The sequence below is a fragment of the Laspinema olomoucense D3b genome (assembly GCF_025370785.1).
GTDB lineage: Bacteria > Cyanobacteriota > Cyanobacteriia > Cyanobacteriales > Laspinemataceae > Laspinema > Laspinema olomoucense.
In genome coordinates, this window is record NZ_JAMXFA010000035.1 from 1 (window position 1) to 57,671 (window position 57,671).

General features: G+C 48.1%; 51 protein-coding genes and 1 tRNA gene (1 of these 52 running past the window's edge). 31 read left to right on the forward strand and 21 right to left on the reverse strand.

What is annotated here, in order from left to right; genetic code table 11:
* Positions 1–15: 15 nt before the first annotated feature.
* The 3 genes from NG792_RS21545 to NG792_RS21555 all read right to left on the reverse strand — a co-directional run bounded on the left by NG792_RS21545 (position 16) and on the right by NG792_RS21555 (position 4,252).
* Entirely contained in the window at positions 16–717 is a 702-nt protein-coding gene (locus NG792_RS21545; RefSeq protein ID WP_261236745.1) for a hypothetical protein, read from the reverse strand.
* A gap of 42 nt (positions 718–759) precedes the next feature.
* Positions 760–1,824, reverse strand: a complete 1,065-nt coding sequence (locus NG792_RS21550; RefSeq protein WP_261236746.1) for an McrB family protein — start codon at positions 1,822–1,824, stop codon at positions 760–762.
* A gap of 676 nt (positions 1,825–2,500) precedes the next feature.
* Positions 2,501–4,252, reverse strand: a complete 1,752-nt coding sequence (locus NG792_RS21555) for an Rqc2 family fibronectin-binding protein (protein WP_261198443.1) — start codon at positions 4,250–4,252, stop codon at positions 2,501–2,503.
* Between the two features lie 517 nt (positions 4,253–4,769).
* On the opposite strand from NG792_RS21555, the gene remA reads away from it, so the two are divergent.
* Both remA and gmk read left to right on the forward strand, forming a co-directional pair.
* On the forward strand, positions 4,770–5,021 hold the full coding sequence (gene remA / locus NG792_RS21560; RefSeq protein WP_261198444.1) for an extracellular matrix/biofilm regulator RemA: 252 nt from the start codon (positions 4,770–4,772) through the stop codon (positions 5,019–5,021).
* Positions 5,022–5,144: 123 nt separating this feature from the next.
* Positions 5,145–5,705, forward strand: a complete 561-nt coding sequence (gene gmk / locus NG792_RS21565; protein ID WP_261236779.1) for a guanylate kinase — start codon at positions 5,145–5,147, stop codon at positions 5,703–5,705.
* 46 nt (positions 5,706–5,751) lie between these two features.
* Here the strand turns inward: gmk and NG792_RS21570 are convergent, their stop codons facing one another.
* From NG792_RS21570 to NG792_RS21580, 3 genes are all read right to left on the reverse strand, one after another.
* Positions 5,752–5,889 (reverse strand): hypothetical protein, encoded by a 138-nt coding sequence (locus NG792_RS21570; protein ID WP_261236747.1) that lies wholly within the window; start codon positions 5,887–5,889, stop codon positions 5,752–5,754.
* 31 nt (positions 5,890–5,920) lie between these two features.
* Positions 5,921–6,046, reverse strand: a complete 126-nt coding sequence (locus tag NG792_RS21575; RefSeq protein WP_261198446.1) for a Photosystem I reaction center subunit IX — start codon at positions 6,044–6,046, stop codon at positions 5,921–5,923.
* A gap of 90 nt (positions 6,047–6,136) precedes the next feature.
* On the reverse strand, positions 6,137–6,625 hold the full coding sequence (locus NG792_RS21580) for a Photosystem I reaction center subunit III (protein WP_261198447.1): 489 nt from the start codon (positions 6,623–6,625) through the stop codon (positions 6,137–6,139).
* Between the two features lie 286 nt (positions 6,626–6,911).
* On the opposite strand from NG792_RS21580, the gene tsaD reads away from it, so the two are divergent.
* Entirely contained in the window at positions 6,912–7,952 is a 1,041-nt protein-coding gene (gene tsaD, locus NG792_RS21585) for a tRNA (adenosine(37)-N6)-threonylcarbamoyltransferase complex transferase subunit TsaD (protein WP_261198448.1), read from the forward strand.
* 534 nt (positions 7,953–8,486) lie between these two features.
* Here the strand turns inward: tsaD and NG792_RS21590 are convergent.
* The 3 genes from NG792_RS21590 to NG792_RS21600 form a co-directional block, all read right to left on the reverse strand.
* Positions 8,487–9,344, reverse strand: a complete 858-nt coding sequence (locus tag NG792_RS21590) for an alpha/beta fold hydrolase (protein ID WP_261236748.1) — start codon at positions 9,342–9,344, stop codon at positions 8,487–8,489.
* 209 nt (positions 9,345–9,553) lie between these two features.
* Positions 9,554–10,279, reverse strand: coding sequence for an ACT domain-containing protein (locus NG792_RS21595; RefSeq protein WP_261198450.1), 726 nt, complete (start codon positions 10,277–10,279; stop codon positions 9,554–9,556).
* A gap of 515 nt (positions 10,280–10,794) precedes the next feature.
* The gene (locus NG792_RS21600; protein WP_261198451.1) at positions 10,795–10,941 is read right to left on the reverse strand and encodes a hypothetical protein; all 147 of its coding nucleotides are present in this window, start codon (positions 10,939–10,941) and stop codon (positions 10,795–10,797) included.
* Positions 10,942–11,004: 63 nt separating this feature from the next.
* Between NG792_RS21600 and NG792_RS21605 the strand changes: the two genes are divergently transcribed.
* Positions 11,005–11,535, forward strand: a complete 531-nt coding sequence (locus NG792_RS21605; protein WP_254565972.1) for a GNAT family N-acetyltransferase — start codon at positions 11,005–11,007, stop codon at positions 11,533–11,535.
* A 269-nt stretch (positions 11,536–11,804) separates the two neighbouring features.
* Positions 11,805–12,863 carry an N-acetyl-gamma-glutamyl-phosphate reductase gene (argC, locus tag NG792_RS21610; RefSeq protein WP_261198452.1) on the forward strand — a complete coding sequence of 353 codons (1,059 nt, stop codon included), beginning with the start codon at positions 11,805–11,807 and terminating at the stop codon, positions 12,861–12,863.
* Positions 12,864–12,866: 3 nt separating this feature from the next.
* Here the strand turns inward: argC and NG792_RS21615 are convergent, their stop codons facing one another.
* Positions 12,867–13,589 carry a hypothetical protein gene (locus tag NG792_RS21615; RefSeq protein ID WP_261236749.1) on the reverse strand — a complete coding sequence of 241 codons (723 nt, stop codon included), beginning with the start codon at positions 13,587–13,589 and terminating at the stop codon, positions 12,867–12,869.
* A 155-nt stretch (positions 13,590–13,744) separates the two neighbouring features.
* Here NG792_RS21615 and NG792_RS21620 point away from each other — a divergent pair, with 155 nt between their 5' ends.
* A complete protein-coding gene (locus tag NG792_RS21620) occupies positions 13,745–13,975 on the forward strand; it encodes a hypothetical protein (protein WP_254568870.1) in 231 nt (76 codons plus the stop codon).
* A 131-nt stretch (positions 13,976–14,106) separates the two neighbouring features.
* On the opposite strand, the gene eno is transcribed toward NG792_RS21620, so the two are convergent.
* Positions 14,107–15,405, reverse strand: a complete 1,299-nt coding sequence (gene eno / locus NG792_RS21625; protein WP_261236750.1) for a phosphopyruvate hydratase — start codon at positions 15,403–15,405, stop codon at positions 14,107–14,109.
* 292 nt (positions 15,406–15,697) lie between these two features.
* On the opposite strand from eno, the gene gloA reads away from it, so the two are divergent.
* The 7 genes from gloA (at position 15,698) to NG792_RS21660 (ending at position 24,611) form a co-directional block, all read left to right on the forward strand.
* On the forward strand, positions 15,698–16,087 hold the full coding sequence (gene gloA / locus NG792_RS21630) for a lactoylglutathione lyase (RefSeq protein ID WP_261236751.1): 390 nt from the start codon (positions 15,698–15,700) through the stop codon (positions 16,085–16,087).
* Between the two features lie 210 nt (positions 16,088–16,297).
* Positions 16,298–19,084 carry an ATP-dependent chaperone ClpB gene (clpB, locus tag NG792_RS21635; RefSeq protein WP_261236752.1) on the forward strand — a complete coding sequence of 929 codons (2,787 nt, stop codon included), beginning with the start codon at positions 16,298–16,300 and terminating at the stop codon, positions 19,082–19,084.
* A 50-nt stretch (positions 19,085–19,134) separates the two neighbouring features.
* Positions 19,135–20,106 (forward strand): hormogonium polysaccharide biosynthesis glycosyltransferase HpsE, encoded by a 972-nt coding sequence (gene hpsE / locus NG792_RS21640; protein ID WP_261198458.1) that lies wholly within the window; start codon positions 19,135–19,137, stop codon positions 20,104–20,106.
* 95 nt (positions 20,107–20,201) lie between these two features.
* On the forward strand, positions 20,202–21,194 hold the full coding sequence (gene hpsE / locus NG792_RS21645) for a hormogonium polysaccharide biosynthesis glycosyltransferase HpsE (protein WP_261198459.1): 993 nt from the start codon (positions 20,202–20,204) through the stop codon (positions 21,192–21,194).
* A 1-nt stretch (position 21,195) separates the two neighbouring features.
* Positions 21,196–22,158: a glycosyltransferase gene (locus tag NG792_RS21650; RefSeq protein WP_261198460.1), complete on the forward strand. Its 963-nt coding sequence runs from the start codon at positions 21,196–21,198 to the stop codon at positions 22,156–22,158.
* Positions 22,159–22,933: 775 nt separating this feature from the next.
* Positions 22,934–23,554, forward strand: a complete 621-nt coding sequence (locus tag NG792_RS21655; RefSeq protein ID WP_261236753.1) for a class I SAM-dependent methyltransferase — start codon at positions 22,934–22,936, stop codon at positions 23,552–23,554.
* A gap of 40 nt (positions 23,555–23,594) precedes the next feature.
* Positions 23,595–24,611, forward strand: coding sequence for a sialate O-acetylesterase (locus tag NG792_RS21660; protein ID WP_261236754.1), 1,017 nt, complete (start codon positions 23,595–23,597; stop codon positions 24,609–24,611).
* Positions 24,612–24,687: 76 nt separating this feature from the next.
* On the opposite strand, the gene NG792_RS21665 is transcribed toward NG792_RS21660, so the two are convergent.
* Both NG792_RS21665 and NG792_RS21670 read right to left on the reverse strand, forming a co-directional pair.
* Positions 24,688–25,842, reverse strand: a complete 1,155-nt coding sequence (locus NG792_RS21665) for a hypothetical protein (protein WP_261236755.1) — start codon at positions 25,840–25,842, stop codon at positions 24,688–24,690.
* A 4-nt stretch (positions 25,843–25,846) separates the two neighbouring features.
* Positions 25,847–27,322: an MBOAT family O-acyltransferase gene (locus tag NG792_RS21670; protein WP_261236756.1), complete on the reverse strand. Its 1,476-nt coding sequence runs from the start codon at positions 27,320–27,322 to the stop codon at positions 25,847–25,849.
* 161 nt (positions 27,323–27,483) lie between these two features.
* Between NG792_RS21670 and htpG the strand changes: the two genes are divergently transcribed.
* The 7 genes from htpG (at position 27,484) to NG792_RS21705 (ending at position 38,209) form a co-directional block, all read left to right on the forward strand.
* Entirely contained in the window at positions 27,484–29,460 is a 1,977-nt protein-coding gene (gene htpG, locus NG792_RS21675) for a molecular chaperone HtpG (protein ID WP_261236757.1), read from the forward strand.
* A gap of 493 nt (positions 29,461–29,953) precedes the next feature.
* Positions 29,954–30,190, forward strand: a complete 237-nt coding sequence (gene rpmB / locus NG792_RS21680; RefSeq protein WP_261198468.1) for a 50S ribosomal protein L28 — start codon at positions 29,954–29,956, stop codon at positions 30,188–30,190.
* A 285-nt stretch (positions 30,191–30,475) separates the two neighbouring features.
* A complete protein-coding gene (hpsA, locus tag NG792_RS21685) occupies positions 30,476–35,179 on the forward strand; it encodes a hormogonium polysaccharide biosynthesis protein HpsA (RefSeq protein WP_261236758.1) in 4,704 nt (1,567 codons plus the stop codon).
* A 108-nt stretch (positions 35,180–35,287) separates the two neighbouring features.
* Complete coding sequence (locus NG792_RS21690; RefSeq protein WP_261236760.1) at positions 35,288–35,959, forward strand: type IV pilus modification PilV family protein; 672 nt, start codon at positions 35,288–35,290, stop codon at positions 35,957–35,959.
* A 53-nt stretch (positions 35,960–36,012) separates the two neighbouring features.
* Complete coding sequence (locus NG792_RS21695; RefSeq protein WP_261236761.1) at positions 36,013–36,966, forward strand: type II secretion system GspH family protein; 954 nt, start codon at positions 36,013–36,015, stop codon at positions 36,964–36,966.
* A gap of 16 nt (positions 36,967–36,982) precedes the next feature.
* Positions 36,983–37,522, forward strand: coding sequence for a pilus assembly FimT family protein (locus tag NG792_RS21700; protein WP_261236762.1), 540 nt, complete (start codon positions 36,983–36,985; stop codon positions 37,520–37,522).
* A gap of 156 nt (positions 37,523–37,678) precedes the next feature.
* Positions 37,679–38,209, forward strand: coding sequence for a pilus assembly FimT family protein (locus NG792_RS21705; RefSeq protein ID WP_261236763.1), 531 nt, complete (start codon positions 37,679–37,681; stop codon positions 38,207–38,209).
* A 226-nt stretch (positions 38,210–38,435) separates the two neighbouring features.
* On the opposite strand, the gene glgB is transcribed toward NG792_RS21705, so the two are convergent.
* From glgB to NG792_RS21725, 4 genes are all read right to left on the reverse strand, one after another.
* Positions 38,436–40,745: a 1,4-alpha-glucan branching enzyme gene (gene glgB / locus NG792_RS21710; RefSeq protein ID WP_261236764.1), complete on the reverse strand. Its 2,310-nt coding sequence runs from the start codon at positions 40,743–40,745 to the stop codon at positions 38,436–38,438.
* Positions 40,746–40,798: 53 nt separating this feature from the next.
* Positions 40,799–41,197, reverse strand: coding sequence for a hypothetical protein (locus tag NG792_RS21715; protein WP_261236765.1), 399 nt, complete (start codon positions 41,195–41,197; stop codon positions 40,799–40,801).
* A gap of 92 nt (positions 41,198–41,289) precedes the next feature.
* Positions 41,290–41,652 carry a hypothetical protein gene (locus NG792_RS21720; protein ID WP_261236766.1) on the reverse strand — a complete coding sequence of 121 codons (363 nt, stop codon included), beginning with the start codon at positions 41,650–41,652 and terminating at the stop codon, positions 41,290–41,292.
* A gap of 718 nt (positions 41,653–42,370) precedes the next feature.
* A complete protein-coding gene (locus tag NG792_RS21725) occupies positions 42,371–42,709 on the reverse strand; it encodes a hypothetical protein (RefSeq protein WP_261198477.1) in 339 nt (112 codons plus the stop codon).
* 678 nt (positions 42,710–43,387) lie between these two features.
* Between NG792_RS21725 and NG792_RS21730 the strand changes: the two genes are divergently transcribed.
* Positions 43,388–44,020, forward strand: coding sequence for a hypothetical protein (locus tag NG792_RS21730; RefSeq protein ID WP_261198479.1), 633 nt, complete (start codon positions 43,388–43,390; stop codon positions 44,018–44,020).
* A gap of 302 nt (positions 44,021–44,322) precedes the next feature.
* Entirely contained in the window at positions 44,323–46,092 is a 1,770-nt protein-coding gene (locus tag NG792_RS21735) for a peptidoglycan D,D-transpeptidase FtsI family protein (RefSeq protein ID WP_261198480.1), read from the forward strand.
* 190 nt (positions 46,093–46,282) lie between these two features.
* Here NG792_RS21735 and NG792_RS21740 read toward each other — a convergent pair whose 3' ends face one another.
* Positions 46,283–48,343 (reverse strand): thioredoxin domain-containing protein, encoded by a 2,061-nt coding sequence (locus NG792_RS21740; protein ID WP_261198481.1) that lies wholly within the window; start codon positions 48,341–48,343, stop codon positions 46,283–46,285.
* Between the two features lie 526 nt (positions 48,344–48,869).
* On the opposite strand from NG792_RS21740, the gene rnc reads away from it, so the two are divergent.
* Positions 48,870–50,030 carry a ribonuclease III gene (rnc, locus tag NG792_RS29005; protein WP_317618806.1) on the forward strand — a complete coding sequence of 387 codons (1,161 nt, stop codon included), beginning with the start codon at positions 48,870–48,872 and terminating at the stop codon, positions 50,028–50,030.
* Positions 50,031–50,149: 119 nt separating this feature from the next.
* Here rnc and NG792_RS21755 read toward each other — a convergent pair whose 3' ends face one another.
* Both NG792_RS21755 and NG792_RS21760 read right to left on the reverse strand, forming a co-directional pair.
* Entirely contained in the window at positions 50,150–51,085 is a 936-nt protein-coding gene (locus tag NG792_RS21755; RefSeq protein ID WP_435387601.1) for an RluA family pseudouridine synthase, read from the reverse strand.
* Between the two features lie 121 nt (positions 51,086–51,206).
* Positions 51,207–51,279 (reverse strand) — tRNA-His (locus NG792_RS21760).
* 152 nt (positions 51,280–51,431) lie between these two features.
* Between NG792_RS21760 and NG792_RS21765 the strand changes: the two genes are divergently transcribed.
* The 5 genes from NG792_RS21765 (at position 51,432) to NG792_RS21785 (ending at position 55,480) form a co-directional block, all read left to right on the forward strand.
* Positions 51,432–51,800, forward strand: coding sequence for a DUF4359 domain-containing protein (locus NG792_RS21765; protein WP_261198482.1), 369 nt, complete (start codon positions 51,432–51,434; stop codon positions 51,798–51,800).
* A gap of 92 nt (positions 51,801–51,892) precedes the next feature.
* The gene (locus NG792_RS21770) at positions 51,893–53,446 is read left to right on the forward strand and encodes a serine/threonine-protein kinase (RefSeq protein ID WP_261198483.1); all 1,554 of its coding nucleotides are present in this window, start codon (positions 51,893–51,895) and stop codon (positions 53,444–53,446) included.
* A gap of 179 nt (positions 53,447–53,625) precedes the next feature.
* Entirely contained in the window at positions 53,626–53,985 is a 360-nt protein-coding gene (locus NG792_RS21775; protein ID WP_261198484.1) for a rhodanese-like domain-containing protein, read from the forward strand.
* Between the two features lie 219 nt (positions 53,986–54,204).
* Positions 54,205–54,948, forward strand: a complete 744-nt coding sequence (locus NG792_RS21780) for a sirohydrochlorin chelatase (RefSeq protein WP_261236767.1) — start codon at positions 54,205–54,207, stop codon at positions 54,946–54,948.
* Positions 54,949–54,994: 46 nt separating this feature from the next.
* Positions 54,995–55,480 (forward strand): DUF2721 domain-containing protein, encoded by a 486-nt coding sequence (locus NG792_RS21785; RefSeq protein ID WP_261198486.1) that lies wholly within the window; start codon positions 54,995–54,997, stop codon positions 55,478–55,480.
* Positions 55,481–55,554: 74 nt separating this feature from the next.
* Here the strand turns inward: NG792_RS21785 and NG792_RS21790 are convergent, their stop codons facing one another.
* Positions 55,555–55,926: a response regulator transcription factor gene (locus NG792_RS21790; RefSeq protein ID WP_261198487.1), complete on the reverse strand. Its 372-nt coding sequence runs from the start codon at positions 55,924–55,926 to the stop codon at positions 55,555–55,557.
* Positions 55,927–56,399: 473 nt separating this feature from the next.
* Between NG792_RS21790 and NG792_RS21795 the strand changes: the two genes are divergently transcribed.
* The 3 genes from NG792_RS21795 to NG792_RS21805 form a co-directional block, all read left to right on the forward strand.
* Complete coding sequence (locus NG792_RS21795; protein ID WP_261198488.1) at positions 56,400–56,612, forward strand: hypothetical protein; 213 nt, start codon at positions 56,400–56,402, stop codon at positions 56,610–56,612.
* Positions 56,613–56,713: 101 nt separating this feature from the next.
* A complete protein-coding gene (locus tag NG792_RS21800; protein ID WP_261198489.1) occupies positions 56,714–57,367 on the forward strand; it encodes a response regulator in 654 nt (217 codons plus the stop codon).
* A gap of 75 nt (positions 57,368–57,442) precedes the next feature.
* A protein-coding gene (locus tag NG792_RS21805; RefSeq protein WP_261236768.1) for a M28 family peptidase crosses the window boundary here: on the forward strand, positions 57,443–57,671 show its beginning. It continues 650 nt past the right edge of the window; the window shows 229 of its 879 coding nt (coding positions 1–229); it begins with the start codon at positions 57,443–57,445; its stop codon lies off the right edge, out of view.

Here is a 57,671-nt window from a genome sequence, read left to right on the forward strand (position 1 = left end):
CTGTAACAAGCCAAATCACTGAGGAGCCGAATGAGGTGAAAGTCTCATGTTCGGTTCTGGAGGAGAGGTAGAGATGGCGACATTTCTATCGACTCTAATGATTCGTGCTTGAATATTATCCGGCACATCGCCATCCAACTGCTGCACAATCTCATCCAGTATGTAGCAATACAAGTTCACAATATCGGTACTTTCATAACGCACCGTTGGACGCGGCAAATCCATCGCATCAATATAAATTACATCCTTGTCTAAATAAATAGCGCGATCTAAGTATTTATGAATTTGAGAATAATCAATTTCTTCACTACGCCGGATTTTTTTTTGGATAGAGTTGATTGCTAGGTCATCGTAGGCTTCCAATACCCGCTCAATCATCTTAATCTTGCTGTACAGTACACAATCTTCGCCATCTTCCGTTTGCATACTGATACCGCCACCAGAAAGGGTGGTCTGATCTTGGTCCTGCTGGAACTCAGGATTATTTTTCTCAAAGCGTTTTGTTCCTATATTGTCACGCTCGAACTTGCGAAAAGTACGATACATCTTGAAAAAGAAATCTCGCACGGCGTCAAAATCCCCATCCGGAAAATTCTCAAAGCCGTTGGGCAAGCAAAACTCATAGCCATCCCCTGATGCTGATTTACGGATGCCAACAAAATTGTCCCTGGGGTTCTCCTTTATTTTGGCCAACTTCAAACTGGCAAAGTCAAGCATAGAACTGTACAAAAAAACAACTAATTTTTCCAAATAATAGAATTAAGGTTTCGTTCGCCATTCACGCCATTCACCTGCATTAATTTTTGTGATAAACTTATTATGCAATTTAGTGAAATCGCCGAAGGTGACGAGATCATTTCTTTCTACGTCCAGAAGTCTTACCAACGGTTGCTTGTCACGATTAAAAACGCTGTCCCATAGAAAGAACATGAGTTTATTTTGGATATTTTCGGCAGTTACGGGCGGTTTTATGAAGTAATAGCCTATCTGCTTGTCTTCAATTCCGCGAATTGAGTCATGTTGTTTTTTAATAAATTCGTTAATATTTTTAATCAGTGTTTCCCACTGCGTCTCATCCAATTCTCCATAATCAGCATCCGGAGGGTGAGTTTTATCCCAGTTTACAAATTCCCAATTCCAACGGCGCTTAAAGGCGCTATCCATAAAATAAATTGAATTGTCAGATGTATTCATCGTGCCTATAATGGATAGGTTAGGAGGAATCCTAATACAGCTACCAATTATCTTGTCATTTTTGATTGCAATACAAAGTTTGGAAAAGATGTCTTGATGTTTTTCTAGGGTTTTGGCATGACCTTTTCCTTCATACTTATAGGTAGGCAAATCACCCTCGGTTCCACTGTGGTTAAAGCCTATTAGACTAACAATTGAGCGTAGTTCCAAATCAGACAGATTGATTCCATAGTCTGACCAGCCCTTTTCATTTCGATCTAAGAGTTGAAATACTGTACCAAAAATAGCAGAAGAATTACCTCTATTTATTTCATCAATCACTAAAGCTACGTTTTTAACTTCTTCTCCGTCTTGGGTAGAAAGAATATTTTTGTATGCTTGTGCAAGGGCTTTTAAAAAATGACCTTCATAAAACTTATATTCTACTCTTCTGTCTAATGTAGTAAGAGGCACCAGTTTTCCCATAAAGTCACTGTAGGTGTACTCTGGGTGAAAAACAGTTTTAATCACATTTTCTGGGTTTATAGACTCATCGATTCCTAAATAAACAGGAATAATTTCACGCTTGATTCTGTAACTTTTCCCAGTTCCGGGACTACCAAAGAGGATTTTCTGAATGGGCGATTTCATGATATTGAAAGTAACCAACCTGACTTTAGCGATAGAGCAACACCGTGCAGCCCCCCCTTTGACAGATGACTCCTTGGTTAGGGTCTGTCTCCAAAGGGGACGGTAATGGCGAGGCAGTTTAGGTAAATTAGGACAATTTGTATTTTACCAGACTCGCTTGGTTTAGTTGCAAAAATTTACAATTTGTTCAGACAAATTTTGCCACCAACCAACAACTCTCATAGAAACCCGGTTTCTGATTCGGGGTAAGGGGCTAGAAACCGGGTTTCTGCGGAGATTTGGGTTAATTGGCAGAAATTTGGTCAAGAAACCCGGTTTCTGACTCTGGGTAGGGGGTTAGAAACCGGGTTTGTGCCGATATTTTGGCTAAGTGGCAGAAATTTGGTCAAGAAACCCGGTTGCTGACTCTGGGTGGGGGAGAAGAAACCGGGTTTGTGTCTAGCCAGAAAAAAAGACCAGCAAGAATTTTTGCTGGTCGTCATAAAAAAATACCCTTTGCGTTGTCGTTTCTTTTCGAGGAAATCCTAACTGCGCGTTCCCAACCTTGAGACCGGCGATTGATTTTTAAATCTTTTCCTCAAGGCGTATTGTAACAGAAGACACGATCGCTTCCTTCCGTATTTTTCCCTAGAGGTCAGTAAATTTTATTGAATTTTCTGACTTCAATAATCAAACATTAAGTCGGCGGGGTAAAATGCTGAGGACAGCCCCAGAGGATACGCTCATGCTTATAAATGACCATGCCGGGTTTAGCCCCCTTGGGTTTATAAACATTTTTCGGTTCCGTGTACACCACCGGGACTTGCTCACTGTGACGGGCGCGACTATAGTAAGCGGTTAAATCCGCTGCAAATTGTAAATCCGCTTCATCGGCAACGGCACCTGGGGGTAGGCGCAATAACCCATGACTTCCGGCAATCTCCTGGGTGTGGAACCACAAGTCATAATCCGTCGCTACCCGAAAACTCAACACATCATTCTGGCGATTATTCCGCCCGATCAGCAGTTCAAACCCACTGGGAGAGACAAAGCGGTAAAACTCTGGGGTGGATTCCTGGGTTTGACGCTTGTAGTCGGGGTCGGTGAGATATCCCTGCTGGATGAACTCTTCGCGAATTTCAGCTAATGCTTGTAAATCTGCCGGTTCCCGGTAGTCGTCGATTTGAGCAATGGCGACTTCAATCTGTTCTAAGTAGTCGATTTCCTGGCGAACAGCGGCGAGTAAGGGTTCTACTGCACCCCGCGCCCGTTTTAGTTTTTGGTGGCGTTTGTAGAGGGATTGAGCATTTTGCACGGCATTTTTTTCTAAATCCAGGGGAATGGTGACGGGTTCGCCAGTCTCAAAGTCGGGCAGGGCGATCGCCTTCATCCCCGGTTGCCACTCCTGCAAGTTCGCCATCAATAAATCGGCTTTTGCCCGATAGTCATCCGCTTCGGAAGATTCTTGCAAGCGGTTTTCAAATCCCTGCGCTTTGACTCGCAATTTATTCAGGAGATTGGAAAGTTTTTGACTCAGTTGATGGCGCAGTTGCTTAAAGTCAAACCCATTGAGTTCATCGGTATAGTACCGATTTAATAAGTCTTGGACTGATTTGAAATCCGGGGGTTCTGGATTGTGGTTCCAGTTGATAACTTGATATCCAGTTTCTGTCCAATGGGGATAGATGGCGGATAAATCGCCGGTTTGACAGGTTTGGAGAAAGTTTAGCCACTGTTGCCAGCAGGCAAAGAGGTGGTTCCAATCGTCTGGGGTCAAACTGTGGGTAGATTGTTCAAAGTCGAGTCCCGCAGAGGCGATCGCCGCTTTCACCAAATGAGAACTCAGACCCTGATAACTTTTGAGCATTTGCCGTCCCAAGGCATCAGGAATTAGGGCAATCCGTTCTTGCCAGCGAGATTGCGGTTCACTGAGGTTGGGGATCGGGTCCGTTAGGCTGGGGGGCAAGGCGTAGGGCGCGCCGGTGAGGATGGGGCGGATACTGGACTGCTTTTCACTCACCTGATGGGCAGCAGTGACGATTTGATTATCGGCATTAGCGAGGATAGCGTTACTGCGTTTGCCCATGATTTCGATATATAGATGCCACAGCACCGGGTCTCCCGGACGTTGGGCAAATTGGAGGTCCAGGGCGCGTTCCCAGGGGGAGACGGGGGCGATCGCCACAAATGCCAAACCCCCCAGTTGATGGCGCAATTGGTCACTAAAGGTAAAGGTATCCGGTTTGCGCGGGGGTGGGTCACTCAGATGCAACCTTGCCGCAGTGGGATGCCAGGAAACCGCCAACCATCCGCGCCCGGTGAGGGTTCGCAGGGCTAAAAAAATGGTATGGCGATCGCGCTGATAAACCTGTTCGAGTCGCGCCGGTAACCAAGTGGTTCGCAACTCGCAATAGGCGGCGATCAGGGTAGTCAAGTCAACAGGTTGCATCGCTAATGGTCCAAAATACCCGTAAATTTACAATCCCAGTTATCAAATTCTCAAAAAGCACCCCACACCTCTCAAAAATCCATGAATTGCCTTGCCGAGTGCAGCGGATTGTCGAGTTTGCCCAAATTTTGTAGATACTATGGAAATTAGAGCGCGATCGGGGTCAACTCTACAAAGAGCCTGAAATCGGTCACGACTCTGGGTGGCGATCGCAATTCGGCTACTTCCAGGGAGGGTGGCACAGAATACTAATTTTGCCCCTATTCAGGGTATCATTCCCTGCTCCTGAATTCCGATGGCCGCTTGTTGTCTCTTGAAAACAGCTATCCTATCCCCCAAGCTGAAAAACTTGCCTGCTGAGGTTTACAGCATTTTTAGCAAAAATCCTCCCCGCAACCGGGGGACCGGAGGAGGTTCCCGGACCCAAAATCTCCTCAGATCTCATTTTTAGGGTTCAAAAGGGTTCAAACTGCTTTGAGAAGAAAAAACGTTTTATATCCCGAGGATGCTCCTATTTATGGATATTCAGCTCATTAATATCGGGTTTGGTAATATCATTTGTGCTAATCGAGTGATTGCCATTGTCAGTCCCGAATCTGCCCCCATCAAGCGCATTGTCACGGAGGCGCGGGAGGGGAATCGGCTAATTGATGCGACTTACGGACGGCGGACAAGGGCAGTGATTATTATGGATTCCAGCCATGTGATTCTTTCGTCAATTCAGCCGGAGACGGTTGCCAATCGGTTCGTTTCCAGTAAAGATAGTTAAGCCAATCTAGGAAAAGCTTGACTGGGTTTTCCTAGGGGTCGGCGTTCAAGTTATCTAACGTTCCGGCGGCCTCTTTTGGGAGGAGTTAGCAATTTTTGGGTCTAGGAAGGGATTATCTAAGTGATGCAGATGGGTCAATTAATTGTGTTTACGGGTCCGAGTGGTGTGGGGAAAGGAACGTTGCTGCGATCGCTGTTGGCACGTCATCCAGAACTAGAGTTGTCGATTTCAGTAACAACTCGTGCACCTCGCGAGGGAGAAATTGAGGGGCGGCATTATTATTTTGTGAACCAGGAGCAATTTCAAGGGTTAATTGCGACGGGTCAACTGTTGGAATGGGCAGAGTTTGCGGGAAATTATTATGGGACTCCCCGAACCCCGGTGGAAGAGATGATCGCCGAGGGGAAATTAGTGGTTTTGGAAATTGAGTTAGAAGGGGCGAGGCAAGTTCGGGAAACCTTTCCCGGGGCGCTGCAATTGTTTATTTTACCGCCATCCCCGGAGGAGTTGGAACGGCGGATTCGGGTTCGGGGGCAGGATTCTGAGGAGGCGATCGCCCGTCGTCTCCACCGTGCTCAAGTCGAAATTGCTGCTGCCGATGAGTTTGATATTGCCATTGTCAATGATGATTTTGACCGGGCATTAGAGGCGATCGAAACGGCTTTATTTGCCGCAGTTTCCTAAGTGTTTCAAACGGCTACCAAATTCAGTTGTCTCAACTCGTTTTTTTCTATGACGCCGCGCAGGCGGGCTTTGTCTGTAGAGCCAGACCCTTGAGGGTGCGGGTTTTTATAAACAAAAAGCGATCGCCTCTCTCTAATCCCATAGAATAGAGAGAGGCGATCGCTTTTTGTTTAATCAATCCCAACAGTTCTGGCTTGATCTATCTTTAGTCACTCTTAAAAGGGAGGAACTAAGGCATCAGGATAGATTTTGTTGGCGACAATCAAGAGAGTGGCTGTTAGAGACAGCCATACGATTAAGACAACTGGCCCGAGCGACAGATACTTAACAAAAGAATCCATGAACGCTTCTCCTAAATTGAACAAGGGTTAATATTGAGATTTTAGATCTTAGCTGGGCTAAAATCTAAAATCACTTTCAACTGAACTTTCCTAACGGGGTGAGACAGTAATCTCATTATTTTTGGCCGTTAATTTACCCGTGGTAAATTCGCCTAAAGCAGCCAAAGGCCAAACGGCACTACCTAAAGAACATTTGATTGCCAAAGGAATGTCAATGATAATTTCTTTTTCTTCAGGACTGCCACTGCCACGAACGGCAATCAGGTAGGAACGCCCTGCCCAGCCAATCCATCCGGCAATATAGAGAAACAGCAAGCTAGGAATTCCAAACTCATTAACGTGAGCCAAGTTGCCATCCACAATCAAATGAGGATAGCCTTCAGGTCCACAGAGCAAGCTGGAATATTTATCAAAGCGAGCTTTTGCGCCTGGATTTTTAGCAATAGAATTCTTAGCCTTTTGAACGAATGCCGGATTATCACTGCAAGGAGTGAGGTTTTGGTATAAGTCAGCAGATGCAGCAGGGGCAAAGCTGAACCAAAGGCAAATCGTCAGAACCAACGCGAACAATCGTCCCATAGAATTGTTTCCTTTTGTTACGAAACATCAAGATTGTTAACAAAACCGGAGGCTGCTTTGTTACTCGATCTAGTTTATCGATCTGTGCGTTCTTTTGCTCAGGCTCTGGGAGAAAGAGGGTTGAAGTCATTCTCCCCCGGACATGAGGGCAACACCGAGGATAAAACGCGATCGCGTAAGAGCAGGTGAGTTCTGGGAACTTCCAGAAAATCATACTCTGCTAAGACAACCTCGTAAAGATTAAGCTAGGCAATAGTTAACCCAATATTCCAAAAATTACCAGCCAATGGCAACCGTTTTAGCAATTGAAACAAGTTGTGACGAAACTGCGGTAGCAATTGTAAAGAATCGTGAAGTGAGCAGTAATGTGGTTTCGTCGCAAATTGCAGTGCATCAGCAGTATGGCGGCGTAGTTCCAGAAGTGGCGTCGCGATCGCATTTAGAAGTCATTGATGGGGCGATCGCCCAAGCTTTAGCGGAAGCCGAACTCAGTTGGGCCGACATTGATGGTATCGCCGCCACCTGCACCCCCGGTCTCGTCGGTGCTCTCTTAGTCGGCCTCACCGCTGGCAAAACCCTCGCTATGCTGCATCAAAAACCCTTTCTAGGCATCCATCACTTGGAAGGACATCTCTATGCCTCCTACCTCACCGAACCCACCCTAGAACCCCCCTTTATTTGCCTGTTAGTCTCCGGGGGTCACACCAGCTTAATTGATGTCCAAGCGGGGGGCCTTTATGAAACCCTGGGACAAACCCGGGATGATGCTGCCGGGGAAGCCTTTGACAAAGTAGCGCGATTATTAAAGCTGGGTTATCCCGGAGGGCCAATCATCGATCGCCTTGCCAAATCTGGGAACCCCAAAGCGTTTAAGCTACCCGAGGGCAAAATTGGACTGCCTGAAGGGGGGTATCATCCTTATGACACCAGTTTTAGTGGGTTAAAAACCGCCGTTCTGCGGTTGGTGGAGAAACTCAAAGCCACTGGGGAAGAACTCCCAGTCAACGATATTGCTGCCAGTTTTCAGGATACAGTGGCTAGAGCCTTAAGCAAACGGGCCGTTGCCTGCGCCCGCGATCGCCATCGGGATACCATCGTCGTCGGGGGTGGAGTCGCGGCGAATAGCGCCCTGCGAGAACACCTGCTGGCGGATGCTGCCCCTCATAACTTGCGCGTCCTCTTTCCGCCCTTGAAATACTGCACCGATAACGCCGCAATGATTGCCTGTGCAGCAGCCGATCGCCTGAACCGAGGCGATCGCAGCCCCCTGACCCTAGGCGCTCAATCCCGCATGGCCCTAACTGATGCCCACCAACTGTATTTATAGTAGGGCTGCTTCATTCTAAAATTTTCCTGCTCCCATAAGCTTTACAGCCCAAAGGGTTTCGGCCTGATTTGTTTAGTTTAAACGAAGGACCACCCCGCCCCTGCGGGGCACCCCTCCAAGGGAGGGGAATAAGCCTGTATCCTCTGCCAGATAAAAGGATTGAACAATCCCCAAATTAATTGGATCCTTGAGAATCAAACAGTCCTACTCCATAACAGGGAAATAAGCCCCAAAATTCCCCTCCTGTGGAGGGGTGCCCCTTCGGGGCGGGGTGGTCAATTCTAAGGACTGCTCCGGTATTTATCTATGGGCCCTACTCTAAGGATTGAACAATCCCCAAATTAATTGGATCCTTGAGAATCAAACAGTCCTACTCCATAACCGGGAAATAAGCCCCAAAATTCCCCTCCACAGGAGGGGTGCACCTTCGGGGCGGGGTGGTCAATTCTAAGGACTGCTCCGGTATTTATCTATGCGGCCTACTCTGGAGAATGAAACAGCCCTACCTGTATTTATAGGGGCAATAACCGGACCCTAACCATGATTGCCCAGAATCTGGAGAATTTCAGCCGCCACCACCTCCGGTTGCTCCACCATCGATAAATGGCCGCAGTCCGGAATTTCAATCACATTCATGCCTTCTTGTTCAAACAGGGCATGAAAACTGGCCAAATGCCGAACATACTTCGGTTCCATCACCTTGTCCTTCGTCCCCGTGATGAAATAAACCGGCTGGGTGAGTTGGGAAACCAGTTGAGGAAGCTGGTGGACCTCGACTTCCGTCGTGGAATCGAGCAAAGCCCCGATCGCCGCTTCTGGGTGAGCCATCACAAAATCCAGGAGTCTTTGCCTTGCCCAGTGGCGCGGGAGAGGACTAGCGACACTATCGCGAGTAAATAACCAATCAATGCCCGGGAGATGGCACAGCCAACGGGGCCGCATTTTCACAAAGACCTGTCCCGCAGCGCGGAAGCGTTCAAATTCTTCTTTTATATAAATGCCGCCGCCGGAATTGACGCAGAGCGCCCCTTTCACCTTAGAGGGGAGTTGAGAAGCGCCCCACAGGGCGATACTGCCCCCGAGGGAGTGACCAATTAGCCATGCGGTGGAGATATTGAGTTTGTCCAGCAAGACTTCCAAATCTCGGGCATAGGCGCTAGGAGTGTAGCCTGCGTGAATCTGAGGCGTTGGGGGGGGAGAGGGTTGAGAGTCCCCAAATCCGCGCAAGTCATAAGAGAGGCATTGATAATCGGGCGAGAGGCGATCGATTAGGGGCTGCCAATAGCGGCGGCTGAGGAGCCAACCGTGGATAAAAACCAGAACATGGGGACAGGGGCGAGGATCTGTGAGTTCATAAGCGTGAGGAACCCCGAGGATGTCAATCGTTTCCATGTTGTTATCAAGAGCGAAGAATCGTCTGAATACAATCACTTAGGCGATCGCGGACGAGGGAGAAGCCAGCGATCGACACAGCCGGTCCAAGGGGACCACCAGAGTACCGGGAGGAGAATAGAGCCTCCTGTTTTATCAAAAATCGAACCCTTGGGTTTTCAGGCTCAAGGTTTGGGTGGACTTGGGGATGGCTAGGGCCAAAGTGCCGATTAAAAGCGCCTCCCGAGCAATCGCTGCCGCACGCCTTCAGCAATCTTTTGTCCGAGATATTCGGGAATCAGACTTTCATTGGGTCCCAGTAAATACAGAATTAGGCGGGTTCGTCCCCGCCAAACCAGTAAATTCGCATTAACGACCAGCAAATCCTCTTGCCAGATGGCGTACATCACTTTATAGAACAATCCAGGCTGGTTATCGGCTTCAATTAGAAGGGCTGGAAGATGGAAAACCGGATCGACGTAAAACTCGGTTTCCACGTCCTCTAAACCAGCATCCAGATTGAATTCGACCGCCAGCATCTCTTCCACTTCAAAGTGACCCGCCAGGGCTTCACGAACAGCCCGACAGACATTTTCTGCGGTCTTATCTGTGAGTGCTTTACCCCCCCGAGATACCACCAACTTGATAAAGACCAACATCGGTGGATAAATTTGGCCGTAAAGACTCAGACTGTGGATCGTGAGTCCGTAGGCAGCCAGAACCCCAAAAATGTCACTCAGCAAAAAAGATTGATTGCGGTAGGCAAAATGCAGAGCACTTTTGGTCCCTTCGGGTCTCAGTTCAATGACTGCTTGTTTAGTTCGGTAAAGCTGGTAGGCGAGCTTGAGGTTTTGGAGCTGAATTTCACTGCTGACAAATTGTTCGTAGAACTGCGGAAACGCTCGGTTAAAGCGCTTGAGCAGATCCATCGTGGATGATTTTAAACCCGGTGCCATATTGGGGTGTGGGAGAACTCGCGGTTCTCCTGTCAAAAACACAAAGGAAGACAGCAGCCCGGGGTCCTTTACGAGAGAACAATGATCTGATGGCGAAAGCTATTAAAGTTTCGTCCTGTTTAACCCGGGCTGGAACTGTCATACCCTGCGATCCGAGCCACTGCACGACTCGCAACGATATGCTCTTTTCGCATCTCCCCAACCCAAGGGGGGCCTTTTGACAAGTTCAAGCCGAGGCTAATCTCGGGGGACGGGTTGAGCCTCGGCTAATCTGCTGGACAAAGGGGGTGTACCCGGTCTCGTCAGCTCCCGATCGCAATAGGGGGCTAACTTAAGACAGGGGTGCATCAACTGGGTTGAGGTAGATTGCTATATTAATCCTATGCCATCATGGGGGACACTGCGCCGATCGCCACGGGGGATTGCGATTCTCTCGGGCTTTTGGCTAAAACTTTGGTCCATCAATCCCTCGGACTCCCAGGGATTTGAGTCTAGCCATTCCCCGGATGGAAGGGTTAGCATCTTCCTGGGGACTGGCGTAAGTCGCGACTTGCCACTGTACAATCATAAACGGGTACGCCATTCCGGTACACCGTCAGGCAGCAGTTTACCCTTTGTTTAACCTGGCGATCGCCCCAATTGGGTCGATCTCTTGGCATCATCAGCTTATCCTCGGTGGGGGATAGCGCTTGTCCACCCCGTTCTCCTACCTTAACCAAACCTTCATGGGTTTTTGGAAAAATTTATTTAGCGGTTCTGATACGTCTTCTGCGCCGATCGGGGCGCAAATCGAGGGATATCAATCTGCCGGGACTAGCGATCGCCCCGGCACCAACCCTCGTGTCTATTTCAGTACAGATCGAGATATCGACCTTTATGAACTAGAAGAGCTCTGTGATGCAGTCGGCTGGTCTCGTCGCCCCCTGCGTAAGGTCAAAAAAGCAATTCAATACAGTTTTCTCGTAGTCTCTATGTGGGAAATGCGGGGAAAAACCCGTCGCTTGATCGGCTTTTCCCGCGCCACCTCAGATCATGCCTTTAATGCCACCATCTGGGATGTGGTGGTCCATCCCGAATACCAAGGCAAAGGGTTCGGCAAGTCCCTGATGAATTACACCATCAAGCGTCTGCGAAGTGAAGATATTAGCAATATCACCCTATTTGCTGACCCTCATGTTGTCGAGTTCTATCGAACCTTGGGATTTATGTCCGATCCCGAGGGCATTAAAGGAATGTTTTGGTATCCCAATCGTTAGAAAGTCCCACCTAGGCCGCCGTTCGAGTATTTGATCCGTAGATGAACGCCCTAGATTTTCCGAATGGGAATTTTTGCCGATTCACCCGGGAAATATTCAGGGTGAAAACGGGTTTCACCTCCTTTTGCGTCAGGGCAACAGGCATCCTTACTAGAAAGTGGAAAAGCTGTAGGGATTTGTACGATCGCTTTTACCGTTTGGTACTAGAATGCAACAGCTAGAGCGATCAAGACCGCTCAAGATCTCTATATTTGGAGTGGAGTAAGGTGATGGGTGAATTAGAAAGTGTGCGGGTTGGCATTGTTGGGGCATCAGGATATGGTGGTGTCCAACTCGTTCGACTGATTAGAGATCATCCCCAACTGGATTTAGTGTACTTAGGTGGCGATAGCAGTGCAGGTAAACCCTTCTCGGATCTGTATCCTCATCTTTCTCATGCCACTGACCTGATCATTGAGTCAGTGGATGTTGACACGATCGCCGATCGCTGTCAAGTGGTTTTTCTCTCCTTGCCCAATGGCTTAGCCTACCAAATGGCCCCCCGGTTACTGGAAAAAGGCTGCAAGGTTCTCGACCTCTCCGCCGACTATCGATTTAGTAATTTAGAAACCTATAAAAATTGGTACGGTGGCGATCGCGCTGATGCCGAAACCGCTGCGGTGGCTGTCTATGGCTTGCCGGAATTATATCGCGATCGCATCAAGGATGCCCAACTCGTCGGCTGTCCCGGTTGCTATCCTACCGCCAGCATTCTCGCCTTGGCCCCCCTGCTCAAACAAGGTATGATTGTCCCCAATAGCGCCATCATTGACGCCAAATCGGGCATTTCCGGTGCCGGACGTCAAGCCAAAACCAATCTCCTCCTCGCCGAAGCGGATAACTCCGTCGCCGCTTATGGGGTGGCGCGTCATCGCCATACCCCAGAAATTGAGTCCATTGGTAGCGATCTCGCCGGACAGGATATCCTTGTCCAATTCACCCCCCACCTGATGCCGATGGTCCGGGGAATTCTATCCACCGTCTACGCCACCTTGCGGGATCCAGGTCTAGTCCGGGAAGATTTGGTCACCATTTACACGGCATTTTATCGTAATAGTCCTTGGGTCCGGGTCCTCCCGGCGGGAGTCTATCCTCAAACCAAGTGGGCGATGAATAGTAATATGTGTTACCTCGGGGTGGAAATTGACCCCCGGACCGATCGCGCGATCGTGATTTCCGCCATTGATAACCTCCTCAAAGGTCAAGCCGGTCAAGCCATCCAATGTCTCAACATTATGATGGGTTGGGATGAAACCCTCGGATTGCCCGAACTCGGTTTCTATCCCTAGGAATTAAGGCAAAAGGGCTAATGGGACTCTTTCCCGGTTAGTCCTTTTCCCTCCAATTCGGGCTTCTCGTCCTAGATATCCAATGGCATCTGTGGTGTTGGAAAACTCCCGTCCCACGAAAGAACTTGGGGTCATAGCGAGGATGCCACTCCCATCTAACTTCTCCTGAATGCGACCCATGCAGCGATGGTGCAATCCAGTTGTCGTTGGGAACGTTGCCCAAACCTCATATTCTGCAACCTCCAAATTAGGGATTTTTTCCAGATAAAATCCTTGGGGGCATTCTTGGCGGTTGATGGAAATAGGAGTGCCTTTTAATCGCGTTTCGTCGAGGATGGCATCTTCTTCGCCCCTCTTTTCTCCTAGATTTCGCAATAGCTTGATATGCTGACAGGGCGGTTTCTGACCTAACTCATCGGGTTGAGTACATTTGAATGCCAGACAACTACACCAATCTAAGTTAACCCGGTACTGTTTACCCGTTTCCAAGTTGGTGCAAATTACGCGATCGCCTTCATATTTGAGATGATATCCCTTAAACTTGGCCCGGGCAATAAATGTGGCCCATCGCCTTCCCGTTGCTTTCGAGACATACAGCGCCCAAGGGCATTTGTTTCCCAGCATCATTCGCACGTTGACGATCGCGCTGGCAACATCTTCCAGTACGCAGGCGACTACATTGATTAAATCGTCGTAAGTTTCGACCTCAAGAATGCAGGCAGTCATGGTATAATTCCGTTTAGATTATTTTTTGGAATTACCGGGTTGTCAGCCCGGTTTTTTTTAGTTTCGTTAAACCATAAATCTATATTAGAGGCCGTTTAATAGATTGTCAAGAGGGGTCAAACCCCCGATTTCATCCCCGAGGGAAACGAGTAGCAATGAACGAGAAAAAAGAATTGCATCCCAATTCTCTAAAAAATTTGACCTACCATGAGGGTCGTCCGCAAAAATGGGGAGAAAAGAAGAAAACCCGGAAGCTCACCGTCACAGAAACGGGTTGGGAAGGGGTAGTGGCGATCGCCCAAGAGCAAGGTCATAGCGTCAGCGAGCTCTTAGAAATGCTAGGCCGAGGTCAACTGTCTTTGCAAGTCAAAGATATCCAGCAATAAAAGGCAATTTAAAAAAATAAACGGGAGTGACAAACCCCCGTTTCATTCCTCAATTTAAAACAATCAAACTGCTGGCAATAGTACCAACAAACCCCTGAGTTTAAAAACTTAGGGATTTGTTGTTTGAAGCATTACTTAGAACCTTTTGGTCCTAATCCCACAGTTCCGGCATACACCGCTCGATCGCCTAACTCATCCTCAATGCGTAACAAGCGATTGTACTTTGCTACCCGTTCACTCCGGCAGAGAGAACCCGTTTTAATTTGACCGGCCCTTGTTGCCACAGCTAAATCGGCGATCGTGGTATCTTCCGTTTCCCCGGAACGGTGGGAAATCATTGACCGGAAACCATTGCGGGTTGCCATATCAATCGTCTCCAAGGTTTCCGTTAATGTACCAATTTGATTAAGCTTAATCAAAATCGCATTTCCGGCACCCATATCAATCCCTTGCTTAAGACGAACGTGATTCGTCACAAACAAATCATCTCCGACTAATTGGACGCGATCGCCTAACTTTTGGGTCAACAATTTCCAGTTTTCCCAATCATCCTCATGCAATCCATCCTCAATGGAAACAATCGGATATTCGTCTACTAACTTCGCCAAATAATCGATTAACTCGCTCGGTTCATGAGCCGTTCCCTCATAAACATACTTACCATCTTTGTAGAACTCACTAGCGGCAACATCCATTGCCAGGGAAACTTCTTCACCGGGTTTGAATCCGGCCTTTTTAATCGCCAACATCAAGATTTCTAAAGCCGCTTGATTCGACTCTAAATTAGGCGCAAATCCGCCTTCATCACCAACCCCAGTCAGCAATCCCTTCTCATCCAGAACACTGCTGAGAGAGGCAAATACTTCTGCACCCCAGCGCAGGGCTTCCTTAAACGAAGAGGCCCCCGACGGCACAATCATAAATTCCTGAAAATCCACATTATTGGCGGCATGAGCACCGCCATTAATCACATTCATCAAAGGCACCGGCAACAAATTCGCCAGAGGGCCGCCCAGATAGCGATAGAGAGGAATTTGGAGGGCATTTGCGCCCGCCTTAGCCGTTGCTAGGGAAACGCCAAGAATGGCATTCGCGCCCAAATTTGACTTATTGGGGGAACCATCTAACTTAATCATGGCATAGTCGATCGCCCCTTGATCTAGGGCATCCATTTCCACCAAACTGGGAGCGATTTTATTTTCAACATTCTCAACCGCTTTCGCAACCCCTTTGCCACCGTAGCGTTTCTTGTCTCCATCCCGGAGCTCGTGGGCCTCAAAACTGCCCGTCGAGGCTCCACTTGGGACCTGGGCCAAACCCATTGCACCATTGGCTAAATAGACTTCCGCTTCCACTGTGGGACGTCCCCGAGAGTCGAGGATTTCTCTGGCGCGAATCACTTCAATTGCTGTACTGTCAATTCCGTTCATTCTTCAGTTTCCCCTGAAATTTCAGATATTCTTGGGCTGAACCTCGGTGAGTTTTTGAGTTGTACCTCACCGTCAAACCCGAAAAAGCAAATCATTGCCTCAACGTTTTACGATACAGCCAACTTCGGGGTTCAGGCACAGATTTAATAAAGTTTCCCGATCCGGATCCGAGGCAGTCGTCTCACCTGCGCTAAGTCAGCAAACCCTTACCCCCCGAGAATAGCAACTCGTTTCGGACCGGAACTCAACGGCCCTTTACAATAAGAGTAAAGTCAGGAAACTTGGAGAAAGCATGAGAATTTTACACACGATGTTGCGAGTCGGCAACCTGGAAAAATCCCTCGATTTTTACTGCAACGTTCTCAACATGAAGCTATTGCGGCAAAAAGACTATCCCGAGGGAAAGTTCACCTTGGCATTCGTGGGGTATCGCGACGAATCGGAAGAAGCGGCGATCGAACTGACTTATAACTGGGATACGGACCACTATGATATCGGGACGGGGTATGGTCATATTGCCCTAGGAGTGGATGACATTTACGCCACTTGCGATCGCATTAAAGCAAAAGGGGGCAAAGTCACCCGCGAACCGGGTCCGATGAAACACGGTTCCACGGTGATTGCCTTCGTTGAAGACCCGAATGGTTATAAAATCGAACTAATTCAAACCAAACCTGCTTAATCCACAATTTCAGTTTTTCTCTTAAGTTCAACGTCACGACTGATAGTCGTAACGTTGAACAGCGGAATCTTCCCCATTCCTCCTTCCCCAGAACGGTGACCGGAGCGAAAAACTCCGATAAGATACCATAGCTATAGAGTCCGGATGCGACTTGCAGCCGGTTAACCCTTGAAATCAAGACGACCTTTGGAGGCCAACAGCACTTAAAAGATGCAGCCTACTGACGCCAGCAAATTTACAGACCGCGCTTGGGAAGGGATTGTCAAGTCCCAAGATGTCGCCCGTCGCTACAAACATCAGCAATTAGAAGTCGAACATTTAGCGATCGCCCTTTTAGAACAACCGGAAGGACTCGCCCAGCGGATCCTCTCTAAAGCCGGAATCCTGCCAGAGAAACTCTTACAACAAATTAGTACCTTTGCCTCGCGCCAAGCTAAAGTCGGCAATACCAGCCAACTTTACCTCGGTCGCGGGTTAGATCAGTTATTAGATAAAGCCGAAACCGCAAGGCAAAATCTCGAAGACCAATTTATCTCTATCGAGCATATTTTACTGGCCTTTGCCGAGGACGATCGCCTCGGACGCCGCGCCCTGAAAGCCTCTACGGTGGACGCCCGCACCCCGTTTGAGCAACAACAACTGGATTTAGCCATTAAAGAAATTCGGGGAAGTGCCAAAGTCAAGGACCAAAGTCCTGAAACCGAATATCAAGCCTTAGAACGCTATGGCCGGGACCTCACGGAACAGGCCAAACAAGGCAAACTGGACCCGGTAATTGGCCGAGATGAGGAAATTCGCCGGGTGATTCAGGTCCTCTCGCGCCGGACCAAGAATAATCCCGTGTTAATCGGAGAACCCGGGGTGGGTAAAACCGCCATTGCCGAGGCCCTGGCCCAACGGATTGTCAATGGCGATGTCCCCGAATCCCTGAAAAATCGGCAACTGATTTCCCTGGATATGGGCAGTCTGATTGCTGGGGCCAAGTTCCGAGGAGAATTTGAGGCCCGACTCCGCGCAGTCCTGCGGGAAGTCATGCAATCCGATGGTCAAATTGTCCTGTTTATTGATGAATTGCATACCGTGGTCGGAACGGGTGCAGGGCAAGGGACAATGGATGCGGGAAATCTGCTCAAACCCATGTTAGCCCGGGGTGAATTGCGCTGTATCGGGGCGAGTACCCTGGATGAATATCGCAAATATATCGAAAAAGATGCCGCTTTAGAAAGGCGCTTCCAGCAGGTGATGGTGGATCAACCCACGGTGGATGACACCATTTCTATTTTGCGGGGGTTGAAGGAACGTTATGAGGTGCATCATGGGGTAAAAATCCTGGATGCAGCATTGGTGGCAGCAGCAAGTTTGTCGAATCGGTATATCAGCGATCGCTTCCTTCCCGATAAGGCGATCGACCTCGTAGATGAAGCAGCAGCCAAGCTGAAAATGGAGATTACCTCCAAACCCACAGAATTAGAAGCAGCCGATCGCCGGTTGATGCAGTTAGAAATGGAAAAACTCTCCCTGGAAGGGGAAGGCGCCGGGGTGGTGGGAACCAGTGCCTATCGCGCTTCTCAGGAACGGTTAAGCCGGATTACCCAGGAGATGGCCACCCTGACGGCGAAACAGCAGAAACTCAGCCATCAATGGCAGATGGAGAAGGATTTGCTCAATGCTATTAATGCGCTCAAGGAGCAGGAAGATGGGTTGCGGGTGGAGATTGAAAAGGCCGAACGCAACTATGATTTGAACAAGGCGGCGCAGTTGAAATATGGCAAGTTGGAGGTGTTACAGCGCGATCGCGAAGCCAAGGAAGCGGAACTGCTGAAGTTGCAAGCCAGTGGCTCTACTTTACTGCGAGAACAAGTCACCGAAGCCGATATTGCCGAAATTGTTGCCAAATGGACGGGGATTCCGATTAACCGCCTATTGGAATCGGAACGGCAAAAACTGCTGCAAATGGAATCATTCCTCCATCAGCGCGTGATAGGACAACAAGAAGCGGTTTCGGCGGTTGCAGCAGCCATTCGGCGCGCTAGGGCCGGGATGAAGGACCCCGGACGCCCGATCGGGTCGTTCCTGTTTATGGGACCGACTGGGGTGGGTAAAACCGAACTGGCGAGGGCGTTGTCTCAGGTGCTATTTGACACCGAGGAGTCCCTGGTGCGCCTGGATATGTCCGAGTATATGGAAAAACACTCGGTTTCTCGCTTAGTGGGTGCGCCTCCGGGATATGTCGGCTATGACGAAGGGGGCCAACTCTCAGAAGTGGTGCGCCGCAATCCTTATTCGGTGGTGTTGTTGGATGAGGTGGAAAAGGCTCATCCCGATGTGTTTAATATTTTGTTGCAAGTGCTCGATGATGGTCGAATCACTGACTCCCAAGGGCGGTTGGTGGATTTTAGAAATACGGTCATCGTGATGACAAGCAATATCGGCAGTGACCATATTTTGGATTTGGCGGGGGATGATACTCGCTATGAGGAAATGCGGAAACGGGTGATGATGGCCCTGCGGAAGCATTTTCGTCCGGAGTTTCTGAACCGGGTGGATGAGATTATTTTGTTCCATGCTTTGACGCGATCGCAATTGAGCGAAATTGTCAAGATTCAAGTTAAGCGCTTGGATAAGCTGTTGGCGGAACAAAAAATTTCGCTCAATCTCATGGATGAGGCGCTGGATTATGTGACCGAAGTTGGGTATGATCCAGTTTATGGGGCGAGACCCCTCAAGCGGGCCATTCAACGGGAGTTGGAAAACCCGATCGCGACTCTGTTATTAGAAGGGAAATTTGTGGCGGGGGATACGATTTACATTGACCGAGGGCCGACAAAATTAGTATTTGATACTAAACCGCCGGTTCCGAGGAAAGAAGAACCTGTGATCCCGGTATCGGAACCCCCAGAACCGAGTGAAGAATCAGTAGTAGAAGTCAAGACGGAACCCCTGCTGAGTCGATTTGTTGATGAGGCGATCGATGTTAAAGGGGAGAGGATTCCATAAAGAGAGCAGAGAAACCGTAGCATGATCTAGCGCAAGGGGAGTATCAAAAGATGGGGATCGATTTAACAGTTGTCATTTGTACTTATAACGGGGAAAAGCGTTTTCCGGAAGTGTTAGAAGCACTTAGGGGCCAAATTAACACCGAAGACTTTTCGTGGGAAATTCTCGTGGTTGATAATAACAGCACCGACAATACTCCCCAAATTCTGCAAGACTATCAAGCCAAATGGGATGCGATCGCCCCCTTACGCTATTGTCGGGAACTAGAGCAGGGGGCTGCTCACGCTCGTAAACGGGCTGTTAAAGAGGTTAAAAGTCCCTTAATTGGGTTTCTGGATGATGACACTATTCCAGCCTCAAATTGGGTATCGGCTGCTTATCAATTTGCCCAAGAGCATCCTCAAGCCGGTGCTGTTGGCAGTTACATTCAGGGGGAATTTGAAATAGAACCGCCCCCCAATTTTAAGCGCCTGAAGCCCTTTTTAGCGATTACCCAACGAGGGTCAAAACCATTACTTTATCGTCGGGATAAAAATTTGTTGCCGCCTTCAGCAGGATTGTTAGTCCGCACTCAAGCATGGCAGGAAAGCGTTCCGGAACACTGCATTCTCAGTGGACGAACTCCTGGGAGTATGCTGACCGGAGAAGATTTAGAGGCCCTGGCTTATATTAAAAAAAAGTGGGAAATTTGGTATAATCCGACGATGCAACTTACCCATAAAATCCCCCGGGGGCGCTTGGAAATGGAGTATTTAATTCCGTTTTTTAGGGGGATTGGGTTGAGTCGATATGTGACCCGGATGGTCGGAGTGCAACCGATATTGAGGCCAGTTTTTATCGGCGCTTACTTCGCCAACGACTTACGGAAACTGATTCGGCACGTTCTGAAATATGGGATTCCAGCTAATGATGCGATCGCCGCTTGCGAACGGGAGTTATTGCTAGGTAGTTTGAACAGCTTTTTTTATCTGTGGCGTTACGGGTATTTGAAGCCCGCTACCAAGATAACCCCAGTAAAGTGAGTTGCCTAAAAACGGGGCAGTAGCTATCAATAAATAATAAACTTTTTTACAAAGGTCACCCCTTTGTTAACCGGATTTATGGGGATTTTACCGACATGAATAAGCGCTTATACAACTTAACTGTAGCCATCCCCACCTATAACGGAGCGCCTCGCTTACCCAAAGTTTTAGAAGCCCTCCGCCATCAAATCAATCCCGAAAAATTAGCGTGGGAAATTATCATAATTGATAATAATAGCAGCGACGAAACGGCTCAAGTGATTAAAGACTATCAATCCAACTGGGCAGAAGATTTTCCCCTAGAATACTACTTTGAAGGACAACAAGGACTGGCCTTTGCCAGAGAACGAGCCATCCAAGAAGCCCAGGGGACTTATGTGGCTTTTTTAGATGATGATAACATCCCCGCCCCAGACTGGATAGCTGCTGCTTATCAATTTGGTATTAACTATCCTCAAGCTGGAGCATTCAGCGGTCAAATTCATGGAGAATTTGAAGTACAACCCCCGGAAAACTTTAAACAGATTGCACCATTTTTAGCGATTCGCCAACATGGTTCTAAACCATTCCTTTTTGACCCCGATAACTTAAGACTGCCTCCTGGTGCCGGATTAGTGGTTCGTAAACAAGCGTGGCGTGAAGCAGTACCCAAGACGCCTAAAGTGGTGGGAAATCAGGGAGATGCATTAGCACGCGGAGACGATTATGCACCGTTGCTGTATTTGCACAAAGCCGGATGGGAAATTTGGTACAATCCAGCGATGCATATCAATCATCAAATTCCGCATTGGCGACTGGAACGAGACTATTTGTTATCCTTAGCGCGCGCCTGTGGTTTAGCCACTTGTCAGCTACGGATGATTAATGCGACTACAAGGGAAAAACCCGGGATTTGGGTGAAGACAATTTTTGGGAATTGGCGCCGCATAGTACAGCACCGCATTAAATATGGCGACAGGCTCAAAAGTGAGCTAATTCCGGCCTTTCAAATGGAGTTTTATCGGGGAAGTTTAATGAGTTCCTTTTATTGGCTGAACAAGCTTAAATGGGGTCAAGCCGGGGCTGTGGACAAAGCAGAGGGAAAATAAAATGCCCACCATTTCAGTGATTATTCCCGCCTATAATGCTGAAAAGACGATTCAGGAGACGATTGAATCGGTTTTAAATCAAACTTTTCAGGATTTTGAGTTGATTATCATTAATGATGGATCGACTGATAAAACCGGGGAGATTATTTCTGGCTTTACCGATGCCAGAATTCAAGTGTTTACTGTGTTTAATTCTGGCGCTCCAAGAAGTAGAAACATCGGCTTTGCCAAATCTTCCGCCAAGTATATTGCTTTTTTAGATGCTGATGATTTATGGATAGCTAATAAATTAGAATTGCAATACAAAGCCCTCCAACAAAATCCTGAAGCCGCAGTAGCTTATAGCTGGACGGATTATATTGATGAATCCAGTCATTTTTTATACGCAGGTTTCCATAAAAGCCCGGAGGGTGATATTTATCCACTTTTATTGGTAAAAAATTATTTAGAAAATGGCTCTAATCCTTTAATTGCTCGGCAAGCTTTATCGGAAATTGGTGGATTCGATGAATCCCTAAGCGGTGGTCAGGATTGGGATTTATATTTGCGTCTAGCTGCCCGGTATAAATTTGTGGCTGTACCTCAAGTTCAAATATTGTATCGTCTCTCGCCTAATTCGATGTCTAGTAATATTTTACAACAAGAATCAGCTTGTTTGCTTGTACTTTCCAAAGCTTTTTCAAATGCCCCCATTTCTTTACAGCCTATCAAAAAGCAGAGCCTCTCCCACCTGTATTTTTATTTGATGTTGAAGGCCCTACAAAAGCCTTTGACAAGGCAAAAAGGGATGATCGCAGCGAGATATTTTAGGGTGGCTATTTACTACGATCCAGGTTTGCTGAAGCGGCGATCGCGCCTGATGTCAATTCTCTTTGTAAAAATTGCTGCTACTCTTGTTTTATCTCCTCAAACAGCAAAAATATTCCTGAATCGAGTAAAACATCTTTGGCCCGATCAAACTTGATAGGATAAACCCTTGGGTGATAAGACCTATCCATTGTTGTACTCTAAGGGTTTAAAATTTATAGCATCCAATTTACTGAAAATGCTGGGGGAACCTAAAACGGACAGTCCCGAACATAAGATGTTAGGTTTGTCAGGGTTTTAAAATATTCTCTACTCTCTTATTTTACCTACGGAATGTAGGCTATAAGTGCGAGCATTTTGCTCAGACTCCTATTAAAATCAAGCATTTTGCTCGAACGGATCATAAGATCTGTACCCCATGACTTTGGGCATTACTAATATTTAGAGTAAAATTAGGAGCGAATGGGTCGAGGGGTGAAATGCTCGGTTAGGGCTTCTGCCCAGGGACGGTCCTCGTCAATAGGAATGTTCGACTGGACTAGAGGGCCGATCGCCCCTGATGTCCCTCGAATTTTAGAAGATTATCCTGGTAATGGTTTAACCTCCTAGTATTTCAACCCGGGCTGAAATGAGGTATATTATTATCATCAAAACTCAAAACTCTCGGATTTCAAATTTCAACCCCTAGCCTGATTTATGATTTTAGCAAAACCGACTAAGGTGGTCCTTAAAAATCGGCTGAGGGTCTCGATGGCGGGCCGACCAAAGGCCCCCAGGTGACCCTATGAGCTGATCTGCGGGGCAAGCTGGCATCCCCTACACAAAATTGCTATAGGAAATGACCAGGCGGAGCCGATTGTTACCTCGGAGATGGCCCGAAAATAATCCCCCCGAACCCACTTAAAACTTTACTCCCTTAACGAGCAATTATCATGGCCGCAAACTATTTAACCAAAACTCGAGTAATTAGCTACTACAACCAAAAAAGGCTCATCCAGGCTTTAGGTAAATCGGTTCATAAAGTTTTGGAAGTGGGAATTTTTAATTCTTTATTATCGGAATTTTTGGTAAGAGAAGGCTATGAAGTAATTCGGGCCGATTTTGACCCGGGCTTGAATCCGGATATTATCTTAGACCTTAAAAGTGATTTTGAAATTGCTCACAATACATTTGATGTGATCGTGCTGTTTCAAGTTTTGGAACATATCCCCTATGAGGATTTTGAAGCTGCTATCAAAAAAATCGCCCAAGCTACCAAGAAATTTGTCGTCATTTCCCTCCCCTATAATACGGCCTATTTGACCCTACAAGTTCAATTTTTCTTGTATCAGTATCAGCGTCCCCGGAGTGTGCTATTCCAAATTCCTAAATTTTGGAGCAATCAGCCCTTTACCCCCGATGAACATTGCTGGGAAATGGGATTAAAAGGCTATCCTAAAAAACGGATTATTGCCTCCCTAGAAAATGCCGGTCTTCAACTCAAACGGGAATATCAAGACCCTCTAGAGCCGTATCACTACTTTTTTGTCCTAGAAAAGCTAGAAAAGAAATAGAAAAAGGGAGTGAATACTCCCCGTTGTTTACAGAGTCGTTATGTTTTATCCTAAATGGGTTGAGAAATGGCTGAAACTGCTCGCCGGTAAGGGGATGAGTGTGATGGTTCTAACTAATACCTTTCTCGCCAGCTTTTCCCTACCGGGCAGAACCGCATCTATCCAACTGTTTATCTTAGCGGGACAATCCAATATGGTGGGATATCGGTCCAATTTGGACGATTTACCCCCCTATTTACAGGAGCCTCTGTCGCAAGTGTTATGGTACGATCGCCAAAATGAATGGGTAACCCTGCAAGCCCCAACCGAACCCTTACCTTTTAGTCAGGGGGTTGCGAATTCCCAAGGATTTGGCCCAGAAATTACCCTAGCGGCCACGATTTCCAGGCATCTAAAACAACCCATCGCTTTGGTCAAATATGCCCAAAATGGCACGAATTTAGAGACTCAGTGGAATCCTAAACTGGAAGATTCTCTGTATCATCAAATGCTTGACCGAGTGCAACAGGCGATCGCCGAACTCTCCCGTCTGGGTTACTCAGTAGAAATTGCGGGATTTTTTTGGATGCAGGGAGAATCCGACGCCAAAAGCGATCGCTATATGGCCTCCAATTATGCCCAAAACTTCACCCATTTTATCGCCCGACTTCGGCAAGATTTAAACCAACCCGAACTCCCCGTCATTTATGGTTTAATTCCTATTGTCAACCAGCAATCTACTACGCCCTTTGGTACTTTTGAGTATGGGGATATCGTTCGTCAGGCTCAATTTCAAGTCTCCCAATCCGTTGCGCACACGCGACTTGTAGAAACCCTCTATTTTTCTCGTGATGCCGATAATCTGCACTTCCATTCCCTCGGACTGATGAGCTTAGGTCATCATTTTGCCCTGCAATGGGTGCAGATGAAATGCGGTTTTTGCTGTTTTCTCTATCCTTCCTTAGACTGGACAAAACCCTCTCCTGCTTTGTTTTTTGAACCGTTAAATCTTACAGGCAGGCAGTGTTTGGATTCAGGGGAAATTCATCCCAATTCACCGATTACAGCACCTTGGTAATCAATTAACAAAATGCTGTAATCGGGGGCGTGGTAGCATCTTGCTCGATTTCTTTATAGCTATATCTCATCACGAATTAAGGCTTTAATGCTTCTACAAATTCGACCCATTTAGGGTTTTCTTTAGCCCATAGTTCCCGATCGCGACGAATTTGTTCTAAATGAGTCTCCAGGTTAGTCGGTGTCAGCAATATGCCAAAATCCGAGGGGACCGTTTCGGGTCGGTAATCTAATATCCGGTTGAGGACCAAATCCCCGAGTTCCTTACGGTAATGAGAACTTTCAATATAATACTGCATCGGATCAGCGATCGCCTCAGTGGTCATGCTATTGTACCCCGAAAAGTCCCAAATGGGTGAGAGATTGACCAGTGCTCGCTTCCAGGCTTCAAACTCGGACCACAATCCCGCCACTCGGATGGCTTCCCATTGCAACGCATGACTCGGCGAAATAAACAGATGTAAGCGAATTCCCCGCTGTTGACTGGTCGTAATCACGGCGTTTAAATCGTTGAGATAATCCACAGAAAGCTGATAGGTTCCATAGAGGTCGGGTCGCACTAGAAAATCTCTTAAAACCATCCTAAATCGAGGGATGACGCCTTGATTGAAATAAACCTGTTCAATGGTGGAATCGGGGTTTCGCCTGCCATCCTCATAGAAAAACCCTGGATTATTTGGACGCGAAAAACTATTTTTTAACGTTCTTAAACTGCTAATAAAGGCTGGTTTTGATAATAAAACTTCAAACAAGTCTCCCACAAATAAATTCCGGGTTCCTAAGCGTTCTTCCCTGAAATCCGGTGTATTTTTTTTGGCCTGATTAAACATGAAAAAATCTAGACTTAAGATAATCTCTTTAACCTCCGGCTGAGTGGCGATCGCATGGTCAAAATAGCGACGGACCTCATACATATTCCCCCCAGTAATTGCCAAATTATATCCCGGTTGGAGATCTCTCAACCCTGGATGATTGGTATCTAAACCAAATTCCGTCCGCGATGACCCTAAAAAGAGGCTTTTCGCTTCAATTTGATTCACCGCCACCGTTTTAAACAATCTCACCTGAATGTCTTTCTCCCGCTTAACCTGATTCAGCCTCTTAATGGTGGGAGTACCAATCACCTGATAAGGGTCGAAAAACCCATTAAATCCGGCAATGAGGGCCAAAAAAACAGCGGTTACGGTTAATAACCTTAAGCCATAACGACGATAATCCTTGTGATCTGACATGGAATTAAAACTGAAAATATAGAAACTCGGACACTTGATTGAGAGAAATAAAACATCCCGCTGCTAGACTGGCAATTCCCACAGTCCAAACCCAATTTGTCTTAAATTTTTGTACCATTTCCAGGGCATTCGGCAACAACATCACGATTAATAACACTCCCAAAAGAATTAAACTATTTAACTCTACCCCCCATCGGGGTAAATAAGCTAAGGTTGCAACTGGCTGAAATTTCAATCCCAACGGACTTAACCAGCCGAGAATTCCTTGGTAATGGGTGGGTAAGATCACAGCTTTCATTCCCGCCATTGCTTGTAAAAGTTCTAAAGCATCCTGAAATGTAGCAGCCCGAAACACCACCCAACTGGCAACGACTGCCAAAAATGTAACCGTCACTCCCACAAATTTCGGCAGTGAAATCCCCAACTTGCGCCAACTATGATTAATGCACAAAAATAATCCATGCATTCCTCCCCAAATCACATAAGTCCACCCTGCACCATGCCACAAACCACCTAAGAGCATCGTCACCATTAAATTAATAATACGGCGGGTTTCTCCCTTGCGGTTACCTCCTAGGGGAATATAAAGGTAATCTCTCAAAAAGGCCGAAAGGGTAATATGCCAACGCCGCCAAAAGTCGATCATTGAACTGGCTTTATAGGGAGAATTAAAATTAATCGGTAAGTTGATATTCACCATCCATCCCAAGCCGATCGCCATGTCTGAATATCCCGAAAAATCAAAATAAAGTTGAAAGGTATAGCTCAAAGCCCCGATCCAGGCTTCCACAAAAGTCACAGACTCTGCATTATTAAAAACCAGGGCCACCCAAGGGGATAAATTATCGGCAATCAGCATTTTTTTGGATAATCCCAGAATAAACAGGGTTAACCCCAAAACAAAATTTTTTTCAGAAAAGATAAAATTCCTCAGCGAGCGAAACTCGGGAATTAGTTCGTCATGGCGCAGAATGGGACCGGCGATTAATTGCGGGTAAAATGAGACAAACAGACTGTAGGTGACTAAATCGTAATTGGAGTCTTTGGTTTCTCCCCGGTAGGCATCCACCAGATAGGCGATTTGAGTAAAGGTGTAGAATGAAATTGCCAAGGGGAGAACAATATCGGGACTGTGCCAAGTCCAGTTAAAGACCTGATTGAGGGAACTGAGGAAAAATTCGGCATATTTATAATAGCCAATGAAGACTAAATTAATAAGAATGCCGACAATCAGCAGGAATTTGGCCCGATCGCTCCTTAAGGGACTAGAGCCGATCGCCCTGCCGAACCCATAGTTCAGACTGATGGAAACCAGCAGCAACAACAAATAAGGGGGATTCCAGTAGCCATAAAAGAACAACGAGGCGATCGCCATCCAAACTATCGCCGCCTTCACATAGCGCAAGCGCGTCAACCCAAAATAGACCAACAAGGTGACCGGGAGAAACCCGAAAATGAAAACGTAAGAATTGAATAACACAAGCAGCCGCCTTTTATACCGTGAGCCAACCGGGAACCCAGCTTGAATTCAAAAAGTAGGGAGATCCGAATCCTTTGCGGGGGGTTCCCCTGATCTACAACCACCGCGCGATCGCCCAAAATCAATACTGAGCTAAACTTTACCCTTAAACTGAGAAAACTATGACCGTACTGGAACAAGGCCAAATCACGATCCATACCGAGAATATCTTTCCCATTATCAAGAAGTCTCTATACTCCGACCATGAAATCTTCTTGCGGGAACTCGTCTCGAACGCCGTCGATGCCATTGAAAAACTCAAAATGGTCTCCTACGCCGGAGAATTTAGCGGCGACACCAGCAACCCCGAAATTACCATCGCCATCGATCCTGACAAAAACACCCTCTCCATCAGCGACACCGGCATCGGCATGACCGCCGACGAAGTTAAACAATACATCAACCAAGTCGCCTTTTCCAGCGCCGAAGAATTCATCAGTAAATATCAATCCGCCAGCGATCGCCAAATAATCGGTCACTTCGGACTCGGCTTTTACTCCGCCTTCATGGTCGCCAAAACCGTTGAAATCGACACCCTCTCCTACAAAGAAGGTGCACAAGCCGTCCATTGGAGTTGTGATGGGTCCCCCACCTTCAAACTCGAAGACTCCAGCCGAACCACCCACGGCACCACCATCACCCTCACCCTCCAGGACGAAGAAAAAGAATACGCCGAAGCCTCCCGCATCAAGCAACTCGTCAAAACCTACTGTGACTTTATGCCAGTTCCCATCAAAATAGATGGCGAACAAATCAACCGGCAAAAAGCCCTCTGGCGCGAATCTCCCAGCAGCCTCACCGACGAAGATTACCTCGACTTCTACCGCTACCTCTACCCCTTCCAAGAAGAACCCCTGTTGTGGGTCCACCTCAACACCGACTATCCCTTCCTCGTCAAAGGCATCCTTTACTTCCCCAAACTGCGTCCCGATGTCGATGTCACCAAAGGACAAATCAAACTGTTCTGCAATCAAGTCTTTGTCTCGGACCACTGCGAGGAAATCATTCCCAAATTCCTCCTCCCCATGCGCGGCGTCCTAGACAGTCCCGACATTCCCCTGAACGTCTCCCGTAGCGCCTTGCAGATGGACCGGACCGTCCGCAAAATCGCAGACTTCATCGCCAAAAAAGTCGCGGACCGACTCAAAGAACAGTACAACAACAACCGCAAAGAATATATCCGAAGCTGGCAAGATATCGGCACCTTCGTTAAATTTGGCTGCCTCAACGATGATAAATTCAAAAAGCAACTCGAAGATATCATCATCTACCGCACCACAGCCGACCTCAAACCCGCTGAATCCGACCAACCCGCCGTAGAAGTGCAAGCCGAAGAAGGAGACGCCTGGAAACAAGTCTCATCGGACAGCAAAACCGAGGGACCCTCTTACACCACCCTAGACGAGTACCTAGAACGAAACAAAGCGCGCCACGAGAACCAGGCATTTTACTGCACTGACTCCGTAGCGCAAGCTACCTACGTGCAACTGCACAAGAGTCAGGGATTAGAAGTCCTATTTATGGACTCCTTCATTGATCCCCACTTCATCAGCTTCCTGGAACGGGAACATACCGAGGTCAAATTCTCCCGGGTGGATGCGGAGATTGACGACAAACTGATTGAACAAGACAAAGCCTCGGAAATCGTTGACCCCAGTACCAACAAGACCCGTAGCGAACAAATCAAAGAAATCTTTGAGCAAGCGCTCAACCAACCCAAACTGACCATCCGCACCGAGGCCCTTAAATCCGACGACCCCCAAGGCACTCCCCCGGCAATGGTCCTGCTGCCAGAATTTCTGCGCCGCCTCCGGGATATGAATGCCTTAGTCTCCCAGGAATCTGCCAAATTCCCCGACGAGCATATCCTCCTGGTGAACACCGCGCATCCCCTGATCCAACATTTGACCGAACTTTCCCAAAGCAGCATCATTCAAGGGGAAGGAAAATCCCCCTCAGCAGAACTGGCGGACATGATTTGTCACCATGTCTATGATTTAGCGCTGATGGCTCAAAAAGGCTTTGACGCCGAAGGCATGACCACCTTCGTAGAACGGTCCAACCGCTTGCTCACCCGCTTAACTGAACAACGGTCCTAGGGAAAAGCGATAACACCTTACTCATAGCCCTCCCCTTAGCAAGGGGAGGGTTGGGTCTTACAAGGGTAGGTTTTTTACGCTCAGGGTGATTTAGCTCAGATTAACTTCATTTCCGGTCCCCTCCCCTTGGCAAGGGGAGGGTTAGGGTGGGGTCCTGGTTATGTGGCGATTCCCTACGGGATAGCTTCGCTTACCGCCACATAACGTACTCTAGGAGGCGATCGCGCCTGGAGGCTGGTCCAACCTCTTTTTTCGTAAGGCTGGATCGCACGTCACCACCGACACCCTCCACCCACCGATTTCTCGTGACGCGCGGTAAGCGGAAGCTCTCCCGTAGGGAATCGCCTCCAAGAGGACCCCACCCTAACCCTCCCCTTGCCAAGGGGAGGGGACCGGAAATGAAGTTAAACGACTCCATCCTCCATCCTTCCCCAAAACTCGGTACAATAGAAGGTCGCGTTTCAACATAGCCCAACTTATCTAAGGAGAAACCATGTCCCGCAAATGTCAACTCACCGGCAAAAAAGCGAATAACGCAATGGCCGTTTCCCACTCCCACCGCCGGACCCATAAGCTGCAAGAAGCCAACCTGCAATGGAAACGAGTCTGGTGGCCCCAAGGAAACCGCTGGGTGAGACTGCGCCTATCCACCACCGCTATCAAAACCCTCAATAACAAGGGGTTGCAAGCTTACGCCAAGGAAGCGGGAATCAATCTGTCCAAATACTAAGACCCCAACCCCTGGGGAACTTTTACAATGAAGAGGCGCGGCAATGCCGTGCCTCTTTCCATATTGGGGCCTTAAAACCGTTTATCTAGGCCCCTTTTGACAAAGTTTCTAACCCTAGGCTGATTGATTTTTCTATCTAGCTGGGTAAGCTAAAAACTAGATAATACAATAGTTTAACAAAAATCTCCGGAAATATACGGATAGTCAATTCCGGGATTTTTAAGCTAACACAGAAAAAAGACTCTCCATTTCTCAATTAATGGCACCTGCACTCACGGAGTAGCTATGGCTAGAAAGCACAAAATCCAAAAAGCGTTAACGCACCTCGTGCAAGCAATCATTCGATTTGCTCAAAAGCTGACAAGTCGAGATACCTATCGTTTTCTGCGAACTGCGTTCGTCACGTCACGCCGTCGATTGCAGGCGGGTTTTGTGTTGCCAACGACTACTCTACTCATCATCGTGATGATGTTGGTGGTCAGCACTTTAATGTTTAGATCTTATCAGCGATCGACGGATGCAATTAGCGAATTCCAGCGGCAGGAAGTTCAAAATGCCGCTGCACCTGCGATCGAACGAGCCAAGTCTAAACTTGAGAAATTATTTAATGCCAATCTGGTAGCTGGAATTCCCCCAGAAGCTCTGTTGGAACAAACCTTGTTATCTAATGATTATCTGTTTCCCAAGGAAAATCTATTAGCTATGACAGCCGGGGGACAGAATGTTCCAGCTTGGAGCTTTAAAGTTAATGATGAAGATAATGATCCCAGTAATGATATCACTGTTGCCTATACCATTCTGTTAAGAACCACTCGGGGTGGTGTAACAATGGACCCCGATAGGGAAGGGGCTTTAACCTCTGATCAAGAAAAAGCCGATGCTCTTCTGGTACGGAATGGGCCACTGATTACGGGACGAACAGATAATCCCCTTTGTCAGAGTGCGGGTAATGGCGAAGAAGGGCAAGTCCTGGAAGAAGGTTGGTTTGCCCCTTCAGGAGGTATTTTACAGAAGAATTTTCAAGTTTATGCTGTAGCAATTCCGACGAGTTCATCAAATCAGTCCATTTCAACTCTTCAATATCAACAAGACCGCTACATGGACCGGGGAAATAAGTGGGGCGCCTGGTTCCGAACGGACCTGGAATTGTTTCCGGGTCCAACTTTTACTTGGAATGGGGCAATGCACACTCAAGGGAGTTTCTTTGTTAGAGCAAAGGATGGCTTTAACTCATTTTTAATTAGTTCAAAGGACTCTTGTTTTTACAACCCCGCACTTAACTCCGATATTACAATGGCTCAACACCTTGTATATTCCATTCCATCCCTGCCTTCTGAAAATGGTAACTTTGGCGGGCCTGTAAATTTTGATCGACACGAAGCGGGTACAGCTGCCAGCGATCCGGAGCCGGAAGTTACCAATCTGAATAACGAAAACCTTGATTCCGTTACTGGCAGCCTCAACACGGCCATTAATATTGCCTTGGATCCGGTAAAAATCCTGACCAATGATTCAACTGAACCTCTAAATCGAAGTACGGCAGGGTGGGCTAAAGATGATAATTGGGAAAATGGAGACCTGGCCCAGCGCATTACGATTAACAACCCCGCTTGTCCTCCCTACGTTGATGACACCTATCGCGCCGATAACCGCTATGGTCCGAAAACTGCTTATAATCAAGCATTTCGTGACCCTGACGATCCGACTAAGTGTTCTATTCCCGTCGGTGAAGGCAGCTTTAATTACGGTCAGCCAATCACGGGTGAGGACCGATTAATTCGGAATACACCTCCCGTCGATCAACCTACAGGATATGGATTAGATGGATATTGGGAGAGACGTTCCCGAGGGGAAGGTCTTCGGGTGATCGTGGGTCAGCGTTTGGAATTAGGAAATCCTTTTGGTTGGGTGCAAGATCGGAACCGTGATGGTACCACTTCCGATGATAAAATTCCTGGAGATGATCCGCTAAATCCCAATCCGCGCCTTCCCGCTCATGCCTTTCCCTCCCATGAGCAACGGCAGCGTCGCACTCTGCGAGATAATCTAGCTGCAGTGCAATCGACGGCGGTTTATTTCCACAGTCAGCAAACCGGCGATTTGCCTGTGGCATTTGTTGCAACAACAGTTCATCCAGGTAGCCCAAACACCCTGAGAGAAAGTGCCACGTTTGATCGGATTACATTTGCTAGGGACAACGACGCTGCTTTTAATGGGCTAGGTAATACAGCGACTACTCCGATTATTGCTACCGACTTTTTTAACGGTCGAGGTACGAATGGAATGGAGTTTGAGGGGCTAACCGCAGGTTTTCAGAGCAATGCAGCGCGGCAAACAGCCCTAAGAAATTTGGCGAATTTTACTGGAGATCTTGATAGTGCTGTTGGTGGGCCTATTATCCCCAGCAACAGACCTGCACGGACCATGTGGGGCAATTATTCCAACCTTCGCCGAATTCTGGACAGTGGTACTGCCTATAACGCACTCAGCATCGCTGACCAATCTACCCTACAAACGGCTTCTGGTACGTTGGGAATGTTGGCATATAACATCAACTATCTGCAAGCCTATTATTATGGGGATACAACTAACACAGCTAACCGAGATAGAGGTTTAGATAACGTAACAGGTGCTAATGCAGCAGGCTTAAACGCCCTAGCGGATGAGCTTTGGCAATTGCAAAACGGGAGTGAGAATACAGCAGCACCAACTTTTGACTATGAGGTTATTCCTATTCCTATTACATCTCCTCCATCTCCTCCGCCCCCTGCTACTGCTTACAACCTCCCTCCTGAAGCTTACATAGCAAAACTAGAAGAAAAACGAAATGCTTTAGTCGCGCAGAATAGGCCAGCAACCGAAATACAGCGAATGAATTCTATCGTTAAGCTGGCACGGTTGGTCATGACCAAAGAGCAAGTAGAGCGCGATCGCTTCAATGGCTTTAGCGTAAGTGATGTAAACGAGACGGTTAGTAATCAGACTTTTAGGGTTACTAATTCTCGTGGTGTTATCTTCCAGGTCAATACGACCACGACTACTGCTCCTCCTCGTAACGTTAATATTGCTTGCAATTTAAGTGAACCAACACTACCAATTTATGCCAATAATAATTTTGGCTTAGGAGAACCACTCACTCAACCACTCAGTGCAACACTTATTCCGGGTACTCCGGCACCTCTGACACAAGGGGAGTATGTGGTTGGCTTATCCCGCCTATGTTCCAACGAGCCGAAATTCCCCTCACTGTACTACCTCTTCCCGGCTGAAAACCATAACCATGATGGGAGTGTAGGCGGCCCCGCTCAACCTCCTACAGAACCCTATATTGCGGCCCCTAATACCGCGAATTACCAAAGTCTGACTCCGGCGGAAATTGGGCAAATAGCTCTGAGACCCAGGTCCCTCCCAGCTAACTGGATATTGCCAAGTGCTGTGGCCAACAGCCCGTTGCTCCCAGCGGCTCCTAATTCCAGCGATCGCGAACTGATTAGAATTGTCCAGGGTGCCACTACAGAGTATAGGCAAGTCGCATTCAAAGATGCCGCCCTATATGATGGCCGTGAAGCGATGAATGTGCGGGTGCTGAATATAGATTTGAATATGCTCCGCACCACTACCGCCCCTGGTGGGGGCGGTGAAAATTGGTTACCGGCGACGGGTATTGTTTATGCGTTCCGGGAAGATGCGGTGCGTGAAGATGCGATCGCCCGCCCCCAAGGTGCAATCATGAACGCGAATGCCCCGACGGATCCACCCTTAGTTACCTTACCCCCTCCAGCTACCGGCTCAATCAGTACAAAATCCGTGGATTATTATCCCGACCCCGATCGTCGTCCTTATGGTTTCCGCCTCAAAAACGGGAGTACAGTGCGGCGTCAAGCAAACCCAAATAATCCCGCCGGGATGACCTTTGTATCGGATAATCCGGTCTACATTCAGGGCCATTTCAACCTCCATAACGGTGCAGCAACGGGCGCGGGAAACACCATCCAAGAGTTTACCCAAACCCTGGGAGGTACTCCCACGAGACAGGCTTTTTACGATCGCAGAGATACCCAACTCAATCCCCAATTTGCGAACCCGGCACAAGATTGGTGGCGGCCTACAGAGATCATGGCTGATGCAGTGACCATCCTCTCCAATAACTTCTGCGATGGGAGCATTGAAGACGGCATTATTTATGCTGGGGTATCGGATCCGAAGGACCCTAGTCAACTCAGTGCAGTGGATCGGCAGAAAAAATACGGCTGTAATACGGCGAGCAATTATACCTCTTATATCAATCAAAACCGTCCGGCAACCACTGTTAATGGTCCTTGGATGAGCGAGAATCGGTTCGATCCTCCAACGCAGCAAGATGCTTCGATACCGAATACTACTAATAATCATATAAAGTCGGCCAACTCTCCCATCAGGATTGCTCCCTCGGGGGACCCGGTTTATTGCACGAGTACAGGAACCAATTGCACAGATCCTACCAACTGGAGAGTATATCGAGTAGCGCCGGATACTGGCACCTATCTACGATTCACTCAGAACTTCAGTAATGGAAAAAGACATATAAACGCTGCGAATACCACGGTTAATATGGTCATGGTCAGCGGAGTTATCCCGCAGCGACTCAACCAAATCAATGGAGGATTTCATAACTTCCCCCGCTTACTAGAAAACTGGACTGGCAGAGATCTATTTATCCAAGGTTCTTTGATCCAGCTCAACTTTAGTAACTATGCGACGGGACCGTTCTCTCAGAATGCCTGGGAACCCACTCAGACTCCCGCAGCTAATGTGAACCCGTTTAATTACTATCAACCCCCCAACCGGAACTGGGGTTATGATGTGGGGCTCCAGTATGCTCCGGCTGGTCCTATCTCCTCACGGATGATTGTACCTAACTCCAAACGGGACGAGTTCTATCGAGAGCCAGAGGCGGACGATCCATACATCTGTAAGCTACGGGAGGCGCTAGGTTCCGGCTGCAATTAAAGGGTATGAGGTTTTAGGGCTGGCTTGTGCGGCTCTAAAACCTCACCTTGACAGCGATGGAAAAAGTCCCTGAGTAACAACCCTGCATAGTAAAGACGGAGGATTCAAATGCGACGAAGTAAACCCCACTCGACGGAACAAGGGCTGACGCTAATCGAGTCTCTAGCGGCGATCGTGATCTTTGGCGTGGCAGTGGTTGCGGTTGGTCCCCCCATCGCACTATCTCTGGCTGCTCGGGTCCGCGCTCACCGGGCTGAACAGGCCCTAAATCTGGCCCAGGGAGAAATTGAACGAGTACGACTTTTGGTGGAACAAGGACGTAAAAGTTCGGAGAAAACTTTAACTATAACGGAATTTACGAATTTGTTGCCCCCCACGGGAAACAACTTGAATGTGGTTCCCACCTCCTTTGAAAATTGCGGGGCTTCGCCTGTGGCAAGTGCATCAACAACAGGCTGCACTGTAGATATCGATAGAAATGGAATAATCGAGAAAATGGATTTTGTGGTCCAAAGTTTTCGGACGGCAAGCCAATGTCAAGGAGACAATAATGATGTTCCTGTGGGGTTAAATATGGTAGTTAGAGTTTACACCGTAGCTTCTGTTGAAGCAAACCCAGGTAGCCTCGTTCCCAAGCAAGGGTCTTTAGCTTTTTCTGGAGCAACAACCAGTGGCCCCAGTCCCCTGGCGGTTCTTTCTATTCCCATCGTGAGAAGTGACTTGGGGAGTTCTTCCTTAGCGTATCAGAACCTACTCAATGGAAATGGAAATTGTCCTTAGTAGAATTCTTGAAAAATTAAGTAATATCAATAATTATTTGAGGCGGCAGTGAAATGGGAAGAAAAAATAGAGAATTGATATTTAAAACATACATTGCCCATCTGCGTCAAAAGCAAACAGCCGGGTTTACTCTTTTGGAACTATTAATGGCGATCGTGGTGGGTTCTATTGTCATGTATGCCATGATGACATTAGTTCTCAGTTTGCTGGGAACTGAAAAGCAGGAAACCGCCAAGAGCCAAATCCAGCAAGAAATGGGTCTAGCAATGGATTACATAGCGAGTGAGATGCAGGAGGCAGTTTATATCTATCCGGGCGATTGCCTAAATGGAGTAAATGAAGACCCTGATAAGTGTACAGATTTACGAACTCAGATTAATTTTCCCCAAGAAATTCAACCCATATTAGCCTTTTGGAAACTCGAACCTGTTCCCTATACTACTGATGACGGTCTTCCAAATGACTGTAACGCTGTCAATTCGCCTCAAGACTGTAGGGATTTAAAGACCAGAGGTCATACCTATACTTTAGTCGTTTATTCCTTAAGAGACAATCAGACCGAACCCTGGCAAGGCCCTGCACAACTTACTCGGTATCGCCTTCGTCAATATCAAACTTTAGCAAATTTAACCCCTGCACCAGGATTTAACCCTGCCCCAGAGCCTCCAGATTTTGGAAATTGGGGGGGTGGAGGAATTCAAACCACACTCCAGGATCATCCGGTTTTGGTCGATTCGGTAGATAATCGGAATCAACCACCACTGACAGATTGTCCCACGGATTATACCCGATCTCCTGTTAACGCGAATAACAGCAGTAGTTTTTATGCCTGTGTTCGGAACCCTGGAAGAGGAACGATGCAAGATGCAATTGTGTTCTTACGGGGTAATGCCATTGCCAGAGCGGGGCTGCCCCTTGATTCCAGAAATCCCACCTATTTACCCAGCTTGCAGAGACAAGTCCAAGCGCGAAGCGTATTTGGAAGAGAACCGCCTACGCTAGATTAGGAAATTAAACAAGATTATGAAAGTATTTATGGATTTGAAAAAAAAATTCACTTCAAAGCAGACCCTAGGCGATCGCGGTGCTTCGGTAGGAAGCAATGAGCAAGGCTTTACGTTGCTGGAAGTTCTAGTGGTAGTCTTTATGGTGGGGATTTTAGCGGCGATCGGCGGTCCTAGTTGGCTATCAATGCTCAATAACACGCGGCTGAACAAGGCTCAAGATGCAATTGCTGTAGCAATTGGTGATGCCCAAAGGCAAGCTAGGCAGAGCAAAAGTTCCCGGAAAGTGACCATCCAGCAAGCCTCTTCCGGTGGAATAGTTCAGTGGGCGATACATACAGAGCCAACTCCACCAACTGAGGGGCAAAAGATTGAGCAAGACGGACTCATCATTGATCCAAGCAGTTGGACTATTACCTTTGACCCCAAGGGTTACACGGACGACACTGGGACCATGCTGATATCTCTTCAGACTGGAGGTGCACAAAAATGCGTGATTGTGAAGACCCTTTTAGGAACAGTTCGCAAAGCCCAAGGGGATGCTTGTATTCTTCCGTAGCAATGTTGCCTGTTGTTGTTGATTGTTAATCTGTTTACTCTCCTGAGTACCCTGCCCACCCACTCTTCTGCCAATTGTAAAAAAATATTAAAAATCCTCCCAATTTCTCCCGCGAGGATTTATTTTATTTAAAAACAATAACCAGGGTGTTGAGCGATGCAATTAACACATCAAATTAAACGTCAGTTCGGGAACTCAACGACTGCCGGATTCACTTTGCTGGAAGTTTTAATTGTTGTTTTTATCATTGCCATTTTAGCAGTGATCGGTATTCCAAGCTGGCTTAATTGGTTAAATAATACTCGTCTGACGGCAGGACAAAATGAAATCTATGATGCGCTTTTAAAAGCCAAAAGCAAAGCGACTCAGCAAAAAATCACCTATCAAGCTAGTTTTCGTCAAGGGAATGATCTGGCCCAATGGGCTGTGCATCCGGCTTCGGTGGATCCCACGGAACACTACTGGCAAAATCTCAATTCTTTTGTAAAAATTGATGAAAGCAAAACCACCCTTTATCAATACTCTTCAAATGGGGTTTGGCGAATGCAATTTAATCATAAAGGGAACTCCAATGGTCGCATTGGACGGGTGACGGTTCGCCTCCGCAATAGTAACAGTAATAAACAGCGCTGTGTGTTTGTTTCTACCCTGTTAGGGGCGATGAGGAAAACGGACCAGTGTGGTTGAGGTTCGTTTGAGGCTGGGCGGGGGAGCAATTCCCCGCCTGCCTATTCCTGGTGACGTGGCGATCGCGCCTCACCAGGAAATAGGCAGGTTAAGCCGTTGCTTGGGGACTGGAGGCAGAGCCTCCTTCAGAGCGTGACGCGGCAAAGCCACGTCACGAGTACAATCCGGGTTAATCGTAAAAACCTACCGTTGGAAGGCGGTTTAAACCCCCGTCGGCTGTTGCTTCTCAAGTTTGAGACATCCAAGCCTTCCGCGCTTCTTCAGTCTTTTCCTGATCTAACTTAAACACCAAGACGGATAACGGAGGCAAGCACAAATCCATTGAGTAAGCATGACTATGGAACCACCACTCATCGGCCCATTTACCGCCTAGATTCCCCATGTTGCTGCCGCCATATTTGCCGGAGTCGCTGTTAAAAATTTCGCTGTAGAATCCATGTACCGGAACCCCGACGCGATAGTGACTGTGCGGTTGCGGGGTGAAGTTACAAACCACCACCACAAAATCTTCTTTATTTTTATCCCAGCGGATGAACGAGACGACACTATGGCGATTGTCAGAACAATCAATCCATTCAAACCCTTCTTGTCCGAAATCTTGGGTATAAAGTTCAGGGGTTGAACAATAGAGGTGATTCAGGTCAGTCATAAAGGTTTTGAGCTGTTGGTGTGGCTCAAATTGCAAGAGTTCCCACTCCAAATCGCCCCAGACATTCCATTCACTCCACTGGCCGAATTCCATGCTCATAAACAGGGTTTTCTTGCCCGGGTGAGCAAACATATAGGTAAACAAACAGCGGACATTGGCTAATTTCTGCCAGCGGTCCCCGGGCATTTTACCGATAATATTGCTCTTCCCATGCACCACTTCATCATGGGACAGGGCCAGCATGAAGTTCTCGCTGTGGTGATACCACATACTAAAAGTGATGTTGTTCTGATGGAACTGGCGGAACCAGGGGTCCATGCTGAAATAATCCAGCATATCGTGCATCCAGCCCATGTTCCATTTTAAGTTAAACCCTAACCCGCCAACATAAGTGGGCCAGGAAACCATCGGCCAGGAGGTAGACTCTTCGGCAATGGAAAGCACGCCAGGATAATAAGAAAATAGCAGATGATTGGCTTGGCGCAGGAAGTCTGCCGCCTCTAGGTTTTCCCGTCCGCCATATTGGTTGGTGACCCATTCCCCTTCTTTGCGGCAATAGTCTAAATACAACATCGAGGCGACGGCATCGACGCGGATGCCATCAATGTGGAATTTATCAAACCAGAATAGGACGTTCGATACAAGGAAGTTGCGGACTTCGTTGCGGTTGTAGTTAAAGACGAGGGTTCCCCATTCTTTGTGTTCGCCTTTGCGGGGGTCAGCGTGTTCGTAGAGGTGAGTTCCATCAAAGAAGGCTAATCCATGTCCATCTTTGGGGAAGTGACCGGGAACCCAGTCTACCAAGACGCCAAGTCCTTCTTTGTGGCAGCAATCCACAAAGTACATGAAGTCTTCCGGGGTGCCAAAACGGGAGGTAGGGGCGTAGTAGCCGGTGACTTGATAACCCCAGGACCCATCAAAGGGATGTTCGGCGATCGGGAGTAATTCGATGTGGGTGTAGCCGAGTTCTTTAACGTAGGGAATTAGTTTTTCGGCGAGTTCTCGGTAGGTGAGGAATCTGGCCCCGGGTTTGAGTTCGGAGACGATGACGACGGGTTCGGTGTCTCCGTTGGGGAGTTTAGCGGGTTCCGAGGCGGAGGCGTGGAGCCAGGAGCCTAAATGACATTCGTAGACAGAGATGGGTTTGGTGAGGGGATCGCTGTTGCGACGTTCTTCCATCCACTTTTGGTCGGTCCAGGTGTAGGTGTCCAGGTCGGTGACGATGGAGGCGGTTTTGGGCCGGGGTTCTTGTTGGAAACCGTAGGGGTCAGATTTTTCGTAAATGTGACCTGCGGAGTTTTTAATTTCATATTTGTAATGTTCGCCTACACCGAGGTCCGGGATGAAGAGTTCCCAGACGCCGTTGCCGCGTTTGGCCATTTGATGTTTACGTCCGTCCCAGTGGTTGAAGTCGCCGAGGACGGAGATGTTACGGGCGTTGGGTGCCCAGACGGCAAAGTAAACGCCTTTAACGCCGTTGACTTCCATTGTGTGCGCACCGAGTTTTTCGTAGATGCGATGGTGGTTGCCTTCGGCGAAGAGATGAATGTCGAGGTCGGTGAGTTTGGGGGACCGGAAGGCGTAGGGGTCGTAGATGACCCGTTCGCGATCGCCTTCTTTGATGCGAAATTGGTAGTTTGCTAGTTCTGCGGTTTCAATGACGCATTCAAAGAAGTGGGGGTTATGCACGGATTGCATGGGATATTCTTGGCGCTGTTCCGGGACGATGACGGAAACGCTATCGGCGTTGGGGAGGTAGGCTCGCACGGCCCAATGGGAGATTTTGCCGTTGTCTTGGATGGGATGAGCGCCGAGGATTTCAAAGGGGTCTTGATGTTGATTCCCAACTATCTGATGGACTTGATCGGGGGCGATTGTTATGGTCATGTTTTGTTGCCTAAATGGAGTTCATGAATGGGTTTCGATATCTGTGCGGTTGATTAACCCTGGATGAGGGTTAAGGCACAAGGATTAGATATTGCGATCGCCTCGGGTGGGGGTGTTAATGATAGCTTCATCTTAGAGATTTCTGGGTCTCTGTGATGAAGAGTGCTGGTTGGCTCACACACCGGCTCCCTAATGCGGGGAGATTGGGGAGATTGGGGAGATTGGGGAGTTGGGGAAGATTGGGGAGATTGGGGAGGAAACGACAGCAAGTCGTTACTACAAACTTCCCCATCTTTTCTATCCTCCCTATCCTCCCCATCTTCCCTATCCTCCCCATCCTCCCTATCCTCCCCCCCTAATGCCCTGGCGATCGCCGCCCTAGAGGGAGCAACTCTTTTACAGGACTGACGCTTGTTCCAGGGATTTAACCCGATAGGATTGATGCTTTTCATGAAAAGCACTTCCTCTCTACTTCAGGTGATGGGTCGGTCCTGTTCTATCAATACACCAGAAATATTAAGGATTGTAAACTAAAATGGCACGTTCAAAACGGAAAAATCACCCTAAGTAATTCTCTGACGGGCAATCGATTAATCATGATCTGCCCTGGAGGGATTGGCCCAGTCGCCATAGGTGGGCTGCCATCGTTTGGGGCGATCGTCCCTTGAAATGCCTGATTTTCGAGCAATGCGGCATATTCATCGGGGGTAAGGGGTGCGCCATCAACGGGCGATCGGCCTTGGGTAATAATTTCAGTTCGCAAAATTTCCTCGGGGACATCCGAGGCTGGAGGTAAAGCGGTAGCCAGTGGGGTGATCCCCAGCAAGATTCCCCCAACTAAAATCAACTGAATTGAAGGGGTATAACCCGAGAGTTTAGGACCGATGGTTTGGTGGCGATCGCTCATACAAATTAATAGATGATCTTCTTAACTTTTACTAGCATATTTTCCGCCCTTTTCTATCAGTCTTAAGTCATAAATAAGTCAACCAAATTCCCCTCAAATCACAGGTTGAACTCAAAAACTGCTGATGGGATAACCGAGTTTACCGCCCGATTCAGCAGACCCTGCTCCACTCGTTCCAGGAGGGTGCAGAACTGCCCCTCTTTTGGCTCCTCAAAAAATAACCCTCGACAAATGTCAAGGGTTTGTGACTCGGATGACTTGAGCAAGGGCGCGAGGTTGAGGCCCTTACTGCGAGTTAATCGTTTGTAGTTGTTGTTAGGGGACTCCACAAAATAAAGTCTTCGGTGAGAGATTCCACTAACCCCCTGTCAGATCCCCTGACCGTCCCCCTGGGATCCCTCTCCCGTCCCCCTTGGCTCCCCGGACCTTCCCCCTTGGCTCCCCGGACCTTCCCCCTTCAGAAGGGGGAAACCCGAGGAATCAATGTTTAATTCCTGGGGGAAACCCGAGGAATCAATGTTTAGAGCAGGGGGGAGGCTAGAGGAATCAATGTTTAGATTACGGGGGAAGCCAGAGGAATAAGTGTTTGATGGACGAGGGGACGAGTGCAATTCCCCAAAGACCTCTAATGCAGAACTGTTTTATGGAAATCCCTTATTCCCATTCCTACACCCGTTAGTTACTGCTCAGTTTTGTTTTAAGGAGCAGAAGGAGTGGTTTACGGAGTCGTTGGAGCTGCTTCGGGGGTTGATTCCGGAGTTCCTTCGGTGCTTGATTCCGGAGTTGCTTCAGGGGTGGTTTCCGGAGTCGTTGTAGTTCCTTCGGGGGTGGTTTCCGGAGTCGTTGTAGTTCCTTCGGGAGTGGTTGCCGGAGTCGTCGGAGTTGCTTCGGGAGTGGTTGCCGGAGTCGTCGGAGTTGCTTCGGGGGCTGTCTGGTCTACAGGAACTTCCTCTGTGGGGGTAGTCGTAGCAGGGGTTTCCGCTTCATTGGTATTGCAGGCTACAACCGAGGTAGACAAAGCGAGTAAAACAGCTAAACTTGCGATTTTGTTTTTCATTGTGGATATTTGGGAGTGAATGAATCAGCCATGACCAAGAACCCAGACTGCCTCAGTCGTTTCTACAAACTGAACAACTGCGAATGAACCCAATCTAGGACAGTTTTTCAGGGTGCTTTCTCCGGGACCTACCCAGGGAAAACTCCCTTAAAATCTGCTAGTAGTATAGGATAGGGCATTTTCTCGAAAAAAGTTACAAATTTTCATCTAACTTAAAAAATTTTTATAGCTTCTTGACGAAACCCTCCCAGATCCTGGGGTGGATTGACCGGGCAATTTTAGATTCTGGGGGGCAAGTCCCCGAACTCACCCTAAATTTGCCGGGGGTGCTAGTTGTTACAATCCACCCCACGAGTGGGTACGGATGGACCCTCTCCGTTGATCTGATCACGGGGGAAGAGGTCTTCTATATCTTAATTGAGCCAAGTCAACAACTCCCCCAGGAGAGGGAAATGGAGGGAACCGGAGCGATCGCCCTCCTGAAATGGGAGTTCCCCAACTGCAAAAGACTTACAGACAAGCCGGTGCTAGGATGGGGAAGTCTCCGTGGAATCCACAAGACCAGGAACGTCGGAATTCTCAACTCAATTGATCCAAGGACTCAATCCAGGCTGTCGCTGAGAAGGGAACCGATATAAATAGCGCTATTAACAGAATCGCCTAATATTGCTTAAAGTTATGACAGTTGCATTCAGACCCCCAAATGCTCCGAGAAAAATCAGGTCCCGCCCCACTTCGGCAGGAACATCCAGTAAAGTAACCTCGATCGCAACCAAGCAGAGAAAACCGAAAGAAGGCGCGGCGATCGCCCCAAGAACCTCCGCGCCCGTCACCCCTTTGCGATCGCCTCAATCCAGTCCCCGAGTCGGCGAAGGACTAACCCCTAACTCAAAGACAACCGAACCCCGAAAGAACACACCAGCGAGAAATCAGTCCACCTCAAATCCTTGGGCTATTCCCTTTTGGTTGCGATCGCTCGTGAAAGCTCAAACTGTTTCATCCTTCGCCACCTTCCTCCTCGTCAGTGCCGCTTTATTCATCTATGGCAGCACTGTCTACTACCAGCAACAGTGGGGGACATCCTTCCGAGAGTTAGAAAATTTGCGTCGCCAAGAGCGAAAACTGACCACAACCAACGAAAGCTTAAAAACCCAATTTTCCAAACAAGCCGAAGAACCAGGAAGCGGGTTAGTACCCCCTAACTTAAATCAAATGATATTTTTAAAACCCACCCCCGTGGAACCCCCAGCAGCAGAAGAAATTAGCGGGGAAAAACCCCCTATTTCCGATACCGGACCCGTGGGATATTAACCTCTACCCGTTCTGGATTAAACCCGACTTATTTCGGACCTAAAGCGGGGAATATCACCTGAATCAATTCCTTCTCAAAAACCTTCAAATTCTCCAACCTGATTACACTGTACGAGCGGAATATGGCATCAAGGATTCCACACCCTGGGGGAAGTTTGCAGCGGAACTCTCATTCCAAAACCCCATCTAAACGCCCGAAAAAAATCAACCGGGGGACTGCTCGGAATAAGCGGGGACCAGAGGGCAGTAAAAACTTATTTTTACTGTTACCCCTGGCCTTTTTACTATTAATTTTGGAGAATTTGAACAGCTCGCCGCGAGTGAGGCGGGGAGTCCGCGCCCTGACGCGATTGGGTAATCCGCGCATTCGGTTCGCGGTGGTGTGGGGGGTTTTAATAGCCGGAATTTTGGGATTGAGTGGGAATTTGTATCGATTGCAAATTGTGAACGGGCAGGACTTGCAAGAACAGGCCCGACAGCAGCAAGATGTGAAATTGCAGCCGTTTATTCCCCGACGGGCGATCGTCGATCGCAGTGGCAATGTTTTAGCCCTCGATCGCCCGGTTTATACCCTATATGCCCATCCCAAACTGTTTCAAATCTCCAAGGAAGAGATGGCGGTAAGCCTCGCCCCGATTCTGAATCAAACCAGCGCCGAACTCTTCGGAAAATTTAACGCAGCAGAAAGTGGAATTACGGTGGCGATCGGAATTTCGGAGGAAAATGCCGATCGCATCCGAGAGATCTTCCTCGATGGACTAGAACTAGAGCAAAATCGCGCCCGCTATTATCCCCAGCAAAACTTAGCCGCAGATGTGCTGGGATATGTGGATACAGAAGGCAAAGGTCAAGCGGGGATAGAAGCCAGCCACCAACACTTACTCGCCCGGGAAGCCTCACTAGAACTCGATCGCCGATTATGGGGTTCGCTGATCCCCGACCCGGTACCAGCGGAATTTATGCGCTTGGACGATTTGCATTTGCAAATCACCCTAGATTCCCGGTTGCAACAAGCGGCGCGAGTTGCCCTAGAGAAACACCGGAAGCAGTGGAATGCCAAACGGGGGACTGCGATCGTCATGGATGCTAAAACTGGAGAACTTTTAGCCCTGGTCTGTGACCCTTCCTATGACCCCAATGAATATTTTAAAGCCGATGTGGAGTTATTTAAAAACTGGGCGCTCACGGATTTATACGAACCGGGATCGACCTTTAAACCAATTACCGTGGCGATCGCCTTAGAAGCCGGTGCCATTGAACCCAACAGCGTCTTTTATGATGAAGGGCGGATTTTTGTGGATGAATGGCCGATTTCCAACTCCGATGGGGCCGGTCGAGGCAATCTCACCGTAACCGAAATCATCCGCTATTCCAGTAATGTGGGGATGGTGCATATTATCGAACAGATGCGATCGCGGGTCTTTTACAGTTGGCTGCAACGCCTGGGGATCGGCGATATCATCGGCGCAGACTTACCCTTTGAAACCGCCAGTCAACTGCGATCGCGAGCCGAATTTATGGCTTCCCCCGTCAATGCCGCCACCGCCTCCTTCGGTCAAGGTCTTTCCCTGACCCCCCTCCAACTGGTCCAAATAAACGGCGCTTTAGCCAATGAAGGGTATCTCGTCACCCCCCATGTCGTCCGGGGACTCTTTGATAGTCAAGGACGCCAGTATTGGCAACCGGACCTCCGTCCCAAGCGCCAAGTCTTTTCCCCCTCCACCACCCAAGCCGTCGTGGCAATGATGGAGGATGCCATCACCGACGGCACCGGCAGCGCCGCCCAAATTCCCGGATATCGGATTGCCGGAAAAACCGGGACCTCTCAAAAAGCATCCGATGATGGGACAGGTTACTCCGAGTACGCCCGGATCGCCAGTTTTGTGGCAATTTTACCCGCAGATAACCCCCGCTACGTCGTCCTCGCTGCCGTAGATGAACCCGTGGGGGGCTATGGGGGAACCGTCGCCGCACCCATTGTCAAAGAAATCATGGAATCCCTGATTCAAATTGAGGGTATTCCCCCCTCAGAACAGGTTCAAACCCCCGAGGTTGAGGAGTCTGCGGAGTAAAGTTGCAACACCTGACGGGTGTTATACCAAATCCGGTTGTCTCAAGTCGATTTCCTCGATTAGCCCGCGCAGGAGAGGCTTTGTCCGTGGAGCCTCACCCTTGAGGGTGTGGGGGTTTTATAGACCTTTGACAACCGGATTCCGTATTCCAACTTTGACGAGGGAGAAAGGGAGACTAACCGAGCGATCGCTAGGAGGGTCTAACTTGAGCACCTTGCATCTGTTCTAACAGTTGTTCGGCGGTGGTGGCGGGTTCTTTACAGGAGAGGCCCTCACAGACTAAGCCGATCGCCTCCGAGGGGAGGTCCGGTTTTTGCTGAAAAATACAGGTGGGAAAATATTGGGACATTAACCCGGGAATGCGACTGCCTTCAGTGCGGACTAGGGTGTGATGACGATACCAATCCAAGGCAGCAAATAGACTGGGACAGGCGGAAGGTGCGCGCTCCATAATGGCCCCAAAGGATGTCAGGGCATTAAAAGCCAGGTCCAGATAGGTCAAGTCTTCGGTAAGCATGGATAACCGAATCAAGGAGGCGATCGCCACCCCATTGGCTGCTGGGGTCGCATTATCGGTATAACTGCGTTCCCGCACAATCAAATCACTACTGCTATCGTTAGCGGTATTAAAATATCCCCCCAATTCCACACTCCACAGGAACTCATCAAACTCTTTCTGAACCTCAATCGCTTTCTCTAACCAATTGGAATTAGAAGAATGAACCTGTTCCATTTGTTCTAAATCTAATAAGGCTTTAATCAACAACGCGTAATCTTCTGATTGGGCGAGTACCGCTGCTTGACCCTCATAGTTGAGGCGATGCAAACGACCCTCAACCCATTGATGGTCCAGAATAAAATTCGCCGCAGTGGTGGCTAGGGTGGCATATTCCCGATTGTCAAACACTACCGCAGCTCTTGCCAACCCCGAAATCATTAAACTATTCCAAGCGACAATCATTTTGGGGTCAGTGACTGGGGGAATTCGCCCGGGCCAATTGTGGGTTTTAGCTATCAGATTGTTACAAGCGGGGGGAAAGGTTTTCACCGCTTCGGGTAAGGCACCATAGCGGACTTGAAATAGCTTGGCTAAAGCGGTTTCTACCGTGGGACTCAGGGCTTGGAGATTGGTCCGCTTTAAGACAATTTTTCCTTCAAAATTCCCCTCGGGAGTGAGGAAAAATTGTTGATTGAGGGCAGTGAATTCTTCTGTTGTTAAAAGACTTTCTAATTCTTGATAGGTCCAGACATAAAATGCTCCTTCTTCTGGTTCTTTGTCCTGGGGAGTGGTGAAACTATCAGCATCTTGGGCGGCATAAAAATAGCCTTCTGGGGCGGTCATTTCGCGTTTGAGCCATTGGATTGTTCCGGCTACGGCCCATTCAAATCCCGGTTCTTGGATGCCTTCACTCCAGAGATTTGCTAAAAATTCGACAATCTGACCGTTGTCATAAAGCATTTTTTCAAAGTGGGGGACCGTCCAGGTGGGATCGACGGTGTAGCGATGAAATCCACCGGCAACGGCGTCATAGATGCCACCAGAGGCGAGGTCAAAACCCCGCTGGGCGATCGCACTCCTGGCGTCATATTCTGATTCGCGGTCAAAGCGAGTGGATTGCAGGACCAGTTGAGCGTAAGGCATCATGGGAAAGCTGGGTCCATATTCCCGGTGGGCAATCACGGTGACACTGGTTTCTAATCCTTTCCAGAGGAGTTCTTCTGGGAGGTCCTCGGTTCCTGGGAGGGTCGCCGCCTGTTGGAGATGACCCATAATTTCTGTTTTGAAGGCTTCGAGTTTGCCTTTTTCGAGGTCATAGTAGCGGCGAATCGCTTGCAGCAATTCTAGGAAACCGGGACGACCATAGCGGGGTTCCACGGGGAAGTAAGTCCCGCCATAAAAGGGTACCAGGTCATCGGGGGTGAGAAAAATATTTAAGGGCCAACCGCCTTGGCCGGTCATCATTTGCAAGGCTTGCATATAGATGCTGTCAATATCGGGTCTTTCTTCGCGATCGACTTTAATCGGCAGAAAGTTGGCGTTCATATAGGAGGCGATCGCCTCACTGGAGAACGCTTCTCCTTCCATGACGGTGCACCAGTGGCAACTGGAATATCCAATGGAGAGAAAAATTGGTTTATCCTGTGCCTTGGCGGTTGCTAATGCTTCGTCACACCAGGGCCACCAATCGATCGGATTCTCCGCGTGTTTACGAAGATACAAACTTTGAGTCTGTGCCAAATGATTTGTCATAATGGGGTCATTGGTTGTTGGTCATTGGTTGTTGGTCATTGGTCATTGGTCATTGGTTGTTGGTCGGTGAGTATTCAATCATCCAAAGGACAAATGACAAAGGACAAAGGTTGAAGCGCCTTGGACTGGAAGCGATACCCGATCTAAGATATCAGATCCCCAGCAGTCTGTCGGAGGTTCAAACCCTTGCCTCATGGTAGGCGATCGGTTAAAACCCGACATCTTCCACTAGCAACAACCAGCTAGGGTTTCAACCCCCGTCGGTTGTTGCCACTCCATTTGACTGCCTCCATTCCCAAACAAACGGTGCAACTGCCTTGTCCCTCTTGTTAGATCTGTGCTGTAGTTACATAATCACAATCAAACTCCGATAGAGGAAAATTTTTCTCGTCAGACTGTGTAACAACACCACAAATTCAGCATAATTTAGGGGAAATTCATGTTTGATACAATGATTAAAATTGTTAAATCCTTGGATCTGATTGATTGAATTTTTGCCTACCTATTCCAGAAAATTTTAACGCTTATGCCTGCTAAAAAAACATTGTCAAAATCAACGGTTAAAACTAGCTCTCAGCGAGTCGCGCTTTATTGGGATGGTCAAACTGTCAAAATTAGTCCAGAACGAGCCGACTTTTTGGTAGAATTTTCAGCCAAACAGGGAGAATTGGCTCTGTGCCATGCTTACTCTAATTTAAAACAGGAAAATCGGAATTATGCCGATTATTTAACGGAACTAGGATTTAAACAAGTTGATGTGTCTTCTGAGGGCAGAAATAGTCTCGACCACAAGTTGATTGTGGATTGTGTGAATTATGCCGTGGAACCTGATTCGGCGGAAATTTTTATTATTGTATCGGGAAAGGGAGATTTTGCGAGTTTAGGTGAGATTTTAAAAAGCCGAAACAAAAAGGTGGTTGTTTTGGTCCCAAAGGGGGGATTCAGCCCCGAGCTTCTGGATGTGGCTGATGAATTTCATATTATGGAAAGTTTGGATGATGTCCCCAGTTTGCCTACTTTTCGTGACCCTGCTTTACTGGATTTGGCTTTAATTCATCGGTCTTATGCAAATGAACATCCCGAGGTGGGTCAGAATAATGAAACGCTGGAGTTTTTAGGCGATTCGGTTCTCAATTTTCTGAGTACCCATTTTCTTTACCGCCTTTATCCCGATTTGAATGAATCCCAATTGACTCGATTGCGATCGGCCCTGGTGGATGAAACTCAACTGGCCGATTTTGCCAATTATTTGGAGTTGGGTAAAAAGATGAAGTTGGGGAAAGGTGCAATTAAAGATAAAGCTCGAAAAAATGATTCATTGTTGAGTGATACGTTTGAAGCGATTATTGGGGCATATTTCCTAGATTCCGGGATTGAGGCGGTTCGCAATTTTGTAGAACCTTTATTTGAATCGGCGGCGGAAGGTCTTCTCGATCGCAAATTGACGGCTGAATCTAGCATTCTTTTAGATACCAAAAATCGCTTTCAGGAATGGGTACAGGGAAATCTCGGTCCGACTCAACCCAAATATGAAACGATCGCCCAATCCGGACCGGCTCATGCACCCGATTTTACTGTGGAAGTGAAGGTGGGTAATCAAGTGTATGGCGTGGGTAAAGGGCACAGTAAAAAAGAGGCGGAAAAACGGGCGGCTGAGTTAGCCTTAAAACAGGTTGGTGCATTATAGTAAACTCCAAATCCTCAAGTCTGCCGCCAGAAACCGGGTTTCTGAAATAAGTCTGGCATCTTACCCAAGATGATAGTTAGGAAACCCGGTTTTTGGAACCTTTTTGCTGGATTATCACCTTAGTTCGATCGCCGTCGCAGGACCTCTAATAACGTATGCAAATAATCCGGCAAGGGGGCGATCGCCTGAATGGTTTCCCCGGTTTCTGGATGTTCTAGGGTCAAACTCCAGGCGTGTAATGCTTGTCCGGGCAGATTTACTCCCAGCGATCGCCCACTAGAATACACCGGATCACCGACGATCGGATGTCCGATATAGGCACTATGGAGGCGGATTTGATGCGTCCTTCCGGTTTCCAGTTGAAAATGAATTAACGTATAATTCCCCAAGCGTTCTTTAATTTGCCAATGGGTTACCGCCTGTCTCCCGCCTTTTTCTACAGGAACGATCGCCATTTTCTTGCGATCGCTCGGATGTCTGGCGATCGGTGCATCAATGGTTCCGCTTTCGGTTTTCGGGACTCCATAAATAATCCCCAGATAGTCGCGACGGGCAGTTTTAGCTTGAATTTGACCTTGTAAATGTTGATGAGCGTGATCCGTTTTGGCGATGACGATCGCCCCACTGGTATCTTTATCCAAGCGATGAACAATTCCCGGACGCTGTACGCCGCCAATCCCGGACAAGTTCTGACAATGTGCTAATAAGGCATTGACTAAGGTATCATCGGAATGTCCCGGTGCCGGATGAACCACTAAACCGGCGGGTTTATTGATGATAATCAGGCAGTCATCTTCATAGAGAATATCCAGTGGAATCTCAGTGGCGCCGACTTCCAAGGGTTCTGCTGGGGGAATCTCGATGCAGAGGCGATCGCCGCTTTCCACCTTGATCTTTTTCGAGGTGCAAACCTGCCCATTGACTTTTACGCAATTTTGTGATATCAATTGCTGTATTCGGGACCGGGACAGGTCGGGGAGTTGGGAGGCCAGATAGCGATCGAGGCGATCGGTCTCCTCATTGACTTCTAAATTAATTTCTCTAATTGCCATCATTCCGGTGTAAGTCCCTATTTTTGAGGGCATTTCTCCCGGTTTGGAAAACCCCTGAGCTAAAATACGACTAAAATAAGATAAGTCAGGGATACAGAACCACTGTTTCCCTGACTTATCTGAGGGCGAACGACCGGGATTGAACCGGCGAATGGTGGAATCACAATCCACTGCCTTAACCACTTGGCTACGCCCGCCACCACGTTTTTTAATATAACACACCCTTGTGGATTTGATCTACCCTTTTTCAAAAAAAAATCAAAATTTTTGAAAAATTGCAGGGAAGGGGTGCTGAAGTCAGGGGGGGAATGGGGAAGTCTAAACAAAGAAATGGGTACGTTGAGTGACGATGAAAAAAATGAATGCGATCGCGGCGGTGACGGGTACGGTATTAGTGGGGTTGGGCGTAGGAATGGCGGTTACCAACCCGGGTCCAGAGTCTTATCACGACTATGCCAGTCAACGACTGATGGAGTATGCCCAAGCAAATGCCTGTGACCGATTACCCATTGCTAAGGGGGCCTGTGTTTCAGCGATTGGATCCGTCCAGAGCGACATCGAGGACATCATCCGCCGTAACACTCAGCGCCAAAACTTCCTGTTGTGGAGCGTTTATAAAACCGATTTATCTTTGCCCCTGCCCTTAATTCCGGCTTATCAGTTTGAAACCGTAGGGGCCTTCCAGAGCTTCTACACCTACGAATATAAAAAACAGTAGCCAAATTTGGGGGTAAATCCTTAAGACCATGTTATACCGGGAATGACACCCTGTGGAGTCTAACTTTACCCGATCGCGCCCTGGTCAAAGTCATGAGCTACTGCGTTATTCCCGGATGCGTCCAACCCCAAAATCTTGAGTCGGCGAAGACTTGCCAAAGCTGTGGCAGTAAATTAATCCTGAAAGCTCGCTACCGACCGATTCAGGCCCTAGGACATGGGGGATTTGGGCGGACCTTTTTGGCGGTGGATGAAGATATCCCCTCTAAACCCCGATGTGTCGTCAAGCAACTGTTTTTTCAGAAAGGGGAAACCCAGCACATCCAGAAGGTGAAGGACCTGTTTTATCATGAGGCAGTGCGCTTAGACGATCTGGGACATCATCCCCAAATCCCCTCCCTCCTGGCCCATTTTGAGCAAAATCAACGACTGTATCTGGTGCAGGAGTTTATCGAGGGACCGACTCTCTCCTCGGAATTGAAGCAAAAGGGTGCGTATCAGGAAGCCGAAATCCGAGCATTGCTGAATGATTTACTCCCGGTCCTAACTTTTATTCACGATCGCCAGATTGTACACCGAGATATCAAACCAGCCAATATCATTCGCCGCATCGGGAGCGATCGCCCCTCTTTCACGGAGCAACAATCCGGGCAAATTGTGCTAATTGATTTTGGCATTGCCAAGCTGTTAAGTGCGACAGCGATGATGCAAACTGGGACAATTATCGGGTCGCCGGAATATATGGCCCCGGAACAAAACCGAGGCAAGGTCGTTCCAGCCACGGATTTGTATAGTTTAGGGGTGACTTGTCTGCATTTACTCACGGGAATGTCTCCGAGTCATTTATACGATGCCAACCAGGACCGATGGCGGTGGCGGGATTTTGTCCGGACCGATAAACTCATCAGTGCAGATTTAGGGCGGATCTTGGATAAACTGGTGGAAAATGCTCTCACGAAGCGCTATCAGTCGGCGGGGGAAGTGCTGCAAGACCTGAATCCGCCTCCTGCCGCCTCACTTGCGGTATCGCCCTCCCCGACTCCTCCTTTGAGGCGATCGCCTCTTCCGTCCAAAGCTGCCCCGGTGCCCCCCCTGCGCCAAAGTTGGCGGAATGCTTTCGGTCAATTATGGTCGGAAGTGGTCCCGTCTTCAAATCCAGTCCGTGAACCGGATATCCTCACTTCAAGCCTCGGCATCGATTATAGTCGCTTGCGAGATTTACTGGCAGCTAAAAAGTGGAAACAAGCGGATGAAGAAACCCGGACCTTGTTATGTCAAGCTGCCGGTAAATACCCGAGAGGTTATTTATTTGAAGATGATATTGCCAAAATTCCCTGTGAAGATTTACAGATGATGGATCTGTTGTGGGTGAACTATAGTGATGCGCGGTTTGGGTTTAGTATCCAATCGCGAATTTATGAAGGGGTGGGGAAAGATTATGGTGCATTTTGCGATCGCATTGGGTGGAAAACCTACAATCCATCGCTTCCTTCCGATGGGATTCAATTTAATTTAAAAGCCCCGATTGGTCATTTACCTTCCCGGAGTTGGTCCGCTGGTTCTAAATGGTGGCGACACGCTGGGGCGATCGCGGCGAAATTGCAACAGTGCGATGCCACCGATGAGGGAGAATTGTCCAACGGATAAGGGTGGTTAATTTAAGTTTGACTCGGGTGTAGCTCAGAGGCACAGCCTCCCAAGAAGCATTCCCAGGCTCTGCCGGGGAACGAGGATAACTCAGGGATTGTAGGCAAATCCCATCCAAACAAGGCACAATTTGAGTGAGAATGTTGTTTTGTCAGTCTGTTACCGACTCTATAGATCTCATGGCTCAATCAAATCCTCGTTCACCCCTGGCTCAAATCTCTGTCCAAGAACTCGCCGATCGGCTTGCCAGTGCACCCGCCGATTTGCAACTGATTGATGTACGCGAACTCCACGAGGTCGAAATTGCGGCGATCGCCGGGTTTACTATCCTTCCTCTGAGCGAGTTTTCCCAATGGTCCGGGGAGATTTACAACCACTTGGATCCGGAGAGGGAAACCCTTGTTTTATGTCATCATGGTATCCGATCAGCTCAGATGTGCCAGTGGTTACAAACCCAGGGATTCAGCCAGGTTAAAAATATTAGTGGCGGCATCGATGCCTATTCCCAACTGGTAGATCCTACTGTGCCACGGTATTAATTTTCCTTCGGTTTCCTGGAGAGGGAGACTCCCCCTTGACTCCCTAAGCCTGGATTTCTTACATTGAGGAATCTGAGGCGATCGCTCGATGGCAAGTAGGCCTCGGAGGGATTTTTTCCCGCCTTCAAGGGCGTCAATTTGATTAAAATAGGAACTCTGTCATGATGATTTGATGAGATTTGAACCGAGTCTAGATCGCCTACTTTGGATAAAACAATTTTGAAATTCCCCTCGGCTTATTTACTGGTTTCCCACGGCAGTCGCGACCCTCGTCCAGAATTGGCGATGGAAGCGTTAGCCGGTTTATTGCGCGATCGCTTGCACCAGGGTCACTCCTCTTTGCCAATGGTGGAAACAGCACAATTAGAATTGCATCCCTTGCCATTACACCAACAAATCACAGGGTTTGCCGATCGCGCCCGTGCGGTGGGATGCGATCGCCTCCAAATCTTACCCCTGTTTCTCCTAGAAGGGGTTCATGTGATGGAAGATATTCCGGCGGAAATTGCCCAAGCTCACCGCATCCTAGGCACAACCATTCAGTTAGATTTACGCCCGCATTTAGGCAGTCAAATCAGCGGATTGAGCCACTTACTACAATCGGCTATTCAACCTGCCGAGGAACAAAATTCCGGCGATCGACAGTGGATTGTTTTATCCCACGGGTCGCGCCGGTTAGGGAGTAATCAGGTAGTGGAGGACATGGCAAATCGACTACAGGCAATCCCCGCTTACTGGTCCATTTCTCCTAATTTAGAAGAAAGGATGGAACAGTTAATTCAAGCGGGACATCGGCATTTGGGTATCCTCCCCTATTTTCTGTTTCCTGGGGGAATCACCGATGCGATCGGCAAAGTGGCCCGAGAGATTGCTCAACGCCAACCGGAACTTGATATCCAGTTAGCTCATCCTATCGGCGCAACGCCAGAATTATGCCAATTAATTTTAGCACTGACTGATTAAATAAGAGACAACTTTTCCCTATTCCTTAATCCAGAGGTTCCGATTCATGGAAGTAACCGCAACTGAATCTATCCAAGCACTCGTAGCACCGGCTGTCATGATTTCATCGAGTTCTCTCTTTTTTTTGGGATTAAATGCTCGACACTCCTCCCTATTGAGCCGAATTCGACTTCTAACCGACGAACGTCGAAAACTCGCCCGAGAAATTAGCCATAGTCAAGAAGTGGAACGGGAAGAAGAAATTCGATTAATGAGTGTTAGAAGTCAACTTAGATTTTTACTGCGCCGCGCTAAATATGTTAGAAACTCAGTTTTTTGCAATATTATTGCTGCCACCTTATTTATTTTAAGTTCCTTGGCGATCGGACTCGATTATTTACTAGAAAATCCGGTAAATCAGCATTTTCCTCTCTCCCTCTTTGTACTCGGAATGTTAATGTTTTTAGGAGGAGTTACCTTTACCGGAGTCGATGAGCTCATTTCCTATTCCGTCATTCTAATGGAAATGAAAGATGAGCAAGACTCGAAATAGTTGCTTGTCATTGGTCCTTGCCAATTGATTTATGACCAATGACCAATGACCAATGACCAATGACCAATGATAAATCACCCCAAAGAACGCAGTAAATTTTTCACCGTTTCAATCAATTCCGATGGATGAAAAGGCTTAGTGAGATAGGCATCTGCGCCTTGCTTAATCCCCCAATAGCGGTCAAACTGTTCCGCCTTACTCGAACACATCAACACCGGAATATTTTGACCATTGGGAGTTTTTTTCAACCACCGGCACAAATCATACCCATTCATGCGCGGCATAATAATATCTAATACCACGATATCCGGAGGACTATCGGCAATTTTTTGTTGAGCCTCGACCCCATCCCGGGCTTCAATGACCTTCATTCCGACATTTTGGAGGATAGATGAAAGCATTTCCCGCGCTGTAGCACTATCGTCCACAATCAATACCGTACTCATAATGACCTTTCTATCTATATGCTGGGTTGCAAACCTTGACTGAATAGGAACGCGATCTATTTTATCTTACAAGTTTCCTCAAAGCAGAACTGAGCGAGTGAGCTTTCCCGAACCAAACCCAACCATTTCTACTTTTTCCTTTAGAAGGAATTGCACCGCCGGATTTCCTGTTTCTGCCGAATTCAAAGCCGGTTGGATTGAACGCGAATGGGTTTAGCAGGTGTGGGAAGAGTTTCCTCTAAATCCCCTTTTTTATCCGGGGAGTAGCCGCTTGAGTAATTTGCTCTATCCTCAACCCGGAATGGATTGAGGGTAGTGGGATAAACTGGGCATCACGGGTGTAATATCATAACCTCTAAGTGGGGATAATTAACCAAGGGATTGGCTGTTTCCTCTATTTTAAAAAAGCTGGGGAGAAATAGCATCCGGCAAAAGGCACAACTTCGTCTATGACAAAAGTGCGAAGGCAAACAATGACTTTTGTCATAATTTCCGGAGGCACTCACCCTTTTGCCTGTTGCAATGAGTCAACTCAAGTGCTTACCCTGGTAGAGAAAAAGGGGAACGGCGATAGGGGGAAGAGGGTGTTACCGGGAGGAAGAGGGGGGAATATTTCTGGCGATCGCGACAATTCCGGGGGTGCGATCGCCTCCCGAAATCCGAGATTTCATCGTAATATCGGCTAAATGCCAGTTTTCCGCCTACCCCCTTATGAAGTCCTTCGCCTCCAACCGAAGCGACGGGTTGTCGGATCACGGCTGATATCTGCATTTGTGAAGGGGTCCCAATGATTCGCATTTTATTGGTAGACGATCAGAATCTGATTCGTCGGGGGTTGATGGCATTGCTGGAAGCGGAAACCGATTTGAAGGTGGTGGGAGAGGCGGAAAATGGACAACTTGCGATCGAACAGGTGAACCATCTCCAACCCGATGTAGTGCTGATGGATATCTATATGCCAGTGATGGATGGGGTACAGGCAACTCAGGCAATCTGCCAGCAATTTCCCGAGGTGAAAGTCTTGGTGCTCACCACGGTGGATGATGATGAGTCGGTGGCGGAGGCGCTGCGCGGGGGTGCGCGGGGATACTTACTCAAGGATACACCCTCGGAAGAGTTAGCCCATGCAATTCGCACGGTTCACAAGGGCTATACTCAAATTGGACCCGGTTTAGTTACCAAAGTGATGGCAAAAGTCCCAACAACGCCTCTTCGCAAACCGAATGTTCCCCTAGGATGGCAAGAATTAACCCCGAGGGAATTGGAAGTGTTGCGGTTCATTGCTCAAGGTGCGAGTAATCGGGAAATTGCTAAACAATTGTATATTACCGAGGGAACGGTGAAAAATCATGTGACGCATATTTTAAATCGATTGAGTCTGCGCGATCGCACTCAAGCGGCGATCGTTGCTCATGCGGTATTTTTTGAGGAAAACTCGTAAATTAGAGCAGTTGGCAACAAACCCCAGACTTTTAATCATGTTACTGCTCATTATCCTTTCACAAACAAACTGATTATGCAGGAGAATCCTCACCCCGAAGAGACAACCGGAGAGTTGAAAGCAAACTTGCAATCCCATCTTGTCCAAGTTGCACGCGATCGCGACCCTTACTTTGCCACAGGCGGCTATTTCTATGTCCGAGAATACATCCGCCAACAATTCCAACAGTATGGCATTGTCGAAACTCACTCCTTTGAAATCCGTGGCAGAACCCATGAGAACTTAGTATTAAATCTTCCGGGAG

What these genes read in the sequence shown, in the direction of transcription:
- NG792_RS21705 (WP_261236763.1), top strand. Translation starts at nt 37,679, where the DNA reads ATGCAATTAACACATCAAATTAAACGTCAGTTCGGGAACTCAACGACT.
- hpsA (WP_261236758.1), top strand. Translation starts at nt 30,476, where the DNA reads ATGGCTAGAAAGCACAAAATCCAAAAAGCGTTAACGCACCTCGTGCAA.
- NG792_RS21765 (WP_261198482.1), top strand. Translation starts at nt 51,432, where the DNA reads ATGAAAAAAATGAATGCGATCGCGGCGGTGACGGGTACGGTATTAGTG.
- NG792_RS21690 (WP_261236760.1), top strand. Translation starts at nt 35,288, where the DNA reads ATGCGACGAAGTAAACCCCACTCGACGGAACAAGGGCTGACGCTAATC.
- NG792_RS21600 (WP_261198451.1), bottom strand. Translation starts at nt 10,941, where the DNA reads ATGATGCCAAGAGATCGACCCAATTGGGGCGATCGCCAGGTTAAACAA.
- NG792_RS21580 (WP_261198447.1), bottom strand. Translation starts at nt 6,625, where the DNA reads ATGGGACGATTGTTCGCGTTGGTTCTGACGATTTGCCTTTGGTTCAGC.
- rnc (WP_317618806.1), top strand. Translation starts at nt 48,870, where the DNA reads ATGCCTGCTAAAAAAACATTGTCAAAATCAACGGTTAAAACTAGCTCT.
- NG792_RS21590 (WP_261236748.1), bottom strand. Translation starts at nt 9,344, where the DNA reads ATGGAAACGATTGACATCCTCGGGGTTCCTCACGCTTATGAACTCACA.
- NG792_RS21665 (WP_261236755.1), bottom strand. Translation starts at nt 25,842, where the DNA reads ATGTCAGATCACAAGGATTATCGTCGTTATGGCTTAAGGTTATTAACC.
- gloA (WP_261236751.1), top strand. Translation starts at nt 15,698, where the DNA reads ATGAGAATTTTACACACGATGTTGCGAGTCGGCAACCTGGAAAAATCC.
- NG792_RS21770 (WP_261198483.1), top strand. Translation starts at nt 51,893, where the DNA reads ATGAGCTACTGCGTTATTCCCGGATGCGTCCAACCCCAAAATCTTGAG.
- tsaD (WP_261198448.1), top strand. Translation starts at nt 6,912, where the DNA reads ATGGCAACCGTTTTAGCAATTGAAACAAGTTGTGACGAAACTGCGGTA.
- NG792_RS21605 (WP_254565972.1), top strand. Translation starts at nt 11,005, where the DNA reads ATGGGTTTTTGGAAAAATTTATTTAGCGGTTCTGATACGTCTTCTGCG.
- rpmB (WP_261198468.1), top strand. Translation starts at nt 29,954, where the DNA reads ATGTCCCGCAAATGTCAACTCACCGGCAAAAAAGCGAATAACGCAATG.
- NG792_RS21615 (WP_261236749.1), bottom strand. Translation starts at nt 13,589, where the DNA reads ATGACTGCCTGCATTCTTGAGGTCGAAACTTACGACGATTTAATCAAT.
- remA (WP_261198444.1), top strand. Translation starts at nt 4,770, where the DNA reads ATGGATATTCAGCTCATTAATATCGGGTTTGGTAATATCATTTGTGCT.
- NG792_RS21595 (WP_261198450.1), bottom strand. Translation starts at nt 10,279, where the DNA reads ATGGCACCGGGTTTAAAATCATCCACGATGGATCTGCTCAAGCGCTTT.
- NG792_RS21730 (WP_261198479.1), top strand. Translation starts at nt 43,388, where the DNA reads ATGACAGTTGCATTCAGACCCCCAAATGCTCCGAGAAAAATCAGGTCC.
- eno (WP_261236750.1), bottom strand. Translation starts at nt 15,405, where the DNA reads ATGAACGGAATTGACAGTACAGCAATTGAAGTGATTCGCGCCAGAGAA.
- NG792_RS21725 (WP_261198477.1), bottom strand. Translation starts at nt 42,709, where the DNA reads ATGAAAAACAAAATCGCAAGTTTAGCTGTTTTACTCGCTTTGTCTACC.
- hpsE (WP_261198459.1), top strand. Translation starts at nt 20,202, where the DNA reads ATGAATAAGCGCTTATACAACTTAACTGTAGCCATCCCCACCTATAAC.
- NG792_RS21740 (WP_261198481.1), bottom strand. Translation starts at nt 48,343, where the DNA reads ATGACAAATCATTTGGCACAGACTCAAAGTTTGTATCTTCGTAAACAC.
- NG792_RS21695 (WP_261236761.1), top strand. Translation starts at nt 36,013, where the DNA reads ATGGGAAGAAAAAATAGAGAATTGATATTTAAAACATACATTGCCCAT.
- NG792_RS21785 (WP_261198486.1), top strand. Translation starts at nt 54,995, where the DNA reads ATGGAAGTAACCGCAACTGAATCTATCCAAGCACTCGTAGCACCGGCT.
- gmk (WP_261236779.1), top strand. Translation starts at nt 5,145, where the DNA reads ATGCAGATGGGTCAATTAATTGTGTTTACGGGTCCGAGTGGTGTGGGG.
- NG792_RS21660 (WP_261236754.1), top strand. Translation starts at nt 23,595, where the DNA reads ATGTTTTATCCTAAATGGGTTGAGAAATGGCTGAAACTGCTCGCCGGT.
- NG792_RS21790 (WP_261198487.1), bottom strand. Translation starts at nt 55,926, where the DNA reads ATGAGTACGGTATTGATTGTGGACGATAGTGCTACAGCGCGGGAAATG.
- argC (WP_261198452.1), top strand. Translation starts at nt 11,805, where the DNA reads ATGGGTGAATTAGAAAGTGTGCGGGTTGGCATTGTTGGGGCATCAGGA.
- glgB (WP_261236764.1), bottom strand. Translation starts at nt 40,745, where the DNA reads ATGACCATAACAATCGCCCCCGATCAAGTCCATCAGATAGTTGGGAAT.
- NG792_RS21715 (WP_261236765.1), bottom strand. Translation starts at nt 41,197, where the DNA reads ATGAAAAGCATCAATCCTATCGGGTTAAATCCCTGGAACAAGCGTCAG.
- NG792_RS21545 (WP_261236745.1), bottom strand. Translation starts at nt 717, where the DNA reads ATGCTTGACTTTGCCAGTTTGAAGTTGGCCAAAATAAAGGAGAACCCC.
- NG792_RS21700 (WP_261236762.1), top strand. Translation starts at nt 36,983, where the DNA reads ATGAAAGTATTTATGGATTTGAAAAAAAAATTCACTTCAAAGCAGACC.
- NG792_RS21775 (WP_261198484.1), top strand. Translation starts at nt 53,626, where the DNA reads ATGGCTCAATCAAATCCTCGTTCACCCCTGGCTCAAATCTCTGTCCAA.
- NG792_RS21550 (WP_261236746.1), bottom strand. Translation starts at nt 1,824, where the DNA reads ATGAAATCGCCCATTCAGAAAATCCTCTTTGGTAGTCCCGGAACTGGG.
- NG792_RS21555 (WP_261198443.1), bottom strand. Translation starts at nt 4,252, where the DNA reads ATGCAACCTGTTGACTTGACTACCCTGATCGCCGCCTATTGCGAGTTG.
- NG792_RS21575 (WP_261198446.1), bottom strand. Translation starts at nt 6,046, where the DNA reads ATGGATTCTTTTGTTAAGTATCTGTCGCTCGGGCCAGTTGTCTTAATC.
- NG792_RS21755 (WP_435387601.1), bottom strand. Translation starts at nt 51,085, where the DNA reads ATGATGGCAATTAGAGAAATTAATTTAGAAGTCAATGAGGAGACCGAT.
- NG792_RS21800 (WP_261198489.1), top strand. Translation starts at nt 56,714, where the DNA reads ATGATTCGCATTTTATTGGTAGACGATCAGAATCTGATTCGTCGGGGG.
- hpsE (WP_261198458.1), top strand. Translation starts at nt 19,135, where the DNA reads ATGGGGATCGATTTAACAGTTGTCATTTGTACTTATAACGGGGAAAAG.
- clpB (WP_261236752.1), top strand. Translation starts at nt 16,298, where the DNA reads ATGCAGCCTACTGACGCCAGCAAATTTACAGACCGCGCTTGGGAAGGG.
- htpG (WP_261236757.1), top strand. Translation starts at nt 27,484, where the DNA reads ATGACCGTACTGGAACAAGGCCAAATCACGATCCATACCGAGAATATC.
- NG792_RS21655 (WP_261236753.1), top strand. Translation starts at nt 22,934, where the DNA reads ATGGCCGCAAACTATTTAACCAAAACTCGAGTAATTAGCTACTACAAC.
- NG792_RS21720 (WP_261236766.1), bottom strand. Translation starts at nt 41,652, where the DNA reads ATGAGCGATCGCCACCAAACCATCGGTCCTAAACTCTCGGGTTATACC.
- NG792_RS21650 (WP_261198460.1), top strand. Translation starts at nt 21,196, where the DNA reads ATGCCCACCATTTCAGTGATTATTCCCGCCTATAATGCTGAAAAGACG.
- NG792_RS21620 (WP_254568870.1), top strand. Translation starts at nt 13,745, where the DNA reads ATGAACGAGAAAAAAGAATTGCATCCCAATTCTCTAAAAAATTTGACC.
- NG792_RS21795 (WP_261198488.1), top strand. Translation starts at nt 56,400, where the DNA reads ATGACTTTTGTCATAATTTCCGGAGGCACTCACCCTTTTGCCTGTTGC.